Origin of the sequence: Psychrobacter sp. WY6 (assembly GCF_018448495.1) — a bacterium.
Taxonomy (GTDB): domain Bacteria; phylum Pseudomonadota; class Gammaproteobacteria; order Pseudomonadales; family Moraxellaceae; genus Psychrobacter.
Genome location: NZ_CP049902.1, coordinates 2,191,514 through 2,249,184 on the forward strand (window position 1 = coordinate 2,191,514; position 57,671 = coordinate 2,249,184).

Consider the following 57,671-nt stretch of genomic DNA (forward strand, 5'->3'; position numbering starts at 1 on the left):
CGATAACTTTATCGGTGGACCTGGTATGGGCTTTGAGATTGCGCAAGGTCGCCTAGGACCAGGTCGTATTCACCATTGCATGCGCTGTATTGGTGCTGCCGAAAAGTCTCTTGAGCTCGCGGTTAAGCGCGGTATGCAGCGTACCGCGTTTGGTAAGCCTCTGCTACAATTAGGCGGTAACTTTGAGCGTATTGCTGACGCCCGTATCAAAATTGACCAAGCGCGTTTATTGACACTATACGCGGCGCAAAAAATGGACGCGAAGGGGACCAAAGCGGCATTGACTGAAATCTCTGCCATTAAAGTCGTTGCACCGACTGTCTTGCAAGAAGTGGTTGATATGGCGATTCAAATTCACGGTGGCATGGGTGTTTGTCAAGATACGATGTTGCCTGCTTTTTTTGCCCAAGCTCGCGCGCTACGTTTAGCCGATGGCCCTGATGAAGTGCATAAAACCATGATTGCCAAATTAGAATTAAAACGTCAAGGATTTAGCCGCCCATCTAAACCTGCTAAATCTTAAAAAGTCGGCTACATTGTCATTTAAATTATATGACCAAAAATTCACTATCGATGATTTGATAGTGAATTTTTAACTCTTAAGCTTTTATAAACAACAAATAACTGGTAAAAAATAAACGACCACACGATAAGGAATGTCTTATGGCAACTGAACATCATGCCAACCATACTGATGCTGACAATCAAACCGTTAATAAAGTTTTAGATAAAGGCGGCGAAGTGCGCGAGGGCGAAGAGCTTGACGCGCAAGCGGTCAGCGACTGGCTACGCGAGCAAGGCGTTGACGTAGAGGGCGATCCAACCGTTACCCAATTCTCAGGTGGCGCTTCAAACTGGACTTACCGGCTACAATATGAAGGCGAAGGTGACGGCCAAGATTTGATTTTACGCCGTCCGCCAAAAGGCACCAAAGCCAAATCGGCACATGATATGGTGCGCGAATATACCGTGCAAAAAGCTTTAAAAGATGCTTATCCCTATGTACCAAAAATGGTCGCGCTGTGTACTGACGAAGACGTTATTGGCGCAGATTTTTATGTCATGGAGCGAATGGAAGGTATTATTCCGCGGGCTAACTTGCCAAAAGGCGTTGATTTAAACGAAGTGCAAACACGCGAGTTATGTACCAATGTCATCGATGCTTTGATTGAGCTGCATCAAGTCGATTATAAAAACCATCCTGATTTGGTCAATTTAGGTCGCGGCGAAGGGTACTGTGAGCGCCAAGTGGCAGGTTGGGACAAGCGTTATGTCAAAGCCAAAACGCCTAACGTCCCAAGTTTTGCCTTAGTACGTCAATGGCTCGGTAAGCATACGCCTGCTGACAGTAAGACTTGCCTCATTCATAACGATTGGCGCTTTGATAATGTGATTTTGGATGCAGCAGATCCGACCAAGGTGATCGGCGTACTCGACTGGGAAATGGCGACCTTGGGCGATCCTTTGATGGATTTGGGCAGCGCATTGGCGTATTGGATTGAAGAAGATGACAATATCATTATGCAGCAGTCACGCCGTCAGCCCACCCATTTAAAAGGCATGATGACTCGCAATGAGGTGGTTGCTTATTATCTTGAGCAGACAGGTCTAGAGATAGACAACTGGACGTTTTATGAAGTGTTTGGGTTATTCCGTCTAGCGGGTATTGTTCAGCAAATTTATTATCGCTACTATCATAAACAAACGACCAATCCAGCCTTTAAAAATTTCTGGATTATTGTGCACGTATTACATGCCAAATGTCTTAAACTGATTGCTCAATATGAAGGTGAGATTTTGTTTACTAACCGAGTACAGCCGCATTTGCAAGATATGGGTGTTGATGCTGCGATGATTGAGCAGTTGCCAAGTCCTATACAGGCTGTTATTAAAAGTATCTTACCAAAGAGCTATTTTGGACAAAGCGCACCTAAAGCTGAAGAGTAAGCAAATTAAAAATTAAAAATCTAGGGCTTTTAAAAATTATAAGAGTGCGATTAATAAGGCAATATTTTATGACAACCATACTTTTGGCCCGTCATGGTCAAGCGTCATTCGGACAAGAAAATTATGATCAGCTTTCAGAGCTAGGCAGTATTCAAGCGCAGATGCTAGGTCAGCATTACGCGACGACTCAGCGTCGAATCGATGCGATTTTTACTGGTAGTTTGGTTAGGCAGCAAGACTCTGCACATCATTTTTGGCAGCGTTATCAGTCATTTGTTGATACCGATAGCAATATCTCTAGTAAGCCTGCGATCGATATAAGTGCGCCGGATAGCTATGTACTGCCACAATTTGATGAATTTAATCATAAAGACGTGTTTATAAATTCTAATCCTGCTTTCATGAGTAAAGGTGCTATTGCGGCTGAAATTGCGCAAGCAGAAGTGCCATCTACGCGTTTAGCGGAGTTGTTTGATGCTGCGATGCAGCGCTGGCATGCAGGTGGGAATGACGGTGATTATATTGAGAGCTGGTCACAATTTAATGAGCGGGCAAAACAAGCGCTTGAGCAAGTGCGTTTGCAAGTGGCCAATCTGAATTTAGAGCGTGATAGTACGGTGCTGGTGTTTACTTCGGGCGGCATTATTTCGGCTATTACCGCGCAGTTATTACAACAAGGCAGTCAGACTGCGTATCAAATTAATAAAAGCTTAGTTAATACGGGCGTGACGTCTATTACTTTAAAAGCGCAGAGTACACGGCTATTGTCTTTAAATGAATACAGTCACTTATTTGCTGATGGCAAACGCTTCGTGACGTGGCGATAACATAGCATGTGATAGCCGGTGAGATATCAAGGTCATAATTAAGCCGTGATTAACATCAGGATAAAATGGCTGCTCTAAACACGTAGCCGATTTTTATGTTATTAGAATCAGTTATGATAACTGTTGAGTACTTTTTGTGTATTTTTATAACAGACAAGCCGCACTTATCAATTTGCGATATTATAGACTGTCAGCTTCATATAATATGGATGTAAACAGGACGTTCTATGCAAAATAAATTGATCAATTTAGTCACCAAAAGCGCTAAACAAAGTAAAAATCAGCTATTTAGCGCGATTCAGCCTGCGCGCTATCTAAAAGGTTTAAATAAGCAGCAGATTGGTCGTGGTAAAACAGTATTAATCACGGGTGCCAGCTCAGGACTGGGCGAAGGCATGGCAAGATTGTTTGCCAAGCTTGGCTATAATTTAGCGATTTGCGCGCGTCGTACCGACCGTCTAGGAAGTCTACAAGCAGAGTTGATGGCAGCGTATCCTGATATTCGTGTTGAATATCGAGCATTAGATGTCAGCGACTATGATGCCATATTCGATGTATTTGATGCGTTCGCAACTGACTTTGGTCATATCGATCGTGTGGTGGTCAATGCGGGCGTCGGGGATAGTCGCCGTATTGGTAAAGGGCGCTTCGATACCAACCGACGCACCGTTGAGATTAACTTTGTCTCTGCGCTCGCGCAATGTGAAGCGGCGATGAATATTTTCCGCGCACAAAACAGCGGTCATCTGGTGGTGATATCAAGCATGTCAGCAATGCGTGGACTGCCTAAGCATTTGACCGCTTATGGTGCAAGTAAGGCGGGTTTGGCTCATCTGGCAGAAGGCATTCGTGCTGATATGTTATTAACCAAATTGCCCATTAAAGTCTCGACCATTTATCCAGGTTATATCCGTACTGAAATTAATGAAAATGCCAAACCTTTACCGTTTGAAGTAGATGCAGAAACAGGCACCAAAGCGATCGTTGCTGCGATTGAGGCAGAAGTAGACGAAGCTTGCGTGCCAAGTCTGCCATGGTCGATTGTCGGTCAAGCGATGAAGCATTTGCCATTACAAGTGGTCAATAGAGTCAGCTGATAGCGGTTGTGTTGTTATTAATGTCAAAATTAGTCAAGAAAATTAACGCAACAAAAAGCCCGCTACATTGTATATAGTGGGCTTTTATTTTTTGAAACTTATAAGTCTTAACTACTGAGAGTCTTAACGACTACAAGGTTTGCGGATTATCTGACATATGTTTTTCACGCAATTTTTGACGTAGTATCTTGCCGACATTACTCTTAGGTAGCTCGGTGACAAACTCGATATGACGCGGGCATTTATAGCCGGTCAAGTTATCGATAGCGAACTCTTTAATATCACTTTTAGTGACGTTATTATCGGCCGGGACGATATATATTTTTACCGTCTCACCTTGATGTTCATCAGGAATACCGATGACTGCACACTCAATAATGCCTTTACAATCAAGCATAACCGACTCGATTTCATTTGGGAAGACGTTAAAGCCTGAGACCAAAATCATATCTTTTTTGCGATCTAATAATCTAAAGTAACCTTTTTCATCCATACTGACGATATCACCCGTACGGAAATAACCCTCTTTAGTAAAGTCGCTACTACTGTCTTTATTAAAGTAGCCCGACATGACATTTGGACCTTTGATGCACAGCTCGCCTGCCTGATTAACGCCTACTTCTTTGCCATCTTCATCGATAACAATAATATCAACGCTTGGACCAGGCGTGCCAATCGTACTATTAAATTTACGATCAATGACGATATTGTTGGTGCCGACTGCTACACATTCAGTCATACCCCAACCTTCAACCATCGGACAGCCTGTCACTTCTAACCAACGCGCCGCTGTTTGTTCGGTTGCTGCCATACCACCTGCCTGCGAGAGACGAAGTGAGCTGAAATCTAGGTCTTTAAAGTTTGGCTGATCAAGCAAGCCTTTAAACAAAGTATTAACCGCTGGGAAAATATGGAACGGCTGTTTGGATAAAGTTTTGATAAATCCAGGCATATCACGCGGATTTGGTACCAAAATAAAAGTGTAACCTGAGCGCATGCCAAGCAGGCTAAGCATGTAAGCAAAAATATGATACAGCGGCAGTGCCATGACCATATTGATATAAACCTCATTAATTTCTGAGGTAACAGGGCGAAACCATGCTTCTGACTGCATGGCCGCAGCAACGACATTACGCTGAGTTAATACCGCGCCTTTAGACAATCCTGTGGTACCACCGGTATACTGCAAAATCGCTTTATGTTGCAAAGCCGTTTTTGGTGCTTGAAACGGTAGGTTTTTACCTTTTTTCAGCACATCTGGAAACTTGGTAACGTTGTATTTAGGATCGTCAAGATTATATTTCGGCACTAAGCGTTTGACCTGACGGATTACCGTATTGACCAAAATACCTTTTAATCCCATCATATCGCCCATTTTCGATAGGACAATACGTTTGATATCCGTCTCTTCGATTACCTGCTCGAGTGCTTGAGCAAAGTTATCAACCACAAAAATAACTTGAGCACCCGAGTCGTTCAACTGATGGCGCAGCTCACGACCGGTATACAGTGGGTTAACTGGGGTACACACATAACCTGCCCGCAAAATACCAATCATCGTTGGCAGATATTGCGGCACGTTTGGCATCATGAGTGCGACCACACTGCCTTTAGGAATGCCTTGCGCTTGTAACCATGCGGCAACGGCCAGTGAGGCTTTATCCACATCACCATAAGTATGAGTGACACCCATACAAATAGTCATAGGATGCATACGAAAACGATTGAAACATTCCTCATACAGCTCTATGAGGCTCTCATATTGATCAGGATTAATGGTCTTGGGTACGTTTTCTGGATATTGCGCCAGCCAAGGCTTATCTACTGTCATACTTAGCGTCCTTAAATGTTGTGATACGTTAAGGTTCTATAAAAGAGTAGTCACATCCTTGTCAACAATATAAATCATCGCCTTAAGAGCAATGGATTGTCGCGTGCTATCCTATCGATTCACAGACTGCTAAAATACGGTGACCTCTATATAAATTATTTAACTACAAGCTCATTTCACTATAAAAAGCAGTGGTCTAAATACAGTAAACAGCTGGTTACTATTATCCTTACTAAGAAAAGCACCACTTGCTCATAAACTGATCTGAATTGAACGACTATCGACTCACACTAATAAAAAATAGCGTGACTTATTTTGGCAACACATTAACATAACTACAATTGATATTGTTATTTTTATACAAGAACTTGATAGTTTATAATTAAGTTTGATAAAGCAAAAATATATGTTGTAACCATATAGAGGATAAGCGGTTAGCAACAAGGTGCGAACGGCATTTTACTTGGAAATTTATGAATCATGATAAGAATCATCTAGTTTGTAGAAAAAGTTGTTATGTAAAAGCATTAACATTATAGTTACAAAGTAATGATTTTCTGTATAAGAGTGATAGATTCACATAAAAAAGCGCTCTACATATGATGTAAAACGCTTTTGATAATGATTTTTTTATTTACAATTGTGGGTTGTCCGACATATGCTTTTCACGCAGTTTTTGACGTAGTACTTTACCCACATTACTCTTTGGCAACTCACTGACAAATTCGATATGACGCGGGCATTTATAGCCAGTCATATTGTCCAATGCAAATTCTTTAATGACTTCCTTGGTGACATTGTTATCGGCAGGGACGATATAAATTTTGACTGCTTCACCTTGATGCTCATCGGGAATACCGATCACCGCACAATCAATAATACCATCACAATCTAGCATCACTGATTCAACCTCATTTGGGAAGACATTGAAGCCTGAAACCAAAATCATGTCTTTTTTACGGTCTAATAATCTAAAGTATCCTTTTTCATCCATGCTGACGATATCGCCAGTGCGAAAGTAGCCATCTGCCGTAAAGTCATCACTACTGTCTCTGTTAAGATAACCTGAGGTTACGTTAGGACCTTTTACACACATCTCACCAGCTTCGTTGACACCAACGCGATTGCCTTCATCATCGATGACAATGACATCGACACTAGGAACAGGGACGCCAATCGTACCGTTAAACTTGCGATCAGTGATGACGTTAGCGGTACCTACAGCGACACCTTCTGTCATACCCCAACCTTCAATCATGGCGCAACCAGTGACTTCCAACCAGCGAGCAGCTGTCTGCTCAGTTGCTGCCATACCACCTGCTTGTGAGATGCGTAATGAGCAAGTCTAAAGTTGGGATGATCAAGTAAAGCCTTTAAATAAGGTTAACCGCTGGCAATATATGGAACGGCTGTTTTGACAGCGTTTTAATAAATCCTGGTATATCACGTGGATTAGGTATCAAGATAAAGGTGTAGCCTGAGCGCATGCCGAGTAGACTGAGCATAAAGGCAAAAATATGATAGAGCGGTAACGCCATGACCATATTGATATAGACCTCATTAATCTCTGACGTAATCGGTTTGGTCCATGCTTCTGATTGCATCGCCGCGGCGACGATATTACGCTGCGTTAAGATAGCCCCTTTAGATAGTCCTGTTGTGCCACCTGTATACTGTAAAAATGCTTTTTGATCTAACTGCATTTTTGGTTTGTGGAACGGCAGGCTTTTGCCTTTCTTCAGCACATCAGGGAACTTGGTCACTTCGTGCTTAGGGTCATTCAGTTTGTACTTAGGTACTAAGCGTTTGACCTGACGGATGATGGTATTCACCAAGATACCTTTTAACCCCATCATGTCGCCCATTTTTGAGAGGACAATCCGCTTAATATGGGTTTCATCAATGACTTGTTCAAGCGCTTGGGCAAAGTTATCGACCACAAAAATAACCTGAGCACCCGAGTCGTTCAACTGATGGCGCAGCTCACGACCAGTATACAGTGGGTTAACAGGGGTACAAACGTAGCCTGCCCGCAAAATACCAATCATCGTTGGCAGGTATTGCGGAACGTTTGGCATCATGAGTGCAACCACACTGCCTTGAGGCAGACCTTGCGCCTGCAACCATGCGGCAACGGCAATCGAAGCTTTATCAACATCATCGTAGGTATGCGTCACGCCCATACAGATACTCATAGGGTGCAGACGAAAGCGCTCAAAGCATTCTTCGTACAGCTCCATGATGCTGCTATATCTATCGGGGTTGATGGTCTTTGGTACACCATTAGGATAATGGGCAAGCCAAGGTTTATTCGGGTCATAGTCAGCGTCCTTGAAGTTTGAAATAGGGTAAATTCTGTAGTAAGCAGCATATCCGTGTCAATAAACACATCAGCGCTGACGTAAACCGTTTGCCGCTGAGAGTGATAATATCCTTATCTATTGACTGGGCTGTAGGTTTGTTGCCATCGTCCAAAGGACTTAACTATTATTAGGCAGATAATTAAGTCAATTGAACGGACAGATAGCTTAATCATAAAAGCATTTTTACTCTTAAATAAGCTCTACCTGTTATCTATCTAACACTAAGGTATCAGAAAATAATTATACATTTAAGCAATACAGTAGCATGAATGCCATCAAATACTATACTAGTATGGAATACTGAGCAGTGCATAAATAAAGCTGAGAAATACGATTCATATATAATTTAACATGAATAGGTAGCGTCCCTGTTTGCCACTGGATGAGTATAAATTTTGATAAAAATCAAGGCGTCAATTAAAAAATCATCGCAGCCAAAATTAATATATCAACCAAAGATGTGTTAGGGCCTGTCCTCAATTCAATCGATTACTTTCTAAATGGCCTAAAAATGGCTAAATTTTGCCAAACATCGTCAAATAGCTTATTAATATCTCGATATTATTTGCGCTACTTTCCTTGTTTGACGACAATTTATCTCATTTTTATCTCCCTTTTTAAATGAGGACAAGCCCTAGAAGTTCATTTGAGATTTAGTCATGCTGAATGCTATAAAGGCAATATCAGCTGCTTGTTTTTATTAAAAAAGCGTCGATAAATGAGTAACGCGCTGATTGTACAACCGAGCGTACTGCTCACACATATCAAAAACATAGTGACTATCTGATAGCGAATCGCTTGAGTGGGGTCAGCGCCAGCCAATATTTGACCAGTCATCATCCCTGGTAAGCTAACAATACCGACAACTAGCATAGAGTTCAGCGTCGGAGTCATGCCATTGACAATGGCAGCGCGTATTGGTTCATGTACCGCTTCAAATGGGCGAGCAGATAGGCTGAGCATCATCTCTATACGTCCTTGCTGCTCATGAAAGGATTCAATCAACTGGTTGCTGGTCAATGAGATAGCGGTGAGCGAGTTGCCCAATATCAGCCCCAAGATAGGAATGACGAATTGCGGTGTGTACCAAGGCTGTACCTTTAAAATAATCATGATGGCTATCGCAGTGACTAATATAGCCGAAACGCTTACTGCTAGCAGAGTGTCAGTTAACAAACCTTTATAGCTACGTTTAACGCGATTTTTGGCAGCAGCACCTGCAATCAAGGTCATGATGGTCAAAATTAACAGGACTTCATACCACTGTTCACGGGCAAAAATCCATGCCAATATCAAACCGATAAAACTAAGCTGGAGCACCGTGCGGATAGCCGCGGTTAAAAGCGTTTTGGTCAGCTGTAAGCGCGCGCCAAGAGATAATAAGAACGATGATGATTAAGCTGCTGGCAAGGGCAATATCACCGTAAGTTAAAAATATTTGTATGTCATCTGTACCGCTCATCGTGGCTCACTATATAAAATGACGAATATAAGATAGACCCTAATACGACTTTGTTAAGAAAGATCATTTTAAAGAGTGACATGACAGGCTTAGCTCAGCGTTAGAATATCTCAGTTAATACCCCTGCTTGCATCTGCCAATGCCGATCGGCCAATGGCATGATGTCTTGCGTATCGTGAGTTACCCATAGTAATGTACGCCGCCTATCTGCCTGTAACCAGTTTGTGAGTAGATGTACGAGCTGGGCTGAAGTGTCACTGTCTAGGGCAGCGGTAGGCTCATCTAGTAACAACACCCGTGGGTTCAATTGTAAGAGGCGTAACGTGTTGACCAGTTGCCGCTCGCCGCCCGATAGATGATAGACTTCTTGCTGCAAAAAGTCAGCGCTGCGTTGCAATTGCTCAAGCTGTGCGATATGCCAGTCGATATCAAAGTCAAGGTGCTGATGCGCTTGTAGCTGATAAGGCATTTGCAAGTTCTCAAGTACACTGCCTTCTAATAATTGTGGGTGCTGGGCGAGTAGGGCAACGTGCGTGCGCCACTGTATCGGTGCAGTATCATGGATACTACAATAAGCACTACTGGTTGATTGGTCATCACGGCGCAAACGCACATTGCCGCCGCTCATTGGCAATAGTCCAGCCAATACCCGTAATAATACCGATTTACCACTACCAGAACCGCCTGTCAACACGGTTACTTGACCTGCTAACAGCCTGCCTGTGGCGCCATCGATTAATAATCGTTGATGAGCAGGTATGATTGGCTGAGAGACAGTGTTTGGTCTTAGTTTGCTGATCCATCTTTGATAAATGGTAGATAGCGCAGATGTTGTGGCTTCTATGGCTTCCATATTTTTGTTATTAATACTTTTATCGCCAACCTTGTTATCATTATAGGCAGGTATGCTGGCTGTACGTTTACTATGTACCTGAATATTCTCGAATATCAGTATCGGTTTATTATGAAGATGCATAAGTCATTATCGCCAATTATTCAGCCACTAAATATCCAATCATTAAGTATCTAACTACTAATTATCCAGCCACTAAGCATTCAGCTGCTCGTGGATCGCTTGCTCAATGGCATCGCGTAAATGCTTTGGAACACGAATAGGGCGCATGGGCGTGGCACTAGCAACCGCAGTATCTGCCTTACTATTGGATAGCGGTTTGGTTTTGACTTGGTTTTGCACACAAGCAATGACGATTTTGCCACTACTTAATAAGCTGCTAGCATTAGCATTGCTATTAGCATAATCAGAAGAAAGGCTGTCTGGGCTGTGACGATAAATGCTCTGGTAAAAGATAATGCTGGCAGGTTTTAACTCGACTTTATCGATGCGCACACTGATGACTTCATCTAACAAAATAGCTCTTTTGTATTGCAAGTCTGCTTGACTGACGACAAAATGCTGAATTTCTCCATCGTCAGTCTGCAAAAAATACCCATTCAAATTCAGTTCCCCAAACCAATCACGGCGGCAGTTTTCAAAAAACACCAAATGATTGGCATGGTAGACTATACCGCCGGCATCAGTATGGTTAATATAGACGTTATAATTTTTGGTAAACAATGGCGTATATTCGCCGTCTACACTTGCCACTGTGTTTGTATTTTTGCTGTTATTTTTTATCATAAAGATGCTCGGTCATTGTTTTAATAAATATTGTTCGATGTTCATGATTCGATGGCCAAAATTTGATAGCAGCCATATTAACCACAACTACTCTAGCTTAAGATATCAGGGCGCGCAACAGTTAGGTCGGTCGACGTCTGTTATGATAGCGGATTGTGCACTTTCATAGCCCATTTCTTTATATTAGCACCGTATTTTCATCAATTAGTATAGGATAATTTATGACCCGTTTTGTCAGTTTTAATATCAATGGTATTCGCGCACGTCAACATCAGCTTGAGGCTGTGCGAGAAGTGATCGATCCTGATGTGATGGGTCTACAGGAAACAAAAGTACATGATGAGCAATTCCCCCTAGAGAATATAGAGAGTCTGGGCTATCACGTAGAGTACTTTGGTCAAAAAGCCCATTATGGTGTGGCGCTACTATCCAAGGTTGCACCTATATTTGTGCAAAAAGGTTTCCCTGGCGAAGATGTCGAGGCACAGAAGCGTTTTATTCATGCACGATATGAATTTGATGGTCGTGAGATTGATGTGCTCAATGGCTATTTTCCACAAGGAGAGAGCCAAGACCATCCGACCAAATTCCCGATGAAGCGCGCTTATTATGCTGATTTGATGGCGTATATCGATACCCTAAGAGCAGAAGGTCGCTCGCTCATAATCATGGGTGATATGAATATTGCCCCAGAAGATACTGATATTGGCATTGGCGACGTCAATGCTAAGCGCTGGTTGAAGAATAGAAAGACCTCATTTTTACCAGAAGAACGTGAGTGGTATGCGGCGCTGATGTCACGCGAGCTGACAGATACCTATCGCTTACATTATCCAGAGAGCACAGAGCTATATAGCTGGTTTGATTATCGCAGTCGTGGGTTCAATGATGAGCCGAAACGTGGCTTGCGTATCGATCATATTTTGTGCAGCTCGGATCTTGTTGAAGCCTGTGTTGATGCTGGGATTAGTTATGAGCTACGGGCGATGGAAAAACCGTCTGATCATGCGCCAATTTGGTCGGCATTTGATTTAAAAAAACGGTAATATTTATATAGGTCGCGTTTGATACTTCACCAGCAGTAGCGTCATTGTTGAAGGCTCAACGCACCTCAGTGTTTATCGCATCATCCGTTATAAATAATGATAAAAATTTTACAATAAGGATTAAACCATGGCAGTCGGAAATGTTGCAGTACCTGATATTATTTATCCTATCGAAGGAATCAAGCTAAGCGCCACTGCCGCAGGCGTACGCTATAAAGACCGAGATGATTTAGTAGTGATTGAGATCGCTGATACCGCGACCACTGCGGTTGTGACCACCAAAAACACCTTTTGTGCAGCACCTGTACGGGTGTTGCGTGAGCATTTTGCCAAGGCCAGTCCGCGTTATTTGGTCACTAACACAGGTAATGCTAATGCTGGGACGGGTGCTGATGGCAAACGTCGCGCCGTTGATATTTGTGCAGCCCTAGCGAGTAAGGCTGGCGTGGATAGTAATGCAATATTGCCATTCTCGACGGGTGTCATTGGTGAGCCATTAAATAGCGATGCGATCATCGCAGGCTTAATAATGCACTTGCCAATTTGGGGGCTGATAATTGGCTTGCCGCGGCGAATGGTATTCGCACCACAGATACGATTCCGAAGCTCGCTAGCCAAAAAATCGACGTGGCGGGTGTTAGCTATCATGTGACAGGTATGTCGAAAGGCTCAGGTATGATACGCCCTAATATGGCAACTATGCTGGGTTATGTGGCGACCGATGCTAATATCGCTGCTGACCTATTACAGGAGATGCTAAGTGCCATCAACGAACAATCTTTTAACCGCATCACTGTTGATGGCGACACTTCAACCAATGATTGCTGTGTGTTGATCGCCACAGGTGCTGCCAGCTCAGATATCATTGACAGCCAAGAGCATCCGCATTATCAGGCTATATTTGCGGCTTTGACCGAGGTGTTTGTCCGTCTGGCGCAATTAATCGTACGTGATGGCGAGGGTGCTACCAAGTTTATGACCGTCAACGTCACTGGTGGCAAGACAACCCAAGAGTGCTGCGATGTGGCATATGCGGTCGCGCATTCACCGTTGGTCAAAACTGCGTTCTTCGCTAGCGATGCCAACTGGGGTCGTATCTTAGCAGCAGTGGGTTATGCGGGTATCGAAGACTTGGATACGGAACAAGTGGATGTCTATCTAGATGAAGTCATGATTTGCCAGAATGGTGGCGTCGCGCCTAGCTATACAGAAGAAGCGGGCAAAGCAGTCATGAGTCGCTCCGAGATTACCATTCATATTGACCTTGCTCGCGGCGATGCTAGCGATACGGTTTATACTTGTGATTTGTCCTATGACTACGTCAAAATTAATGCCGATTACCGTAGCTAAGGGTTATCACTGTCAGCTAAGTAAAATACTGTTTAACGAATAACTGAGCCAGAGTGACTATCACTCTGGCTTTTTGATGTGTAAATTTTTCTCAGTATCAATTTACTCTACTATTCAATACGCGCGATTAAAACAGTTGCAAAAGCTGACGTTACTTTACAAAGCAGTTATAGAGCAGAAGACGAGTTGCGCTCTATACTGACCTCAGTAAACAAACAATAGACGACATTATTGAGACTTAATAGGTTTATTCGGTAAAGCTAAATCAGGTGAATACTCTTGCTTGGCTCAATATCGACAGTAGTATTACACCCATCGCAAAAATTGACTGATATTTTTAAAATATATTTACCAGCATGATGTGTCCAAAACAATAATCTCAAACCATTAATAATGTATTTATAACAATTAACTGAGGATTTAATAATGAAAAAATTAGTACTTGCAGCAGTAATGACCGCCTTTGCCCTGTCAGGTTGCTCTACCATGGGTATGGATAACGAACGTACGATGGTTGTCGATGGGCAACCTATGAATGTTAAAGTGGTTAACATTCCAAGTTTTGAAATAGAAGTAGCACCACTGAAAGCCGTCTGTGAGCTGTCAACAGCTGAGGGTACTAAGGTTGAAGCAGAATGCTTACAGTATCGTCAGACTTATCAGAAAAAACACACCTTTAAACGGTAATATTCAGGGCTTCACTTATGAGCCAAACTATCGTTATATTCTAGATGTTCGCCAAGAAGTCATGATGGATGAAAATACTAACATGGCTAAGCCAGTTTGGATTCTAAACGAAGTGGTTTCAAAAACAGCTGAGTAATGAATCATTGAGCATGTCTAGTTGATGAGCATATTTGACCAAAATAAAAAAGACCCCTAATACAGAATTAGGGGTCTTTTTTATTTTAGCAAATACTTGGGAATGTGATGTCAGGATAAGCTATATTAAACGATCGTTATGTTAGAACGTATCCCCATTTGGATAACAGTCAATCGAATTTAGAGAACGCTCTAGCACTGACTATATTTTACACTGACGCCATGAGTGGCAGTAGGGATACGATTGTCTGCATAAACGGCAAGACCGCCTCGTGAGGTTTCTTTGTATTTATCTAGCATATCCGCACCAGTGACTTTCATGGTTTCAATCACTTTATCTAAAGAGACAAAGTGCTGTCCATTACCGCGGCAAGCAAGTCGTGCCGCATTGACAGCTTTGACGGCGCCCATGGCATTGCGCTCGATACAAGGCACTTGCACTAGACCGCCTACAGGGTCGCATGTTAGACCTAAGTTATGCTCAATACCAATCTCAGCCGCATTAAGGCATTTAGCTGGATCACCGCCCAAGATTTCTGCCAATGCAGAAGCTGCCATGGCACAAGCAGAACCAACTTCACCTTGGCAACCAACTTCAGCGCCAGAGATGGAGGCATTTTGTTTGATTAAACTGCCAATAGCAGTCGCATTTAACAAAAACTTGCGTGCACCATCTTGGCTATAGCTTGATAAAAAGTCACGATAGTAATGCATCACCGCAGGAATAATACCTGCTGCACCGTTGGTGGGGGCAGTGACGACATTTCCACCATTGGCATTTTCTTCATTGACCGCCAAGGCATATAAATCAATCCAGTCCATGGCAGCGAGTTTGTCATTTTTGGTAATGGGTTGGTTTTTCTCGGCGCACAATTGTAGATGTAATGCTTGGGCACGGCGTTTTACATCCAAGCCACCAGGTAATATGCCACTGTTTTGACAGCCTCGCGTCACGCAGTCCTGCATTGACTCCCAAATAGAGTCTAAATAAGCAAAAACTTCTGATTGATTGCGGTAATGACATTCATTTGCCAATACCAATTCACTAACGCTTAAGTGGTGTTGACGACATTGCTCCAGCAATTCTGCGGCGCTATTAAAGGGGTAAGGAATGGCGTCAATGGTCGGCGTGGCGTTATCTTCATCCGGATTGGTGGCATCTTCTTCATTGATAACAAAGCCGCCACCTACCGAATAATAGGTTTGTTGATAATGACTGCCGTCGGTCAATAATGCGCGGATAGTCAAAGCATTAGGATGGTAGGGCAAAACGGTTTCGTCATACCAGTGAATATCGCGCTCTGTCTCAAAGGCAATAACATGCGTGCCTGCTATATTGAGCTGTTTGTCTGAAAAAATCGGTGACAAATATTGACTGGTCAAACGGGTATCGATCGTACTAGGAGCATGCCCAAGCAGCCCTAACAATATAGCAGTATCGGTTGCATGTCCTTTGCCTGTGGCTGCCAAAGAGCCATAAAGCTCAATCTCAACACCTGTAATAGCCTTCAGCTCTGTTTGCTTGGTTAATGAGCCCAAAAAAAGATTGGCGGCGACCATGGGTCCTACCGTGTGTGAGCTTGATGGGCCAATACCGATTTTAAATAAATCAAAAACACTAATCATAATAACTTACCAAGTTTTTTAAGTGCACTAACATGTTGTATAGCTGCTTTAGGCACTTTCATTGAGATATAACAGGCAGCTCTCGCTTATAGCACCGACAAAGGTATAGAGGAAGCACCGCCCATGGAAGTATTAACGCAAAAGAGGAAAAATGGTGATTGAATAATAACTTTTATTTGTTTTGAAACTCCGCTATCATGCTCGGAGCTAATGGCTATGTAACATCCTGTAAGTTGATTGTCGCTGCAGAGTACACTGAGTCATAAGCGACCATAACCGTTTTTTAGTTAAACATATCCGACCACATACATCTACCAAAACATGGTCATCATACCAAATAATACTTTTGGTTTGCCATATTGCAACATAAATGAATGAGTCAGGGCGACATATTATAAATGAAAAGATGCGGATTTTACTCGTTATTATAATTTCTAGCCACATATTCTTGCCGATTGATGCCCTGATTTAAAGCAATTTTTATTTTTCATTTACTGTTGTCTATTATTTTAGCCCAGTTTACATAGGACAAGCGTGTATGCCCTCTCAAAAAGACCCTTCCTCGCCTTTAGAAAACAGCGCTCAAGCACCATCTGCTGAACCTGGATTAGAGGCTGCGGCGATCAGTCCTCCGTACAATCCAGACTTTGAAAATGGACGCTGGTTTCCGACATGGCGTCCGTATCAAGGCGATTTAGATCGTGATCCAGTCGGTATCAATGAATATTTGCCACCGTCAAAAAGCGTGCTATTAGGTGTACAGCATACTTTTGCGATGTTTGGTGCGACCGTGCTTGCGCCGCTGTTAATGGGCTTTGATCCCAACTTAGCCATTTTGATGTCAGGTATCTGTACGGTGATGTTTTTTCTGATCACTGGTGGGCGCATGCCGAGCTATTTGGGCTCAAGTTTTGCTTTCATTGGTCCCGTTATCGCTGTGACAGCTTATGCAGGCGCAGGGTTCAATGGTAATTTGAATGTCGCTTTGGGCGGCATCATGGCTTGCGGTATCATTTATGCGTTAATTGGGCTGCTGGTGATGAAAACGGGTACTGGCTGGATTGAGCGTTTGATGCCGCCTATCGTTACTGGTGCTATTGTGATGATTATTGGTCTCAACTTAGCGCCAGTGACCATTCAAGGGGTGTCTGCCAATCAGTTTGATGCTTGGATGGCTACCTTGACCGTATTACTCATCAGTGGTGTGGCTGTCTTTACACGTGGTATGCTGCGTCGTCTGCTATTACTGGTTGGTTTAATATTATCCTATTTTGCCTATTTTATCATGACCAACGTCATGGGTTTTGGTACGGCGATTGACTTTAGTGGTGTGGCAGCTGCTTCGTGGTTTGGCTTACCTAGTATCCATACGCCTCGCTTTGAGATGAGTGCTATTATTCTGATTGCGCCTGTGGCCTTTATTTTGGTGGCTGAAAACTTAGGGCATTTTAAGGCTGTCGAAGGTATGACCAAAGCTCGTGTCACGCCTTATATGGGTCGAGCATTTTTTGCTGATGGTTTGGCAACCACCTTTTCAGCAGGATTTGGCGGTACTGGTGTGACGACTTATGCTGAAAACATCGGTGTGATGGCGGTGACTAAGGTGTATAGCACAACAATATTTGTCGTGGCAGGCGTGGTAGCTATTTTGTTAGGGCTATCACCGAAATTTGGTGCCATCATTCAGACGATACCAGCCGCTTTATTGGGCGGTGCGTCCATTGTGGTGTTCGGTTTGATTGCTATTGCAGGCGTCAAAATTTGGATAGACAGTCGTATCGACTTTAGCAAAAACAGCAATCTAATTATCGCGGCCGTGACCGTTATTATGGGTACCGGTAACTTTAGTTTGCATTTAGGCGGCTTTGATTTGGGCGGTATCGGTACGGCGACTTTGGCAGCGATTGTCTTAAATGCGTTATTTAACCAAGGATCTGAAGCGAAGGCTGCTCATCAATCATTGGCTAAGTAATCAGCTTTTATGATGCTGAGGTTTTATACCTATCAGATAACGACGATAACAGCGTATATCACTCCATAAAAAGCGCCCATGCTATCGGTAGCATGGGCGCTTTTTATGGAGTGGCAGCAAGTGCACGATAAAAATGCAGAATAAAAGCTACTTGTAGTCTCGCTTGTAAAATTTTGAGAAAAACCGATAACGTCGTAGGGCGCGCGGCTTAGGTTTCAGTGAGCCCAAATAGATTGCAAACATGGTCAACAGAGCACCGCTCCACTGTAAGCTATTAATTGGTTTGTCCAGCCAGCTATAATCAATGACCAATGCGGCAATAGGTTCTGATAATAATAATAATCCAGTTAACGCCAAAGACAGCTTAGGAATGGAATAGGCAATTAGCCCCCACGCCAAGCATTGCATCACCGTACCGATGAGCACCCAGCCAATCTCAGACCAAGTGTTTGGTAAAATATGACCCATATCAAACACAAACATAGGAACAATCATCGCCAATACACCACCGATACTAATCAGCTGCATCAGCATAAATATAGGTGTGGGTTCAGTATCATGCGTCTTACGGATAAAGTCATCGATGCTGCTAGCATTGCCCTGAGACGATACCAGTGACGAACCCCCAAGTGGCAGCGCTGTTATGCGCAAACTCAGGACTGCCTATCATGGCCACACCAAACATGGCTAAAAACAAACTGATGAGCTGCAATATAGATTGGCGTTCGTTAAAATATAAAAACCCAATGGCGGCTAAAAAGAAAATCTGTAGGCTATTCAATAAAGTTGAGATACCAGGGCCGACCGCATAAATACTCTCGTGCCAGAGCGCCAGATCTAAGCCTAAAAAGACACCTGATAATAAACCATAAAAAATAGCGCGCCTTGAGCGGGGTAGACGCTGTCCCATGATTTTGGCCAATACAGCGAATACGACACCTGAAATAGCCAAGCGCCAAAATGCCATTGCCCAACCGCCAATATCAACGTGAGCGACAATCAAACTACCCAGACCAAAGATAATACAACCAATGACCAACCCAGTAGAGGCAGAGCGTGAAGAAGCAATCGCCATACAATATCCTTATATCCATATTATTATTTTATCTTACTGTATCAACGATAACGCCAATGAATACTGACGCTAATACAAGCCGTATTGTCTAGGTTTTGACGCTAAAATGAAATGGTCAAACTATCATTTATGCTTATTGTTTGATTTATTATCACGATATCAGGTTTTATCTCTGTATATGCTAGGTATAAAATCAATGATGACCTTAAGCTTCACTCATATAAGAAAGTATCTATAACAATACGAATATATGGTGGAGACATTCTTACAGGAACGATGTTGGCGTAGATATCACTATTTGCTAATCTAGTGGTTTATAATCTCTGTAGTGGCACAATAAAACAGGATAGTTTCTTATTAGTCTTTACCTCAAGTACTTCAATACCATTAGCCTAGGTTCATCTATGTTGCGACGTTCATTATCCCTACAACAACGACTATCGACATCTGGTTTTGCTATCGCCATCTTTGCTATTACGCTATTTATGGCGCCAAGCGTACAAGCGGCCAGTTGCAAAATTCCAAAAAGTTATTATAAAAACGTGGCTTGTACGGCAAATAGCGGCTATTTTTTGGCGACAAAAGATTTCGGCGCGCCAGTTGCTCTGATGAATAGTAAGGGCAAAAGCGTCGTTGATTTATCACGTTATCAAAAAGTTGATGCCAGTAAGATATCGGCAGGTCTACTGCCTGTACTGCGCAACGGTCATGTCGGTTATCTTAATATGCAAGGTCGTGAAGTAGTGCCTGCGATGTATGATGTGCTTAAAGAAGGACAGGGTTGGGCGCGTCCCGTCTCTAACGGGCGTATCGTGGTAAAGCAGGATGGTAAATATGGGGTCATTACTACTAGTAATAAAACCATCGTGCCGTTTTCGTCCGTGATTAGTGACATTGATGATTACCAAAATGGTGTCGCCCGTGTACGTAAAAATCAAGCGATCAGTTGGATTGATGAAAACGGCAAAACGACCAGTGACCCAAATGGTAGTAACAACGAGCAATCCACGACGCCACGAGCACCTGCCAGCGCTAATGGCAATGCATCCTCATCCAACCAGACACTTCCCAATCGCTTTACGATGCTACAACCGCGTCAGCAAGATGGCAAATGGGGGTTTATCGATGATAATAATGTGACCATGATTACCTATTCTTTTGACGAGGTGCGTCCCTTTGCCGAAGGCTTGGCTGGCGTGCGCATCGATGAAAACTGGGGCTTTGTTAATCTTGGTGGCGAGTTGGTGATTCCTTTTCGCTTTGCCAATAGCGGTGTGTCAGCTGGTGATCTTTATCAAGGCAAACCCGCCTTCACCTTTACTGGTGGTAAAGCGTGGATTGGCAATCTAAAAAACGGCAATAAAATGTGTATCGATAAAGAGGGCACAGGAGTGGGCTGTGATTAAGCGGCGCGTCCAAATATAAAGACCTACATGATCTAATGACCTAGGTAAAATATCCAGCATAAAAAGAGCGTAAATCCTACTATTGATTCATAGGGTTTACGCTCTTTTTTATGAATTGTGTGACAACTAAAATTATTCGTCTAATAAATGATTGCTGATTAAATCGACCATATAAGGTTGATAGTATTCAGGAATATCATGCGCCATGCCTTCGATTAAATGAAACTTGGCATTCGGAATGGTCTTGGCAACCACACGACCTTGTGAGGCGGGCAGTAGTCCATCTGCGCTACCATGCAGTACGATAGTCGGCGCTTTGACTTGCTTGCTAAACCTGCTAATAGAGCCTGATGCCAAGATAGCATTGAGCTGTTGTACCGTGCCGAGCGGATGAAAGTTGCGCTGATAACGCAATTTGGCAATTTCACGCACCATACGTACGTTGACATGCCCAGGCGTACCGACTGTCTTCATAAACCACACGCTATGGCGCACGATATCGCGCTCAGAATGACTTTCAGGGCGGTTGATCAGGGTATATAGCTGCCTAGGTTTTGGTGGTTTTAAAAATGCACGGTTGGTCGTGGTAAACATCAACGCCATGCGCTGTACTAAACTTGGATAACGTGCCGCTACGATTTGCGCAATCATGCCGCCCATCGAAGCCCCAATCAGATGGGTTTTCCCCAACTGCAACGCCTTAATCAAACGAGCGGTATCTTCTGCCATATCTGTTAAATTATAAGCCACTTGCGTACCTTTATTGGACAACCCCGTTTGCAGGCGCATCATCATTTTTAGCTGACTGATACGCGGTAGTCCATCAATCTGCACTTTAGAAGACAGACCAATATCACGATTATCAAAACGAATGACAAAAAAACCGGCATCAATAAGGCGCTTGATAAAATTATCTGGCCAAAATATCATCTGTGAGCCAAGTCCCATAATCATGAGCAGTGGTGGATCATTAGGATTGCCACCTGCCTCAACACACAGCTCAATGCCATCGCCGATATCAATCATTGATTGATACAGATGCTTGCTAAGGTCAGAGTCTCGCCATTGGTGCGCGCCAAACTTTTGCCACTCAGGAGTAGGGTAGCCACCTAAGTCTTCTTGTAGGGTTGCCGATGGTTTGATGTCATTCGATGTTGTCATGAAGTGTCCTAATTAGAGGGTCGTCTATTACAGCTCAAGCATCTCAAAATCAAGCTTGCCCACACCGCACTCTGGGCAGGTCCAATCATCAGGGATGTCATCCCATTTAGTGCCTGGCGCAATCCCTTCTTCGGGACAGCCGAGTGCTTCATCATATATCCAGCCGCAGACGATACATTCATAACGTTTCATAAATAGTCCTATCGAGCATTATCAGTGTTTATAATCCGTGTTACAGGGTGTTTTTGACGTGCATACTTGCAACCACAGCCGTTAAATGAGACTGTAAAAGCGCACATAGTTTAGCATATAACCGTGATTTTCGTCGTTAAGTTTACACTTGTATATTGAGATTGATTGGTTTTTATCAAGGGGTTTAGGTCTTCTGTCTGTCAGTAAGCACCTGTACGCTTACGTGCGCAACTGCGATATTTCTATCAATTATGTTATAATAAGCGCCGCTAAATTCACAATATTAGCCATCATTTATCGTTGATATATTATTATCTAAATTACATTATCTAAGTCATATACGCTAAGGGTTACCATGAGCATTAATGCTGCCGCTACATCTAAAAATGTCGAAAATGAGTCGTCTAATAAGCTCAATACGGATCATCCCTTCTGGCAAGTGATTCGCACAGTACCAGACTTCCCGAAAGTCGGCATTGATTTTTATGATATTACGCCGTTACTGCGCAGTCATATTAATGAGGTGATAGATGCATTGCTCGCCGCACTGCCTGAAGGTGTGATGGACGAGGTAGATTGTCTAGGGGCAGTTGAAGCGCGTGGTTTTGTCTTTGCAAGTTTGCTTGCAGGTCGATTGGGCAAAGGGATGATTTTGCTACGTAAACCCGGTAAGCTGCCACCGCCCGTTGCCAATAAAGCGTATGCTCTAGAATATGGTAAAGATACTCTTGAGATGCAAAACAATCTACCGCCTGAGCGCGTGCTATTGGTCGATGATATTTTAGCCACAGGTGGCACTTTAACCACCGCTTATGAGCTGTGTAAATCGGCAGACCATACCGTGGTGGGGGCGTTAGTATTGCTAGATTTGGTTGATTTGCATGGCGAATTTCCAGTGCCTGTCTATACGGTTTTAAAGGCTTAAAACTGGCAACGCTTAGTGAATAGCGTGAAATAAGGCAATTAAAAAAGCGCGCTGAATGAATTTAGCGCGCTTTTTTAATTGCCTGTATTTGCTTTGTCTTAACGTACGTTACTTGTCTTGCTGGTAAGGTAAGTTTTACACGCCTGTTCTATTAGCATACGACTAATCGTTTTTGGCTTGGTTATCTTAAAATCTTTGGTGGTTAATATGGGTTTTTCTGATTGCCAAGATTCTAATACCTTATTATTGGCATCATAGTTAACGTAAGCGCGTTTATAGTAACTGGCGTCTTTACAAGAGATGAGCAATTGCTGATCGCTATGATGAATCGCTTTTTCTTTACCTTCCTTATCTACTTTTGTTTCATCTTTTTGTGCAGGGTATGTTCTGCGGATAGATACGGTGATGTTTTCGACATTTTTTTCGTCTATGATATTGATGTCGGAGCTTTCAATAGAGTCCAAGTCTAAGCTAAAAATTGATCCAGTAGGACTTTCTGATATTTTTGACCAGTTCACTGCATGCGTGCTGACTGCTAGAACACCACCCACTAATAACACTGATAGCCGTTTCATAATCAAGCCTTGCTTCTTGTTGTGAGAAGTGAGCCATGATAGCCAACTTACTATTAGCAGGCAAATTTCTTTTATAACCTGCGACTGAGGTTTGTAAAATGTTGATCATACTCATCACTGTTTATAACGCTCGACGCTCATATCAATGACGCATCGCTGCTAACATCTGAGCAAGCTCATCACGAGCACCAATAAAGCCGTCGATACCTTTTGGTAATAAATCTTGTGTAACCGTGTCTTGTTGATAGGCGCTACTATATTCCTCTCGCGTTAGACTCACGCGTTTCATGTCGGCTACATCTAATGACATGCTAGGTGACAGTTGCTGTATCACCTCAGTATCCATCGCTGCCAGCGCGTCGATAAGGTCAGGCGCGATGGTCAATAGATCACACCCTGCTAGCGCTAATATCTGTTCAGTCGAGCGAAAGCTTGCGCCCATCACTTGCGTATTATAGTTATGCTGCTTGTAGTATTGATAAATGCGCTTTACAGACTGCACGCCCATATCATCAGAAGCGGGCACGTTTTGACGATTTTGTTGGCGTTTTTGCCAGTCTAAAATACGACCAACGAAAGGCGATATCAATGTCACACCTGCATCGGCACAGGCAATTGCTTGATGCTGTCCAAATAACAACGTTAAATTGCAGTGAATATTTTGGGTTTCAAGATAGCGTGCTGCCTCAATCCCTTGCCATGTCGCGGCCATTTTAATTAATACGCGCTCTGAGTTAACCCCTGCTTTTTGGTAAGCTTCCATAAATACTAAGGCTTTATCAATCGTCGCCTGAGTGTCATAAGACAAACGAGCATCCACTTCGGTAGAGACGCGGCCTTGAATAAGCTCTAAAATATCACAGCCAACCTGAATGGTCAGCGCGTCAATCACTGCATCTATATTGCCATTATGACGACTCATGGTTTCTGACAGCATGCCTTGGTTGTCAGGATGGAGGAGTGCTTTGGTAATGAGGCTTGGATTGGTGGTCGCATCGATAGGTTTTAAGCGCGCAATGGCGGCAAGGTCACCAGTATCAGCGACAATGGTGGTCATGGTACGAAGCTGTTGTAATGCGCTCATCAGATATCCTTTTTGATCAAAAACAGATTGTGTTCAGTTACGTGGTAATTTTCTACTTTATAGTGCTATTTGCTATCAGTTTTAGACTGTAACATAGTTTTGAGTGGATGTTCCTTCATAGTTTTGCCGTGCATCGCTGCCATATTGCCTCTGTTTGCCAATATTGACGAATTTACGCGCATTTACACATGGGCACTGTCGATAGTTTTTGTTATAGTAGAGCGGGTCAGCGATCTGGCTGCTACATTTGCATGCTGGTGTGTGTACTAACATACGGCAATAGTAGACGATAGCGCTCGCCGTGCAGGGTGCTTTTGAGAGGCTGCCTGCTATTTAGTGTGATTCCTATCGAATATCATTGCTAGTATGCTTGCACCTTTGACCGTCATTGAGTGCTGATTCAATAATGAAATGATTGGTTGTCGATAATTAGAAATACTTGAAGCCTTCAAAGTTAAAAAGCAGTACCTAACTAGTAAACTCAGTAATAATTTTAGAAAAATAGGCGGTAATGAGTGAGCAGTCATCAGAGCAAAAACATGGATAAGCTAAATCAAGCCATCGCAGGGGCTAACGATACTGCAACTGAAAAAGCATTTTTGGACGATATTCGCCAAAGTATTGATACAGTAGACTGCGAAATCCAGACATTGATTAATAACCGTGCCAAGTTGGCTCAGCAAGTGGCCGCAGTAAAGAAAAACAACACATTGTCAATAACCCGACTGCCGACAATAGCAATCCTATTTTTTATCGCCCTGAGCGTGAAGCGCAAGTGCTAAAAGCGGTGATGGAACGCAACACAGGTCCGATCGCTGATGACAAAAATGGCGCGGTTGTTCCGTGAAATTATGTCGGTCTGCCTTGACTTAGAAGCACCGCAGCGCATTGCTTTCTTGGGACCAGTAGGTACTTTTACTCATGCTGCTGCGCTCAAGCATTTCGGTAAAGCCGCTGATACCGTACCAATGACCACCATCACTGATGTATTCCGTGAAGTTGAAGCAGGCACAGCGATGTATGGTGTGGTGCCAGTGAAAACTCGTCTGAGGGTGTGGTCAACCATACGTTAGATGGTTTTCTTTCCTCCACCTTAAAGATAATTGGAGAAGTTGAGCTGCCGATTCATCAGAATTTCTTGGTCGCAGAACATACCAAACTTGATGGTTTAAGCCGTATTTACTCGCATCAGCAGTCACTAGCGCAGTGTCGTCATTGGCTCGATGTCAATTACCCGAATGTCGAGCGCGTGGCGGTATCGAGCAATGGCGAAGCTGCCCGCCGCTTGAAAAATGAATGGCATTCAGCAGCAATCGCCGGTGATGTGGCTGCTGCAGAATATGGCTTGCATAAGCTATATTCAAATATCGAAGACAACCCGAGCAATACCACGCGATTCCTTATCATCGGTCACGAAGCGATTGCGCCATCAGGTCAGGATAAAACGTCTATCGTCGTATCAGCACATGACAAAGCGGGCGCATTGATCGAGATTTTGAAGCCTTTGTCTTATCATGGCGTGTCGATGACCAGTATCGAAACCCGTCCTGAGCGTCCGAATAAGTGGGCATACGTGTTTTTCATCGACATGAATGGTCATATTGACGAGCCAAACGTCAGCGCTGCTATCGCTGATATCCGTCCATTGGTAAAAGATGTGCGCGTTCTAGGTTCTTATCCAAAAGCAGTGCTATAGTCCCTCTACTGTAAAAGAGTCATGGCGTTTACCTCGCGTGAAGCATCACATAATCATCTGCACTCGGTTGCCTTGGTTACCCTTGACTCGCTTTGAAATTGAACCAACGATATAACGCCGAATGGGTCACATCACTTGCCAAAATCATATCTAAGGATAAATCATGCCGTCATCTCATTCAGTAGAGTCAAATTTATCACCGCTTGTACCTGCCTACGATAGTATTTTAGAGCTGGTGCCTTATCAAACGGGCAAGCCGATTGAAGAGTTGACGCGTGAGTATGGCGTCTCAGATGTGGTAAAACTTGCCAGTAATGAAAACCCAAGAGGCTGCTCACCGCACGTCACGCTAGCGATTACTGAGCAATTGGGTCAGTTGGCACGTTATCCTGATGGCAACGGTTACTATCTAAAACAAGCACTGGCTGACTTCAATGATGTCAGTGTCGAGCAGATTACTTTGGGTAATGGCTCTGACGATTTGCTTGATATTTTAGCGCGTAGTTTTGCTGGTGCTGACGATGCTATCGTTTACAGTCAATATGCCTTTATCGTTTATCCGATGTTGGCTAAAATACAAGGGGCGACAGGTATAGAAGTGCCTGCACATCGCTTTGGTCATGATCTAAAAGCGATGAGTCAAGCGGTTCAAGACAACCCCAATACTAAAATAGTCTTTATCGCCAATCCTAATAATCCAACTGGCACACAGCTTGAACCTCAAGAGTTACGAGCATTTATGGCTAGCATACCAAGCTCGGTATTGGTGGTATTAGATGAGGCGTATATCGAATATAGCCCTGAGAGTAATAATCGGGCGTTGTTAGATGAATTTGATAATGTCGTCATCGTGCGCACTTTTTCCAAAGCTTATGGACTGGCGGGTTTACGTGTTGGGTATGCGCTTAGATCGTGGTGTAGCGGACTTACTCAATCGCATTCGTCAGCCATTTAACGTGAGTAGGGTGGCTTTAGCTGCTGCGCGCCTGCTGCACTTGCTGACTCAGACTTTATTGAAAAAACTCGTTTGATGAATGATGAGCAAATGCGCTGGTTAGAAAGCAGTTTGATGCGTTAGGGTTGGGTTTCATTAAGTCGCATGCCAACTTTATTATGGTAGAAATAGCCGTTGAGATGGAAGACATCACCGCTGCTTCTATTCATCAAGCATTGCTAGAGCAGGGTGTTATCGTCCGTCCATTAGAGAGCTATGGCTTACCGCATTGGCTGCGTATCACAGTAGGGGTGGCAGAAGAAAATATGCGCCTGATTGATACACTGCGCTCAATCTTGACTGATAATTGATAAGAAGTATGTTAGGTCGTTTTGGATAAGTAAATAATTTATTAATCATTTTTATGACACTAGCGTCGGCTTGTTTTAGTCATTCTGATGCTAGTTTGTTTAACGAGAAAAGCCGTGAGTCGCCAGCAAAACAATATAAGCAATCAAAACAATAATATGCAGTGTATGAATACTCAGCCGCCGTTATTTAAACAGATTTGTGTGATTGGTCTAGGGCTTATCGGTGCGAGCCTTGCCCAAGCCATTAAAGACAATGGTTTGAGTGAGCGCTTGGTGGCGGTTGATAGACATACACCAAGCATCGACGAAGCTATTCAGCACGGCTTATTAGACGCTGGTAGTGCTGTTTTAAGCGAAGTAGTGTTTGGTAGTGATTTGATTGTTATCGCCGTACCAGTACAAGCGGTGCAAACCGTATTTATCGATATCAAAGCAGCGATGGATAACGGACAACTTGCCACTGATTGCATCCTGACGGATGTTTGTAGCACCAAGGTCAATATCATTGACGCTGCCAAAGCCGTCTTTGGCTCATTGCCTATAGGTCTTGTTCCAGCGCATCCGATTGCGGGTGCTGAGAATTCAGGATATCATGCCAGACGCGCCACATTGTTTGTGAATCATAGTGTCATTATTTGTGAGCTACCTACTACAAGCAATGTAGCGATTACCAAGCTGCGGCAGTTATGGGAAGCGGTGGGTGCAAACGTTATGTCAATGGATGCGGAACACCATGATCGCATATTGGCGCACACCAGTCATTTGCCACATCTGCTTGCCTTCAATTTGGTTGAGCAATTGGCGAGCCATGATGACAATTTAGATATGTTCCGCTATGCAGCGGGCGGCTTTCGTGACTTTAGCCGTATCGCTGCCAGTGACCCTAAAATGTGGCATGATATATTTTTGCCAACGAAAGCGCGATTGTTAGCGCCCTTGATGAGTATGGCGTTTACCTACAGACCATGCGTCAGCTTATCATCGATAAAGATTCAACCGCCCTGATGGGACTTTTGGGCCGCGCGCAAGCCGCACGGCGACATTTTGGCCATATGTTAGCCAGCACCCCTTATACGGATACTTCTGCCATGTCAGCTTCTTATAATATTACTCCTAGCAATACGGTATTGGGCACTATTGCCATTCCTGGTGACAAGTCTATCTCCCACCGCAGCATTATGCTGGGCAGCCTTGCGACAGGCGTGACCAATGTCACTGGATTTTTGGAAGGGGAAGATGCGCTTGCCACCTTGCAAGCATTCCGTGATATGGGCGTGACCATTGAAGGGCCTGATAACGGCAAATTGACCATTCATGGCGTGGGTATGAACGGTCTGAAACCGAGTAAAACACCATTGTATATGGGCAACTCAGGTACTAGCATGCGCCTGCTGGCTGGTATCTTAGCGGCGCAATCATTTGACAGCGTGTTGACAGGCGATACCAGCCTGAACAAGCGTCCAATGGAGCGTGTAGCCGCACCTTTACGCGAGATGGGTGCAGTCATTCAAAGTACGGGTCATAGTGGTACGGCGCCACTTAGTATCACTGGTCGAGCGACTATCGGTAAGCCATTACAAGGTATCGATTATGAGATGCCTGTGGCTTCTGCGCAGATTAAATCTTGCTTATTGTTGGCTGGACTTTGGGCAGAAGGCACCACAACCGTTACCCAGCCGGAAGTCAGTCGTGACCATACCGAGCGTATGCTTTCAGCTTTTGGTTATCCAGTAACGGTCGATGGCAACCGCATTAGTGTTGAGGGCGGTGGTAAACTCACAGGTGGTGATATCGCTGTCCCTGCTGATATATCCTCTGCGGCATTTTTTATGGTCGCTGCTGCGATCAGCCAAAATAGCGAGCTGACCTTGACGCAAGTAGGTATTAATCCGACACGCACGGGCATTATCGATATCTTAAAATTAATGCAAGCAGATATCAGCTTAAGTAATGAGACACATGTCGGCGTGCCACGCTGATATCACTATTCGTAGCTCAAGCCTAAAAGGTATTGAAATCCCAGAGCATTTAGTGCCATTAGCGATTGACGAATTCCCAGTATTGTTCATTGCTGCCAGCTGTGCGCAAGGTCGTACGGTGTTGACTGGTGCCAAAGAGCTGCGCGTAAAAGAGTCTGATCGTATTGCAGTCATGGCAGAAGGATTACAAACACTGGGTATTGATTGTACTGTGACAGATGATGGTTTGATTATTGAAGGTAAGGGCATTGAAGGCGAAGGTATTGAGGGTCAAAATAGCAATATCAATAATAGCCAGCCTGTCTTTGGTGGCGGTCACATTACCTCGCACCATGATCATCGCATTGCCATGAGTTTTGCCATTGCCAGCTTACGTGCATCCAAGCAAATTACTATTGAAGGCGTTGAGACCGTCAATACTAGTTTCCCAGGATTTGCAGAGCTTGCCAATCACATTGGAATGTCTATTAAAGTTGATAATGCTGCGGTTTAATACCACAAACTCTATTAACTTGCTGAATAGTATTATTGGCTTTTGCAACACTGAGCTTTAAAGTACTGAATTGTAAAATGCTGGCTACAGCATTCCATAAAGTCTAAAAAGTTACTCGTTAGCCTTGATGTAAATGTTGTTTTTAAAGTTGTTATCGTTAGCAATGTGTTGATGCCTATATTGGCATGAGCGCATTGCTTTTTAACTTGTATCCTATCTGTAGTGACCCTGCGCTTTTGCCATTGAATTGATATAGAAATTAATATGGGGCAAGAGTGCGCTTTGCTCTAAAAAGTTGTACTGTACTATGACCACCCAAAACGTCATCAAAAAACCAGTTACGCCCATTAAAACAACCAGACGTGGCATCATCACCGCCCTCATTGCCTTTTTTATCTGGGGTGGGTTTCCATTATATTTTAAACAATTGGCCGCCTACGATGCGACCGAAATTATCGGTCACCGTATTATTTGGACGTTTGCTTGCTTGCTTATCGTGTTGGTATTCACCAAGCGCTGGCAGTGGATTGATACCTTAAAGAAAAATCCGAGATGGATCGCGTTCTCATTTATATCGGGTTTGATTATTGCCACCAACTGGCTCACTTATGTATGGGCCGTCAATCACGACCGTATTCTCGAAGCCAGTTTGGGGTATTTTATCGGACCATTGGTAGGCGTTGCGCTATCGATGATTTTATTCAAAGAGCGCTTACGTAGGCTGCAATGGGTTGCTATTGGTTTCGCCTTATTATCCGTGGTCATTCAAGTAGTTATGATTGGTAGCTTGCCATGGATATCACTGATTTTAGCCTTTAGTTTTAGTACTTATGGCACCATTCAACGGCAGACGCCTTTGACAGCTGTCGATGCTATGTTTCGAAACAACGATGTTGGTGCCGATTTGCTTATGGTGGTTCTGGCAAGCAGATGTGGTCAGTAGTCAATTGAGTTTTTGGTTTAGTCCCAATATTTGGCTACTAATGATCGCAGGGCCGATTACCTTGATACCGCTATTATTGTTTAATAAATCTACCAAGCTCGTTGCTTATAGCATTTTAAGTTTTATGAATTATCTGACGCCGACCTTTATCTTCTTCTTAGCGGTGTTCTATTATAACGAGCCATTGATTTACAACGTCTTGCAGTGTTTGGTCTGATTTGGTTTGGTCTGTTATTATTCAGCATTGACTTATGGCGTCATCGCCCTAGTAAAGCGCTAAAAGCCGCGCGTTTGCGTGAAGAGGCGTTGCAGAAAACCAATTAAAAAACCTGAGTTCAAAATCTAATTAAAATTTAGCAAACAAGGATGAGAGCATGTTTCATACCGAATCTGATGTAGTATTCGTTAAAGGCTTGACAGTAGAAGCAGTCATCGGTGTTTACGCGTGGGAGCGCGCAATCACGCAGCCGCTGCTGATTGATATAGCACTTGAAACAGATATCAGCCGTGCGGCTATCTCAGATGATGTCAATGATGCGCTGAATTATAAAGCGGTTTGCGATGATGTGAGCGCATGGTGCCAAGCGATTAAAGCGCAGTTGCTAGAGCATTTAGCGGGGCAAATCGCTGATAAGTTGCTTGCCAAATATAGCTGTCATAAAATCACTTTAAGCATTGCTAAGCCCACTGCTATAAAGCAAGCCGATGCGGTTGGGGTACAGATCACGCGTTATGCAACGGTCATTGAAAATAAGCCAGTTGTAAGCAAGGACGATGATGCATAATATGCATAAAAATTTGGCTGATTTGAGTCTTGAAACACTAAAAAAGCAGACGCCTGAACAGTTGCAAACGCAGTCTGTGACGGCAGTATTATTGGCTTTAGGCAGTAATTATCAATCTGAGCATTATCTGCCGCTTGTCCGAAAAGATCTAGCGGCGCTAGGGGAAATACAGTTATCTACTGCGTTTGAAAATCCTGACTTTACATCGACCGAAGCGCAACCAAAGCCCGATTATACCAATCAGTGCGTTTATCTGCGTTTGGTAGAGCCAATGACACTGCAACAGTTACAGCAGGTTTTTAAAGATCTTGAAGGAGACTGTCATAGACAGCGTCTAACAGAAGCTCAGACGCCAATAAAAAAAGTTACGATGGATATCGATATTCTATTGATAGAAACGCCATTGATAGAAGGTGTTTCTGATGAAAATAGCCTAAGCAAAAATAAGGACTTTGAAGAGTCTAATTGGATTGTAATGGCAGATCGTTACCCATTCAAAGCGCATGAAAGAGCAGGGGTAGGAGTTGATTAAAGATCATTTTTTAAAAGGTCACATGAAGCAGCCAAGATGCTATTCTAAATAAATAAAAGTTATTGAAGACACGCTCTAGTATTTTTCTTAAAACCTCTCAAAATAGAAGCTGAGCAAAATGCCCAGCCTATATCACATTTAAAAAGTTTAACTATTACGCCTACTGTGCGGTCAAACCACCATCAACGACAAACTCTGACCCCGTCGAGTAGCTTGAGTCATCAGAGGCTAAAAACAACACCATGCCGCTGACTTCTTCGGGCTGAGCAACACGTCTCATCGGAATAGTTTTGGCAAATGCTTCAACCGCATCTTTGGTATCGCCTTGCATAATCATCGGTGTGGCGATGACGCCTGGATGAATGGAGTTCACGCGAATGCCATGAGGGGCACACTCTAATGCTGCCGCTTTGGTCATACCGCGTACCGCAAACTTAGAATCGGTATAGCCGATAGCGCCGCCAACCAAACCATTAATCGATGAGATATTGATGATAGAACCTTGTTTGGCGGCTTTCATCGTTGGAATGACTGCTTTCATACCTAAAAAGACCGACACCTGATTAATCTCTAGAATCTTGCGATACGCTTCTACTGACGTATCTAAAAGATTTGTGCGTAGTGATACCTGCATTATTGACCAAGACGTCAATACGTCCAAAACGCGCTTCAGTCTGCTCAACGACTTGCGTCCAATCTTCTTCACTAGTAACGTCATGCTTAATAAATAGAGCGCTATCGCCAAGATCTTTTGCTAATGCGTCGCCTTTATCAGAATTAATATCGGTCAAGACGACTTTAGCACCTTCTTGCATACACAAACGTGCATGAGTCTCGCCCATGCCTTGGGCGGCACCAGTGATAATAATAACTTTATCTTGTAAACGAGCCATGAGTTTTCCTGTTTTTTTAGTTATGAATAATGAAAGAGTATAGGACAGAATTGTTGAATACTCCTTAGTGATTATGAAACCAAAAGTGAATGCTTTATGTTCTTGAATGATAGCTTCAAATAATGTTTTCGGCTGACTGTTTTAAATAATGTAGTGAGGAAATAATGTACAACGACATATTAAATTTCTGTTTTGATGAGGTGGGTAGTGAGAAATTTTTTGAGAAAGACATAGCGTTTGATCAATTATTAATAGAGCGATACAGCGATATACTTGAGCAAGCCGCCGCCGTAGAATTTTATACATGGCGAAGCAGCATAAAAGGGCGTTTAGCAGAAAATTATATTGGATCAATTTTCACGCAATATTTACCGTGATACGCCAGCGGCTTTTGCCCAAGATGCGATGAGTCTCGCGCTCGCGCAAGAGGCGGTGGCTGCCGGTGCATTAGAGGCGCTTGAAACTATAAATGAGCGTAAGTTTTTATTGATGCCTTATATGCACAGCGAATCAAAACTGATTCATCAGCAAGCAGAAAAGCTATTTAAGCAATATACCAATGCAGATACCGTGGATGCTGAGCTTAAACATAAAGTGATTATCGATCGTTTTGGTCGTTATCCGCATCGTAATGACATTTTAGGACGGGTTTCAAGTAGCGAAGAAATAGCGTTTTTGACGCAGCCTGACTCATCTTTTTTATAAATATTGTCTGTTAAATATTGTCTGTTAAATAGCTAGTCAGTAAAGCGTTGTTTATCAATTGGTTAAAATAGAAAAAGAGGCTGTTTAGCCTCTTTTCATTCAGTATCGACGACAGCTAGAATAGAAGGTTACTTCTGCTCAGCGCCTATTTCATCTATATCGGCACGACCAATCACATCGATATCCTCTAAGCATAATTTATCATATTCTTTTTTACAAAAGTCAGGATCGATTTTGCACATCGCTGCTTGTAATTGATCTAAGCGATTTTCTGATTGTTGAATATGCTCTAGCATTTTAGCAAAAGCTTCAGCCACAGGATCTTGTGAGGTTGGATCGATACCATAAGCTTGAAAAGCAGTTTCGCGTACTGAGCGGTTGGTGGCTTTTTCATCTACTGCCTTTTTATCTATGCCATTATCTGTAGAAGCAGCTTGCGCTACTTTTTCTTGTTGCTTGGCATCATCGACTTTTTAACAATCGGATTGCCTTTTTCGTCGTGATGGTCTGATATCATCCGAGCGGCGCTGCCGACCATGGTCGCACCTGCTGGTACTGCCTTTACTACGACGGCATTTGAGCCAATTTTAGCGCCTTTACCGACAGTAAATGGCCCCAATACTTTAGCACCAGCACCAACGATAACCCCATCTTCCAAAGTAGGGTGGCGCTTGCCATTATTCCAAGAGACGCCGCCAAGCGTGACCCCGTGATAAAGCGTCACATCATTGCCAATCTCTGCCGTTTCGCCGATGACAATGCCCATACCATGGTCAATAAAAAACCGTCGACCGATTTTAGCAGCAGGGTGTATCTCAATACCTGTGATGATGCGTGAGCCATAAGAAATTACTCGCGCCGCCAGTTTTTGCTCGTTTTGCCACAGATAATGGGCACCGCGATGTAGGACGAGCGCGTGGATGCCAGGATAAGTCAAGATGACTTCCAGACTATTACGTGCAGCAGGATCACGGTTAAATACCGCATCGATATCTTCTTTTAGGTCTTTTTTGATGCGTGAAAGTGATTTGAATAAGGCCGTTGGCAATGACATAAATTGTCCTATCGTATTTTTGATTACAATCAATTTAGTTATAGCAGCTTTGCCGCACAAAATATAGCGATGAGCGATAAATAAAAACAGACGACTGACAGATAAAATGCCAGTCATTGACAATTTATCTATAGGCAATTATTTATGATTTAGCTATCACTGACAACATATTTTAGCAGCTCGACAACTTGCTCTGGCGTTGCGCCCAAGCCATTGCCGCCGCATCGACTTCTTTTAACGGATGAATAATATCTTCAGCATGAAGGGTAATGTACGGCTTGCTTAAAGCCGCGCAGTAGCCAGCATCGAATGCAGCGTTCCACTGTTTATATTTATCACCAAAACGAATAATAGCAATGTCGCACTTTTGAATCATGTTTTTGGTGCGAATCGCATTAACTTTTGATGACTGATGGTCGCGCCAGAACCCATTGTCATTTTTACCGAGTACGTCACCGGCGGCATCGCTGGCTTCATGTTCAGTGACTGCTGAGGTAAAGGTAATATCTAAACCTTGGTCTTTCGCGCCTTGCATGATTTTTTGTCGCCAGTCGGTGTGTATTTCTCCAGACAAATAAACGTTCCAATTCATCATCAATTCCTTTTTATTATTGAATCATATCATTTTTAAAATCATAGCATTTGTAAATGCTACTGCTGTTATTGCAATAGCAACTCAACGCCAGAAACCTGGCATATTAAAAGCTTTAGTCTTTTGCAAGTTTGGCAATCAAAGCACTGAGTAGCTGATACTCTTTTTGATCAAGCTGTAGGCGTGAGCCCAGTCGTGACAGTCGCGATGGTAAAGACTTCAAGTTTTCGCTATCGGCTAAACCTCGTTGAACCATCAGTTCAGTGGTGCGATGAGTCAGCTGTTGCAATTGCTGCTGGGTAATGGCGGGTTCATCCCATTGCTGACGTAAATGTACATCGAGTATTGGCTGAGTAGTGGTGCTCAAAGCAGTATCTAAACTATCCGCTGTCTGAGTGTGTGATTGCGCGTAAGCAAAAATAAAGCTAGCGATTACTTGCACGGCTGACGCGACATTGAGTACAGGATAAGCAGGGTTGGCATCGATTTGGATATGATAATCGGCATAAGCCAATTCTTCATTGGTTAATCCACGATCTTCACGCCCAAATAGGATAGCGATATTTGGTTTACTAGCAGTAACAGCCGATAGGGTATCAGCATTGCTATCGTCTTTGCTCGACACCGACTGTTTATCGATAAAATCAAACATAATCTTAGCAGCTTGCGTGGGTGTCACGACAGGGCGGGGCAAATGACGACTGCGACTGCTGGCAGCAAATACCAGCTGGCAATCCGCAATAGCAGATTCTAAAGTAGGTGCTATGATGGCTGATGATAGCAGCTCGCTGCCACCTGCTGCATGAGACACACTGGTTTCATCAATTGGTAGCTTGGGATCGACAACCGTCAAACGAGACAAGCCCATTGTGTGCATAGCGCGCGCTGCTGAGCCAATATTGGCAGGCAAAGTGGTATTAACCATGACGATTTGCACACAAGACAAATAGTCGCTCACTGTATGATGGACAGTAGATGCTGCTAATATAGGGGTAGAATCATTACTCATTACAACCCCAGTCTTAGATTGATTTCTTGTTCTGCGCGTTGCAATGCGACGGCGATATTTTCAATCAGTGCCGCTTGCTCGCTGATAAGACGCTCGCGGCAGCGCTCTTGTAACTGGCTGCTCAAGTTCATTAATTGGGTCGTGCCCAAGTTGGCGCTGGCCCCTTTTAACGCATGAGCAACCTCAAAACCATTGGCATTGTCATTTTCTTGCTGAGCGACTCGCAGCGCACTTACTCGCTGCTGACTATCAGTGATATACACTTGTATCAAGTCAGCAAAGTCTTTTCTAATAAATCACGCATGTCTTCAAATTGCTCATGATTAATGATTTCTTCAGCTTGGTGAGCCATATTTTTATTTGGGGTTTCATCCATGGTTTTATGTCCAATTCTAAAAGTCAAAACGGTAAAGGGTTTGTAATAAATACGTCAATGTTCTTCAGGTGTTAGGGCGTGTCCTCATTTCAATCAATTACTCTCTAAATGGGCTAAACATGGCTAAATTTTGTTAAACATCGTCGAATAGCTTATCAATATCTCGATATTAACATCGCTATCTTCCTTGTTTGACGGCAATTTATCTCATTTTTATCACCATTTTTAAAATGAGGATACGCCCTAGCTATAATGGAAATGTAAATTGTCTTCACTAACCATATTCTTTAATTGCTGTAAGTTGTCATCGTTGGGATAGATGCGCCAGTGCTCAGATAGTCCTACGTTAGCGATGCCAAATTCCTCATAAATGCTCAGTCCCAGTGGCAGACAATTATCATTAATGGAGGCGTCAGTATTGCTCAAAGCATTGTTCACATAGCTTTGATTAGCATTATTTTGATTTATGTCATTTTCTAGTGCCAATAAATCATTGCCATTTTCATCATACAAACTTCCGCCCATCGCAGCATCGTAGCCATTAAAGCTGCCATTTTGCTCGTCTTGCTCGTTGTCATGAGACAGTTTTGGTGCTGGAATAATGCTGGCTTGTGCAGACTTGAGTAACGGTTGCAGTCGCGTCAGCAGATTGATATCGCTGCCATGAATTTTAATACTGATTTTTTTCATCCATCTTAGGCGCGCATCGACCATGCTCATGGCACTATCAAGACGGGCAAATAAACGCCCATCACGCTCACGAATGCTGCCTTTGATGATGACGACTTCATCAATTTTCAACTGTTCTTTGACACGATTGAAACGCTCGGCATAGCAGCTTACTTCCAGCCTTGAAGTGCCGTCATCTAAGATAATGACATTGCGATTACCAAAGTTGGCAATATCAATAATCAATCCGGCGAAATAACAGCTACCGTTATAGCCCGTGTCAGTCAGTTTATCGAGACGAGTGCCTGAGGTATAGCGTTTTAACTCATCCAAGTATTCATTGATTGGATGACCCGTCAAATACAATCCTAACGTGTTCTTTTCTGCTTTTAAACGGTGCTTATCACCCCAAATCAGCTCTGGCGTCATGACCAGTGGTGGCGCGGCAACGACACCATCCATTTCACCAAACAAATCCATCATGCCGATTTCGCGGTTTTGACGGTCTTGTTCAGCCGCTTGTACGGCACTTGGCAGCTGACTCATTAATGCGCCGCGAATCTCGTACGCTTCATCGGCTGGTAAATCTGGTCGCAGGGTAGCTGCAAAGTCATCAAAACATCCCGCGTTTATCAGTCCCTCTAAAGTGCGTTTATTGACCTTTTTAATATCTACACGGCGGCAAAAATCATAGAGATCTTTAAACGGACCTTCACGGCGGCGTGCATCAACGATAGACTCAACCGCACCTTCACCAACGCCTTTAATCGCACCCAAGCCATAAATGATATTGGTTGGGGTATCGGCAACAAAATGCCACTCACTGCGATTTACCGATGGATTAACAACGGTTAAATCAAAGTTTTCACGGCAATCATTGATAAAGAACACCACGTTGTCAGTGTTGTTCATATCTGATGTGAGTACGGCTGCCATAAACTCAGCAGGATAGTATTGCTTTAGATACGCGGTCTGATAAGCGAGTACACCATAAGCAGCCGAATGCGAGCGGTTAAAGCCGTAACCGGCAAACTTCTCCATCAAATCAAACACACCGCCTGACGTTGCTTCATCAATACCTTGCTCTGTTGCACCAGTAATAAAGATATCGCGCTGCTTAGCCATTTCTTCAGGTTTCTTTTTACCCATGGCACGGCGAAGCATATCTGCGCCGCCCAAGCTGTAGCCTGCCATGACCTGCGAGATTTGCATGACCTGTTCTTGATAGACAATAACGCCATTGTATTTTTAAAATCGGCTCAAGATGGGATGATCATAAATGACTTCCTCACGACCATGTTTGCGGTCGATATACATCTCTACCATGCCAGCGTCCAGCGGGCCTGGGCGATAAAGCGCACACATGGCGATCACATCTTCGATGTTGGTCGGTTGTAATTTCGCCAGATACTTTTTCATACCCATACTTTCTAACTGAAAGACGGCAGTGGTCTTGGCATCTTGCAAGAGCTTGTAGGCTTTTTTATCATCTAATGGTAGGTCTTCTAATACCAACGCATCTTTGCCTTCTTTGGCACGGCGCAGATTGATATTTCTGACCGCGGCATCAATCACGGTCAAGTTACGTAGACCCAAGAAGTCAAATTTTACTAGCCCAACGGCTTCAACGTCATCTTTATCAAACTGGCTGACACGGTGACCTTCATCATCACAATAAATCGCGCTAAAATCTGTGATTCTGTGCGGCGCAATCAATACGCCACCCGCATGTTTACCCACGTTCCGGCAAATACCTTCAAGCTTAATCGCCATTTCCCACACTTCAGTGGCATCTTCGTAATCCATATTGTCAGGATTGGAGATTAAGTCTTTGAGCTGCGGCTCTTGTTCAAGCGCTTGGCTTAAAGTAATCCCCGGTGTTTTGGGAATAAGTTTCGACATTTTGCTGGCAAGGAAGTAGGATTTCTTTGCGCACGTGCCACGTCACGCACCACCGCTTTTGCTGCCATCGTACCAAAGGTAATGATTTGCGAGACTGCTTCACGACCATAGGTTTGCGCCACATAATCAATAACGCGGTCGCGACCTTCAATACAAAAGTCAATATCGAAATCGGGCATGGACACACGCTCGGGATTCAAAAATCGCTCAAATAATAAGTCGTAATGAATAGGGTCGAGGTCGGTAATATTGAGCGAATAAGCAACGAGCGAGCCTGCACCAGAACCACGACCAGGACCGACTGGTACGCCATTGGCTTTTGCCCAGCGGATAAAGTCCATAACGATGAGGAAGTAACCAGGAAAGCCCATTGAAAGAATCACCTTTAGTTCATACTCTAAGCGGTCCATATCTTTGGCGAAACTCGCTCCAATTATCGCTACGTTTCTCGATCGGGAATAGTTTACCTAGTCGATTATTCAGACCCCGTATTGATTCTGCACGGAAAAACGATTCAATCGTCTCACCTTCAGGCACAGGAAAGTCAGGTAGGACGTTGATACCAAGCGTCAACGTCACATTACAGCGGCTTGCTAAGCGCAAAGTATTGTCAATAACCTGCGGAATATCAGCAAATAACTGCTGCATTTGCGCTTGGGTTTTAAGGTATTGTGCATCGGAATAAGTTTGCGGGCGATTTTGGTCGGCAAGTACGTAGGAGCCTGCGATACAAACCCGTTTCGTGAGCATCGAAATCATCCTGCTCTAAGAAGCGCACGTCATTATGCGCAATGATGGGAATATGATGCTTAGCGCCAGAGTGAATAGCCGCTTTAATAAAGGCGTCTTCACCTGAGCGATTGGTACGCTTAATCGCAAAATATAAGCGATCAGCAAATTGCGCCTGCCATTCTATTAGCAGCTCATCGGCTTTTTCTGGCATAGATCCAACCAATGCCTGACCGACGTCCGATTTTTCAGTGAATAAGACAATCACGCCTGCCGCATGCGCTAAAATATGACTGCGCTTGACGACTGGTACACCATGATTGGCATCGTCGGCGCGCCCTTCGGTAAAGCCAAGCGATACGATACGAGTGATGTTTTGATAGCCCTCGTTGTCCATCGCGAGTAGGGTGAGCCGTGTGTCTTCATTTTCCATGATGACTTCACTGCCGTAATGGGCTTGATACCAGCACCTAGGCAGGCACGATAAAACTTCACCGTGGCATACAGATTGGACAAATCGGTCAATGCCAGCGCGCGCTGATGGTCAGCCGCCGCCGCTTTGATAAGCGGCTTTATACGCACGATAGATCGGTGATTGAATATTCGCTGTGGATGCCAAGGTGAACAAATGCCATAGAACTCTTACTAGTACGATCAAAAGCAATAAGCTATCGATAAATAAAGGATGTGTATCCGTTATTTATATGGATGTTCAAAGGTAAATAAGACCTCGATAGCCATGTTGATACGTTTTAAATGGGGTCGTCAATAATAGCATTATTTGCCGTAGACAGCCACTGATTCAAAGGGTTTAATCTGAGTGAGAGGATTTGTTTTTCTCATTTATAAAGGTGAAATTTTGCTGTGTTTTGTCTCAATAGTTGGTAGCATAAACATTTGTCCTTAAGTTGTTGCGAAACAAAGCCTATTTGACGCCTTATTTCACACAATAATATTCATGTAATCAAACAAAGACGATAATATTATGAGTAACATTACGAAGCTGCCCGCATTTGGTTACATGTTAAATGCGGGTATACAAACCATAAAAAATTTGAGTACGCGGAATACCGTTGGTCGCACGGTATTTTATAGAGAGTTTGAAAAGTTAGCACAAATTGTCAATGATCATAAAGAAATCAATTACATGAGTAATTATGATATACGCCATGAGTGTCATAACGGCTCACCTTGTTATGATGACATCGTTGATCTAATTTTGTTGTGCTTGTCCGCGATGGGGCTGGTCAAAGAAGACAAGTTCAGCTTGGTACCCAATTTAAATCAGAATTTTGCTAATTTTATTACTTTTGATGAAAAAGTAACGCCTAAAAACATCATACGTTTAGACCCGTTTGGCAAAGTCTATTTTTGGTTAGCAGGAAGCAATTTTACTCAATACATTAACGAAGGCATTCCAAATAGTGATTATATTGCTAACTTGACCCGTTTTGATAATAAAGCCTTTGCTGATCTGCAAAAAGTCAATATTGCGGCTTATGGTAAAAATGGCGATGCACTTATTAATCATTTGATAGAAGAAACTCAGCGCCGAACGTCTATGTTTATGAACAATTATGCAGATGCTACTGTGGGCAATGATTTTGTCAAGGTAACGCCTGATATGATTATGGCGCAGCTTGAAAGCTTGTCACCTTTGCAGTTTGAGTGGTTTTGTCTAAAAATGATTGAACGATCTTTAGAGATTGAAAGTCCTGAGAGTAATTTGACCTCGCGTCATACTGGACGCTCGAATGACAATGGCATTGACGGGCTGATTATTCAGGATTTCCCAGATGGTGAGGTGCATAACTATTATATTCAAGCCAAACTATATAGTGCTGGGAATAATATATCTAATGGCGATTTGAGAAACTTCATAGGTGCTTATCCACCACAAAAAACCAATCATCATGGCTTGTTTATTACTACGACAAGCTTTACCAAGCCTGCGCAGGAATATGCCAATGCAACGGATTCGCACAGTTTGATACTCATCGATCAAATGAATCTCATAGAGCTTATGATGCAACATAAGGTGGGTCTAAAAGAGGTCAATGCCAGACCGAAATTATTATTAGACAATGACTTCTTTAACAAGATCAAGTTGTATTGATAGTATCTTTCAATACTTTTCATATCTATTAAAAAAACGCTCTTTATTATGATAGAGATTTTTTATTTATACATATCAAGTAAAAGTTAAATCAGTATCCAACCACCGCCGCATCGACGATACGTGGGTCTGACGAGCCGTAGTAGACACCATTTGGCGTGATCATAATCGACTGGGTTGAGCCCATGGCTGATTTTGGACTGACCGTATGACCCATTGATTCAAGCTTTTTAACCGTATCAATATTCAGTGCTTTTTCGACCCGAATCTCATCAGGCAGCCATTGGTCATGGATACGCGGTGCGTGAGTGGCCTCAGCGATATTCATATCATGATCGATGACGTTCGAGATTATTTGGGTGACAGTGGTAATGATGCGGCTACCACCAGGGCTACCCGTGACGATATATGGTTTACTGTCTTTAAAAACCAGTGTCGGACTCATAGAAGATAATGGGCGTTTATTGGCTTCAACGGCATTGGCATCACCGCCGATTAAGCCATAACCATTTGGCACACCCGGTTTGGCAGAAAAATCATCCATTTCATTATTGAGCAATATCCCCGTACCTTCAGCGACAAGACCTGTGCCATAAGAAAAGTTCAGCGTATAAGTATTGGCTATCGCATTGCCCTCTTTATCGACAACAGAGAAATGCGTGGTCTGATCACTCTCATAGGGTAGAGGGTTGTTGGCTTTGATGGTAGACGCTGGCGTGGCTTTGTCTGGATTGATTAAGGTGCGCAGTTTATCCGCATAAGCCTGAGAAGCTAAACCGCTGGCAGGCACATCGATAAAGTCAGAATCACCTAAATACTCTGAGCGATCCGCATAAGCCAACTGCATTGCTTCAGCCATTAAATGAATGGTTTGCGCACTGTTTTGCCCATAGTCTTTTAGCGGATAACCTTCCAAAATGTTTAAAATTTGCACAATATGAATACCACCAGAAGACGGCGGTGGCATCGAGACAATCTCATAACCACGATAATCGCCTTTGACTGGCTCGCGGGCTATGGCTTCATAGTTGGCTAAATCCTGTAAGCTCATGCTACCGCCAGCCTCATTGACCGCTTTGACCAACTTACTTGCGGTTTCTCCTTTATAGAATCCATCGGCGCCTTTTGCGGCAATCAGCTTAAGCGATTTTGCCAATTCAGGCTGTTTTAAGCGCTCACCGGGTTGATAGGCGCTGCCATCATGTTTAAAGAATACCTTTTTGGTGCTTGGCCATTTTTGCATGCGATCGCTTAATGCTGTGAGTGACTCAGACAGACCTGCTGTGACTTCTATACCGTCCTCAGCCAGTGCAATCGCTGGTGCCATCACTTGTCCTCGGCTCATGGTGCCATGATCTTCTAATGCTTTAAGTAATCCTGCGACCGTTCCCGGTACGCCAACTGCTAGACCGTGATAACGAGACAAGTCGCTGACCGCATTGCCATCCTCATCGAGATACATATCACGCGAGGCGCTACTCGGTGCTTTTTCACGGTAATCGAGTGCCACCGTTTTGCCTTGCTTGGCATCATAAATCATCATAAATCCACCACCGCCAATGTTGCCTGCGCGCGGCAAAGTTACTGCTAAGGCAAAGCCAACGGCGACTCCAGCATCAACCGCATTACCACCGTCTTTTAAAATCTTGAGTCCAATATCAGAGGCGAGGGCTTCTTGGGTGGCGACCATGCCGTTTTTTGCCCAAACAGGGTGGTGAATCGCATCTTCAGAATAGATGGCTTGATCGGCATTGGCATTGTTAATCGTGGAAGTGAGGGTAGTGGTTTTGGCTCTTGTCACACGCTGAGTTTCAGATATTACAGTAGGATTATCAGCCATAATCGCGAGATTGATGGCGCTAGTGTTAATCGATGTTTGGTTGATAGTAGTTGATTGATTGGTTGTCGGCTCAAGCGCGTGAGCAGATAGTGATACTAAAAATGTGCTACTGATTAACAAAATAGCCGCTTTAATATTTGCTCTACTTTGAGGATTATTGTCAGCAGTGCGTATGTTGTTTTTTGATATCGAGGTTGGCATTGTAAAGTCCTTTTTACTTGAGCGAGAAAGCCATAGTGAGAAAGTTGTTTTGTAAAAAAAATCTAAGTATTTTCTTAATAAATAGGTTCTAATTTTACTAAATTGTAACGCATTGTGATATAAATAACGGTACTAATGTACTAATTATAGACTGGCTATTTATACAAAGAGATTACTATGTCATCAAATCATATTAATAATCATAATCGACAGCGCTACTCTGAGATGACGAGTCATCATTCGTCTATCAATATAACGACCATGTATCTCAGGTAGGTAAATTGACGTCTATCGCCTTGCTGGTTGGCACTACGTCTCTGGCTCTTTTGGGCTGTCAATCAAGCCCAGCGGTATCGTCGACTGCGGCATCAAAAAGTATGATTGATTTTAGTACCGCCGATAGTGCACAGAGCCAAGCACAAGGACGCGCATTTAATGCCAGCCTCACAGCAAAATCTGAGCGTTATCAGCAATTATTGACCAAGAAAAATATCCCAATACTGACAATCAAGCAAAGTCACATTTACTGGCAGCTATTCGTCAGCATCTGGCAACAGAACACGTAGCAGTCTCGCAAGCCAATTATCAAGCCGTTCCTTTTATTGCTCCAGACAGCATTGATGCAGGCTCTAGTAGCTTGCTTAGAACAATTATAGAAGCCTATGCTTATAAGCCTGACGGTGACTATGATGAAAGTGATTATGAGGACAGGCAAACTGAGGCTATGGCAGAGTTAGCAGCGGTAAGTGCAGAGTCGAATAAATGCAATGACAATGAGGACGATGACGCTTATGAAGTCTGTGTGTAGAGGATGTTAACTATGACGAAAACGGTTATAGTCGCAGTGACTATCAATCAGAGAGTTACGGCGAAGGGAACTATGACACCGATGATTATGAATCAGACAGTGCTTTTTCAAAGTTATCAAAATTAAACCCAAAAAGCATGATAGAGCAGTATGAAGCCATACAAACGGCTAAACAACAACCAGAGGATGTAGAACAAGGTAGCCAATCAGCAACATCTACGGGCGTCATTGGTCAAATGCTGAGTATGTTCCATCGCACGCCTGAACAGATAGCCGCGTCAAATGCTTATCAATATCAAAATTTAACGTTCAATAGTGTCAGTCAGTACAAACCCAAACAGCGACAACTGCAAAGCGTCTATAGCTATGATTATGTGACACCAACGATTAGCTCATCTATACAGATACCGCTAGCGTTCGATTTTAACCATAGTACAGTTACGGTAGACCCATCAGCAATCATGCCTATTGTGGCATTGGTTAATCCTGAAAACACCCCTTTACCTAACCAAATGACCTCACATACTGTTAGTTTTGGGTTGCCTGAGAGTATTACCGCGCAGCTGCCGCCAGCAGTGCTTTACGATGCCGCCATTGCTGCCGTACAGAGCAGCATGGCAGAGCTAGCGTCTGAGCACTTTAGCGCGGTAGATATTCGCAGTGATGCTTTTGCTAAAGAAGTCGGTGCGAGCCGAGCGGTAAAAGTCTATTTCGGCAGCAAGCAAAGCGGTGAGATGATTGGCAAAACCCTAAAATACATGACAAATTCGCTACAGGATTATGTCGATGCCAATCCACAGAAATATCCTGATGGCGCTATGCTAAAAACCGCGCTTGCGAAAGTGCAGCTATACAATAAAGGCTACCAAAGTGCGGATGTAGGTTCGCTTTTGCAGCTAATTGAAGCCATAGGTCCAATCTCTTTTAATCAGATAAATTACTATTATTTAGATAGCGCCGATCGCCTGCTTGCTAAGCAGCAGCGGGTAAATATCGGTGGTGACTTGATGGGTTCGACAACCAGCGTGCTGAATCAAGTACGCTATGATAAAAGCAGTTTTAGTAAACATGCACTAACGCCTTTATTGGCTGAGTCTTTTGGCGCAAATGCTAAAACTGCTATCGATGGCAATGCATGGATGGCAGAGCAGCGTCAACAAAAAGACAGACTGCAAACGGCACGTGATGCCCGCTATGACTATAGTGGGAGCAGGGATGATGACTATGGTAGCGATTATGCAGATGGTGATAGCGGCTATGATGCAGCAGAATATGACAGTGCTGATAGTCAAGATGACACTGGTATTGAAGACGATGCTGACAACAGGGTAGATGATCAATAACGCTATCTTGTCATGTTCAAGCCCATATTTATTAAGGATAAAAATGAAAAAATCACATCAAATCATTGCAAGTCGTCTTTCGTCAGCGAGCCTTGCGTCAGTTCTTAATGGCAATCGCCTATTTGCTGGTGCATTGGTAACAGGGGCACTATTATTAACGGGCTGCCAATCTACCAGTCTTGACCAATCTAATGCTATGACTGCCAAGCAAACGCCAGTGGCAGCAAAGACAGCGTTGGCGACTGCGTTACAGAAACAGCGCCGACAGTCTTTTAGTTACCATAGCAATCTGGAGATCAGTAACGAGCAGCAGTTTAGCGATAAAATATGGAAATAGATGCCAAAGCGCCAGTCGCCTCAGTTTATATCGATGAATACTGCGAAGACACACACGATCAAGCGTATGCCACCTTAATTACCCAAGCAGAAGCGCAAAATAAAGATATTTTGGCGGCAGATTATGATGCTCAGCGAACGGTGCTCAAAGACACTTATCTTGAGTGTACGGATGCCTATGAGGCATGGGTAGAGAGTAAATATGATAGTGAAATCAATGTGCCAGCGTTTTACCAACAGTTATTTGACAATTACGACGACCGATCGACAGCGCAAGATATCAAAAAAGCAAAGTTGCTAGATGCTTATGTGCTAAAGCCGCTGTCTATCAATGCGCAAGGTGTTTATCAGCCAATGGTTGGCAAGGCGACGATGCTGGCGAGCGTGCAGTATCAAGCACGCAACCATCAAAGCAGTGTTAATCAGCCAATTTATCTGGATTTGAAAAACGGTAATATTTATCTATGGGCAGATAATTTTGCGATGTTTAATTCAGAACTGTTAGATGACAAGCTCGGCATAAAGTGGCGCAATAAGTGGTTAAAGTTGGCCATTGATGACGGCACCTTACCCAAAGGCTTTGGTAGTGAGTTGATAAAAAGCCACTTTGCAGCCTTAGACGCCACATTTGATGCCGCACCGATTAGCCAGTTTGATTATGTCGCCCCTAATACGCTAGCCTCGCTCTCTCCCAAGCTGCCCGCGCATCAGCTACCAGCAATGCTGGCAAGTAACCAAGTTATTCGCCGTGTACAAAGCGCTGAGAGTTATGAGCAGTTTTATCAAGATTATATGCGCATCGTCTACGAGCGGATGAGTCAGCGATATCCAGAACTGGTCAAAGAAAGCGCGGCTGACGAGGCAAGCGACACAAATGCTAGGAAATTTACCAGTAAAGCGTTGGCGCAGCAAATATTGGCAATGATAAAAAGTGACATAGATAGTGATGTGGATAGTGGCAGTGAGACAATAGAGGAAACAATGGCAGAGGCAAAAGAAAAGACGGCAGAAAGTGCAATGCTATCAAATGCAGAGACGCAAGAGTTGTATGGATTTGATAAGCGTGGTCAGCTCAAATGGCAGCATCTGCGCAGTGAGCTTCCGAGTGAAACTACTTCTAATAATATGGTCATAGATGTTTTGCAGCAGTATTCCGCTGTAAGCGCCAAAAACATGGCATTTCCCAATTTACCAAGTGATGTACAAGTGCCTAATGCCAGTAATAGTATTGATGTGCGCGAGTATGGCAGCGAGTTGATGCAGTATTATCGTGATGGCAATGGTACTGCGATGGGCAAAAGATGTTTAGTGTCATGCCAATGGCTAAAGAGAAGTTGGGTTCGGTTATTAGAGTAATGTTTTTATGTTTTAAATTGCTATGTTCTGAAACTTCAAAAATTGAATGATATTGATATTAAAAAAGGAAGGTTATGAAAAAGTTTTTAGTAGGATTTATTTTCACTATAGTTGCATGTGGATCTGCCCAAGCAGGATGTATTGGTAGCTCATCTTTTTCTACATGTTCTGATGCAAGTGGAAATTCATATACAAATAACAGAGTAGGAAATACAACATATACATCTGGCTATAATAGTAGTACGGGAAGCAGTTGGAACCAAAATACTAATAGAATTGGTGATACCTCTTATACTAATGGTGCTAGTGCTGATGGGAGTTCTTGGAACAAAACTTCTCGCCAGATTGGGTCTTATACTTACCATAATGGTAGCGATAGTGATGGAAATAGTTTTAATTACTCATGCAACCAGTTTGGTTGTAATTAATTATATAAAGAAAAATTTTGAAAACTAAAAAGCGCACCGTTTATACGATGCGCTTTTTTATGTGTTAATAATCAGTCTTATAGGACATTCAGCATGAATGCAAAATAGTCTATTAATGACGAATTACATGCCTTGATGTGGTTTGCCATGCATTTTACCGTGCTCTGAGCCTTTATGACCTTTCGCCATTTTTTCAGCTTTTAATGTAGCAAGTTTTGCTCGTTGCTCAGCAGTCAATATTTGAGAGATAGCATGTTGAGTCTGTACTCGCTCAATGAAGCGTTGCTTGGTTTTAGCCGCTTGCTGATCAGCTAAGCGATTGACTGCTGCTGTATTTAGAGTGCTGGCATTGGTCAATGCTTGCATTTGTTGCTGCATTTGCGCCCGTTCCAATTTGTTTTTGTACGGTCAGCTTTACGATCGCCGTGTTGTGCTTGCATGATGGCTTTGATTTGCGCTTGTTGCGTTGCTGTTAGATCTAGTTGCGACATTGGACCTCTCATGCCGCCTTTTTTCATACCACCTTTTTTCATGCCATCTTTATGCTGCATTTTACTGGTCGTTGGTGTGGTATCAGTGGTTGCATTAACACTGGTACAAGCTGTTACGGTGAAAATGCTAGACATTGCTAATACTGAGCCCATTAATAATTTTTTCATCATCGTTACCTTAATTTATGGTGCATACGTTATTGGTTGCGAAAAAGTCAGTTTTTATCTGATCAGCTTATGAACAGTAAGTGCCCCGGATAGCCACTATCCATCACAGCTTGTTATCAGTATTTGTCGCTGATAGACGCTATATTACGACAGTTAGAGGTTACGAACATTTATGAAGTATTAAGAAAGGTAACGTTTATAGCGAATCCATAAGCAATTGACTGATAATATGGCTCATAAAGCGATCTAACGCTTAAGGAGAAAGATGTGCCACACATACTACTAGGCGATGATGACGAAGAATTGACCCAATTGTTACAAGAATACTTGCACAATCATGGGGTGACATGCGACTGCGTTCACGATGGTGAGGCTGTCATACATAAACTCAAAACTGCGAGCAATAATGTGCTTAATGGTACTGCTGCTTACGACCTGTTAGTGCTAGATATTATGATGCCAAAAATCGATGGATTGAGTGTCTTGCGTCAATTACCCAATATCAGTGATATCCCTGTCATTATGCTGACGGCAAAAGGGGAGGAGATTGATCGTATCATTGGGCTTGAACTTGGTGCTGATGATTATATTACCAAACCCTGCAATCCTAGAGAGCTGCTGGCACGTATCAATGCCGTCATCAAACGCACCAGCGCAGCGACATCAGAGCATACGCCGCTACCAGAGAGTCGTTTGCATCTGGATCAAAACCAGCGGCTTTGTCAGATAGATGGCATAGAACTACAAGTGACGGGGACAGAGTTTGATTTGTTGGTTGCGCTACTGAAACAAAAAGGCGAGGTGGTGAGCAAAGCCTGGCTGTCAGAGCATGTTTTACAACGTGAATTACAGCCGTTCGACCGTAGCCTTGATGTGCATGTCTCGCGATTGCGCAAAAAATTCCAACCTTTTCATGATGAGCCGATCAAAGCGGTTCGTGGTAAAGGCTATCAGCTGGTATTGTAATGACGGACTCATCGATGAACGCTTCCAAGAAAGCTATTAACCATAAAACGCTTAAGCAAACCCCAAAGTTTAAAGTGCGAATCACACTATTTTGGCGTTTGTTTCTAAGTCTATTATTAACAATTATAATCACCTCTATTTTCGATCATGGTGGAGCGTTGGCTGGTCGAAAAAGCACTAACGGTTCGCATGAACGTACAAACTGATAGTTTATTGATTAAGCGTCAAGAAATGGTTGAGGCATTAAGAGCGGGTGATTTAAGTACAGTTAAGCAGATGTATCGTCAGGACCGTCAACTCATGAATCAGATAAGTGTTTACGATGAAGAAGGGGCGATTATATTTCCGCGTTATCGCAATAGAGATGAGCGTAGGCAAAAAGGTATGCAGGGTAGTCGGCGTGAAGTAGGGCAACCATCAATGCAATCAATGGCAGCTCAGCCCAATGTGGACAATAACAGGATTAATAGTCACGATGATAATAATAAAATGTCGAATGATAAGTCATCATTCTTAAACCATATTCTGCAACCGATGATGCCAAATAGCGCTACGCTAGCTGATTTCGACAGTCGCCCTGAGCTGGCTGATGTGACGGTCGTCTTACCAGATGAGCAGTCTGTCATTATACAATTACGTCCGCATTTGCGTTTTGCTGATGTTATGGCGCTGCAACGTGGCAATTTTCCCATACGTTTGCTATTTATTCTCGTTTTTAGCGTCTTGGTTTGTATTTGGCTGAGCCGTACAATGACTCAGCGTATCCGCCGTGTACAAAATACCGTACACCGTCTGATTGATGGCGATTATCAGACCCACCCAGACCTATCAAAAATGGGAGATGATGAGCTTGGTTTACTCGCAAAAGACGTGGCTAAACTATCAAAACGGTTGGCTGAGAGTGAGCTGGCACGCAAACAGATGCTCAGTGATATCTCGCACGAGCTACGATCGCCACTGGCGCGTCTAGACGTTGCGACTGAGCTGACTCGCGACTTTGCACCGAATGCCAGTCGTTATCTCGACCGTATAGATAAAGAGTCGGCGCGGATGAATGAGTTGATTGAGCAAATCATTCATATTCAATCTCTACAAATGCAGCAATATACCATCGACAATATAGAAAACGAAGCGGTTGATATTTCTGACATCATTAGTGAAATTGGACAAGACGTTTGCTTTGAGTTTCAGCATAAAAATGTGCGTTGGCAATGGCAGCCGAGTCATGCATTGGTGGCAGACGCTTCATCTACCACTGATTCAACAACGCCTTGGACTGTGCTTGGCAACCAAGAACAGCTGCATAGTGCGCTTGAAAATGTCATTCGTAATGCTTTTGCATACGGCCTCTGATTCAACAGTCATTGCTGACATTAAAAAAGTGGAGATGGAAGGCAATAAGCCTGCACTTCAAATCAGCATCACAGACGAGGGTGGTGGCATCGCGGATAAGGACTTGGCGCGTATTTTTCAGCCCTTTGTACGGCTTGACTCGGCTCGCCATCGTGAAACGGGGGGGTATGGTTTGGGGCTGGCAATCGTTCATGCCGTGGTAATGGCACACAAGGGTCAGATTCATGTCTATAATCGCCAAGATGATATCCAAGGGCTGGTGATGCAAATAACATTGCCTGTTAACTCTGAAGGGGACTAAGAGCAGCATAAAGTGGCGAACACGCGCTTAAAACATCTCTAAAGTGTGTGTATAAGCGTGTGTTTTATTAAGTTTCAAAGCGGATTATTTCAAAAATGGGAGCATTCAATATAAGCAAGGAGCAAAAACATCTGTATATTCATTTTTTGTTATATAATTGGATGAGCGGTAATAAATGCCCGATGAGCGGCATTGTCTCTCTCTATATATTCGGTAATACTAATATATAGAGAGAGCGATTAGGGCTTTTCAAGATAAAAAGTGTTAGTTGTTGGTTAACAAGATAAATGATGAACAAAAAATTTAATCGTTATCCGCCGATAACGTGTTTTATTTTGTGATATCGACTCTCTGCAAGATGGATATTATCTTTGATTTTTAAATCTGACCAGTCTGTAAGGGAGTGCACACTATGAACCGCATCTATAAAGTAATATGGAATGAAGCCTTGAGCTGTTTTACCGCAGTTGGTGAATATGCAAAGGGGCGCGGCAAATCTTCCAAATCTAGCGTGAGCGCAAACGCGACCATCAATACGACTTCTAATCTTTCTTCTACCCAATTTTTCCGACTATCCACGATCGCCATAGGGATGCTGGCGGCTGGATTTACAATGTCACCGCAAGCTTTTGCGCAAGTGAATGTCGGCGGTGGTACGGGATCTGGTACGGCAATTCTTCTTGTAATACAAACAGTACTGAAGCGAATGCTGAAGGCAGCTATTCGGTTGCCATTGGCTGTGAAGCGGACGCTGGGCAAAACTTCAATCTGGTCGATAGAGGCAATCCGTCATTTACTTGGACGGGTGGTTCACAAAACAACTCTGGTAGTACCGCCATTGGCACTGGGACAGAAGCCGGTGACGTCGCTACTGCTCTAGGCACTCAAGCAAAAGCCATTGGTCGGTCATCTGTGGCAATTGGGGCGGCAGCGTATTCTAATGGGAATACCTCGTTAGCGCTTGGACGTCAATCGGCAGCGACTGCTGACTTTGCTCAGGCTATTGGTAACGTCTCCTCAGCAACGGGTCAAGGCTCTCTTGCTGTTGGTCATTCAGCACTTGCCTCAGGCAAACGTGGTATTGCGATTGGTTCAACTGATTTTGAAAATGCAGGTACAGTGGCTGATCAAGCAAATGTAGGTTATAGAGCGGATGGACAGACTCAAGCAGTTGGCAGTGATACGATTGCCTTTGGTAGTAATGCAAAAGCGACTGCTGATAACAGCCTTGCTTTTGGTGTCGGCTCTCGATCTAACGCAGTAAATGGCATCGCATTAGGTTCAAACTCTATTGCAAATCGTGCTGGTGGTGCCAGTGGTTTTGTGCCAGTAGGAGCATAGCTCAGTCATCCAAGCAACGGATAGCGTTACGCTTGGCGCGGTCTCTGTAGGAACAGGAGCAGCGGGTGGCAACCGTCAGATTGTAAACGTCGCAGCAGGTAGTAGTGACAGTGATGCTGTCAATGTGGCTCAGCTAACGGGGCTGTCGAATACTGTCGCTAATAATAAAACCAAGTATTATAGCGTGGACTCAGCTGCTGTCGGTAATGCTAATAACGACGGAGCGACAGGTTATAACGCCATGGCGCTGGGCGGAAATGCAAAAGCCACTGGTAGCCAAACCATTGCGATTGGCAGCTCAGAATTTGGGCAACAGACGATGGCAAGTGGTGAGCAATCGATTGCTATCGGTGCTAACGTCGTGTCTAGAGGGGCATCCTCGATCGCGATAGGCGGTGATGATCTAGATTTTGCATCGAGAACCAATATCGATGGTAGTCCATTGTCACCACTAAATAGTGGCACAGTTAACGATGTTTTCAAATCCTACGTAGGTAAAGATCTGGTAGAAACCAATCAATATGATGTCAATACCGAAGCTGGAGGTGCTGCCTCGATAGCCATTGGTGCAAAATCGCTGTCTAAAGGTGATCTGTCTACAGCCGTTGGTGTTCATTCCAATACCTCGGGAACGGCTTCTTCAGCGTTCGGTGTTGGCGCATCAGCGAGCAAAGATGGTTCAGTCTCTTTAGGTGCAGGCTCAACAACAGCAACAAGTGCAAGCTCTGAAAAGACGATGACAGTTGGTGGCGTGGTATATGATATCGCCGGTAATGTCATTGATGATAAGGGTATGTTACGAGAGGGTGCGCAAGTATCCGTGGGCGTAGTAGGATCTGAGCGTCAGATCAAAAACGTCGCTGGTGGAGCTGTCACTGCGGCTAGTACAGATGCCGTGAATGGTAGTCAATTATATGCGACCAATGAAGCGGTCGGAAATAATACCACGACTATTAACAAAGGCTTTGCATTAAAAGCCGCTGATGGTAATACAGTACAGAAACCATTGGGACAAGCCGTTGAGGTGGTTGGCTCTAACAGCAACATCGACACCCGAGTAAAAAATGGCAAAATCGAAGTTGAGCTCAATGACAACTTAAACCTAGGTACAACAGGCAGCGTTAGCACTGGCAACTTATTAAACGGCACAACGGTCAATGGTCTAGGTATTGTCACTGGAGGAGTACTTACTGGCGTCACTACCGTTAGTGGTACAGGTGTCACGGTAACGGGTGGAAGCATATTTAACCCTACCAATGCCACGTTAACCAGTAATGGTCTGACCATTTTAAATGGTCCAAGCATCACCAAAAGCGGGGTCAATGCGGGTAATAAGAAGGTCGTCAATGTTTCTAATGGTACGGTCAGTCTAAATAGCAAAGACGCCATCAATGGTGGTCAGTTATTTAATACCAACCAACAAGTCACGACCAATACTAACAACATCTCAACCAATACCACCAATATTGGCATCAACACTGACAATATTGCTAAAGGCATCAAGTTTAATGTGAATGATGCAAGTAGCGGTGGCACTCTCAAAAAAACTTTCGCCTTGGGTGAAGAAATTAAGTTTGATACAGACAGCAATTTAACCACCACTGGCTTATCAACGGGTGATGGAATCAAACTTGGTTTAGCCAACAACTTAACAGGTCTGGATAGTGCAAGCTTTAATAGCGGCGTTAGTATCTCATCTACTGGTATCAATGCTGGTGATAAAGTCATCTCAGGAGTGGCTAGCGGTGGCACAACAGAAACCAATGCGGCGAATATTGGTGATTTGAATAGTGCCATTACTGGTGTATCCACCTCAGGCTTTGCATTAAAAGCTGCTGATGGTAACACAGTACAGAAACCATTGGGACAAGCCGTTGAGGTGGTTGGCTCTAACAGCAACATCGACACCCGAGTAAAAAATGGCAAAATCGAAGTTGAGCTCAATGACAACTTAAACCTAGGTACAACAGGCAGCGTTAGCACTGGCAACTTATTAAACGGCACAACGGTCAATGGTCTAGGTATTGTCACTGGCGGCGTGCTTACTGGCGTCACTACCGTTAGTGGTGCAGGTGTTACAGTAACGGGTGGAAGCATATTTAACCCTACCAATGCCACGTTAACCAGCAATGGTCTGACCATTTTAAATGGTCCAAGCATCACCAAAAGCGGGGTCAATGCGGGTAATAAGAGAGTTATTAACGTTGATGATGGGGTTAACGCAAAAGATGCGGTGAATTTTAGTCAGCTAGAAACGACTAATACTAATGTCACGACCAATACTAACAACATCTCAACCAATACCACCAATATTGGTACCAACACTGACAATATTGCTAAAGGCATCAAGTTTAATGTGAATGATGCAAGCAGCGGCGGTACTCTCAAAAAAACCTTTGCCTTGGGTGAAGAAATTAAGTTTGATACAGACAGCAATTTAACCACCACTGGCTTATCAACGGGCGATGGAATTGCTCTCGGTCTGTCTCCAACTTTAACGGGCCTCACTAGTGCAGATTTTGGTGGTGTTAGTATCTCTACTACTGGTATCAATGCCAACGACACCCAGATCAAGGGAGTAAAAAGCGGTGGTAATACGGAAACCAATGCAGCAAACATCGGTGATGTACAGATGGCAGCCGCAGGAGCGAGAACCAAAGTAGTTAAAGGTACGAATGTTGCCAGTGTTGACTTTTCAAACGATAGCGATACTGGACAGGATGTCTATACTGTCAATGCCAATGGCACCAGTGTTTCTACTGCAGATGCTAATGCACTAACAGTTAGCACTAGTGTCAAAGATCCTGATACCAATATCACCGACTATCAAGTTGATCTAAGCGAAGGTAGTAAGGCAAGCTTGGTAAAAGCCGATAGTGCGATGCAAACGGTAGTGACACAAATCAATGGTGCTGATGTCAAGACTTTGGATAAAGACAATAATACAGCCAACTTTATTACTGGTGACAATATTGTCTTGACCGCTGACAATGGTGGTATCAAAGTTGCTACTGCTGCCGATTTAGTCTCAACCAGCTTGACCACAGGAACTACAGTCGTCAACGCTGATGGTGTCACATTCACGGGTGGGACTAATCAAACGGTCAGACTTAGTAATAGTGGGCTGGACAATGGTGGCAATCAAATTACTAATGTCGCTAACGGTACAATAGCCAGCGATGCCGTAAACTTTGGTCAACTACAAGCCACGACCACGACCATCGATAAAGGTTTTGATTTCGATGGTGACACGGGTACTACCGTTAATCGTCAGCTTGGTGACAAGCTGACAATCAAAGGTGGCGCGACCGTGGCAAGTGACTTGTCAAATGGCAACAACATTGGCGTCGTTGCTGACGGTACCAGCACATTGACCGTGAAACTTGCGAAAGATTTAACTGGTCTTAACAGCGCAAACTTTGGTAGCGGTGTCAGCATCTCAGCCAATGGTCTGAACAATGGTGGCAATAAAATTACTAACGTTGCAGAAGCGACCACAGGTAAGGATGCGGTAAACTTCGACCAATTGTCAGCAACCAATAGTCTCGTGGCCAAAGGCATCAAAATCGGTGATGGCAATAGTGCCAACGACCAGCAGTTTGCTTTAGGTGATACCATCAACGTCACTGGTGATAGCAACATTACGACGATGGCCTCAGCAACGGGTGTTCAGGTGAAACTGAATAACCAGTTGAATTTAGGCAATGAGGGTAGCATGCAGATTGGTAATAGCATTATGAATAGTAATGGCTTTACCTTTACTGGTAATGGTCCCGGTAGAACGGTTAGACTGAGCAGTAGTGGTCTTGACAATGGTTTTAACAGAATCACCAATGTAGCTGCTGGTATTGCAGATACAGATGCAGCGACTGTCGGACAGTTGAACGCCACGACGTTTGCCCTTGATCAAGGTTGGGGACTAACGGCTCAGGGTGATGTTGCCACTATGATCAAACAAGGCAGCGCCATCGATTTGAACAGTACAGATGGTAATATTAAAGTATCTAGATCAGCGGACAATAATGTTAGCCCTGACCTACGTGCTGCTGCACCATTGGCAGGCGTCAATGACATTAGCTTCGATTTAAATCCAGACCTGAATTTAGATAGCGTAACGACGGGTAATACCATTATGAATAACAATGGGCTGACTATTACAGGTGGACCTAGTATCACCAAAGCGGGTATCAATGCTGCTGACACTAAGATTACAAACGTTGTGAATGGCGATGTCTCTGAAGGTAGCAAAGATGCCATCAATGGTGGTCAGCTCTATGCACAAGGCAGTGGCATCAGTAGTATCATTGGCGGTGAGACAGTCTACAATCCTGTAGATGGTACCTTTACCAATAGTAAATTGGTGGTACTGGTCAAAATAGTATCGACGGTGCGATTGCTTCTATTAAGCAAGGAGAAGTCGTTATCAATGAAAACATCCAAGCCAACACTACCAATATCCAAACCAATACCACGAATATTGCCACGAATAAAACAAACATCGATACTAATACGACCAATATCAAAGTGAACAAGGATAAAATAGATGCGGGTCTCAATTTTG

46 protein-coding genes and 11 pseudogenes (2 of these 57 running past the window's edge) are annotated in these 57,671 nt (G+C 43.6%); 32 read left to right on the forward strand and 25 right to left on the reverse strand.

The genetic code is table 11. The annotated features are described in order from the left end of the window. The 4 genes from G7Y90_RS10925 to G7Y90_RS10940 all read left to right on the forward strand — a co-directional run. A protein-coding gene (locus G7Y90_RS10925; RefSeq protein ID WP_045455026.1) for an acyl-CoA dehydrogenase family protein crosses the window boundary here: on the forward strand, positions 1 to 523 show its 3' portion. Its footprint begins 728 nt before the window's first position; 523 of the gene's 1,251 nt are visible here — the last part of the coding sequence; its start codon lies beyond the left edge, outside the window; it ends in the stop codon at positions 521 to 523. A 140-nt stretch (positions 524 to 663) separates the two neighbouring features. Then, positions 664 to 1,947, forward strand: coding sequence for a phosphotransferase family protein (locus G7Y90_RS10930; protein ID WP_201560189.1), 1,284 nt, complete (start codon positions 664 to 666; stop codon positions 1,945 to 1,947). 68 nt (positions 1,948 to 2,015) lie between these two features. Further along, on the forward strand, positions 2,016 to 2,774 hold the full coding sequence (locus tag G7Y90_RS10935) for a histidine phosphatase family protein (RefSeq protein WP_045454940.1): 759 nt from the start codon (positions 2,016 to 2,018) through the stop codon (positions 2,772 to 2,774). Between the two features lie 395 nt (positions 2,775 to 3,169). Next, entirely contained in the window at positions 3,170 to 3,871 is a 702-nt protein-coding gene (locus G7Y90_RS10940; protein WP_250163970.1) for an SDR family oxidoreductase, read from the forward strand. A 130-nt stretch (positions 3,872 to 4,001) separates the two neighbouring features. On the opposite strand, the gene G7Y90_RS10945 is transcribed toward G7Y90_RS10940, so the two are convergent. The 6 genes and pseudogenes from G7Y90_RS10945 to G7Y90_RS10975 form a co-directional block, all read right to left on the reverse strand. After that, positions 4,002 to 5,702 carry an AMP-binding protein gene (locus G7Y90_RS10945; protein WP_201560190.1) on the reverse strand — a complete coding sequence of 567 codons (1,701 nt, stop codon included), beginning with the start codon at positions 5,700 to 5,702 and terminating at the stop codon, positions 4,002 to 4,004. A gap of 634 nt (positions 5,703 to 6,336) precedes the next feature. Continuing rightward, positions 6,337 to 8,047: pseudogene (locus G7Y90_RS19095) on the reverse strand (AMP-binding protein). Positions 8,048 to 8,734: 687 nt separating this feature from the next. Next, positions 8,735 to 9,421, reverse strand: a complete 687-nt coding sequence (locus G7Y90_RS10960; protein ID WP_349773420.1) for an ABC transporter permease — start codon at positions 9,419 to 9,421, stop codon at positions 8,735 to 8,737. Further along, a complete protein-coding gene (locus tag G7Y90_RS10965) occupies positions 9,372 to 9,527 on the reverse strand; it encodes a hypothetical protein (RefSeq protein ID WP_250162379.1) in 156 nt (51 codons plus the stop codon). The genes G7Y90_RS10960 and G7Y90_RS10965 overlap by 50 nt, the downstream gene beginning before the upstream one ends. A gap of 100 nt (positions 9,528 to 9,627) precedes the next feature. Further along, entirely contained in the window at positions 9,628 to 10,503 is an 876-nt protein-coding gene (locus G7Y90_RS10970; RefSeq protein ID WP_250162380.1) for an ABC transporter ATP-binding protein, read from the reverse strand. 72 nt (positions 10,504 to 10,575) lie between these two features. Further along, positions 10,576 to 11,166, reverse strand: a complete 591-nt coding sequence (locus tag G7Y90_RS10975) for a hotdog family protein (protein ID WP_201501346.1) — start codon at positions 11,164 to 11,166, stop codon at positions 10,576 to 10,578. Between the two features lie 221 nt (positions 11,167 to 11,387). Between G7Y90_RS10975 and xthA the strand changes: the two genes are divergently transcribed. From xthA to G7Y90_RS18500, 4 genes and pseudogenes are all read left to right on the forward strand, one after another. Further along, the gene (gene xthA, locus G7Y90_RS10980) at positions 11,388 to 12,212 is read left to right on the forward strand and encodes an exodeoxyribonuclease III (protein ID WP_201560192.1); all 825 of its coding nucleotides are present in this window, start codon (positions 11,388 to 11,390) and stop codon (positions 12,210 to 12,212) included. Between the two features lie 127 nt (positions 12,213 to 12,339). Continuing rightward, positions 12,340 to 13,562: pseudogene (argJ, locus tag G7Y90_RS10985) on the forward strand (bifunctional glutamate N-acetyltransferase/amino-acid acetyltransferase ArgJ). Positions 13,563 to 13,988: 426 nt separating this feature from the next. Continuing rightward, positions 13,989 to 14,249 carry a YgdI/YgdR family lipoprotein gene (locus G7Y90_RS10990; RefSeq protein ID WP_250162381.1) on the forward strand — a complete coding sequence of 87 codons (261 nt, stop codon included), beginning with the start codon at positions 13,989 to 13,991 and terminating at the stop codon, positions 14,247 to 14,249. Beyond that, a complete protein-coding gene (locus G7Y90_RS18500; RefSeq protein WP_349773337.1) occupies positions 14,158 to 14,385 on the forward strand; it encodes a DUF4377 domain-containing protein in 228 nt (75 codons plus the stop codon). Before G7Y90_RS10990 ends, G7Y90_RS18500 begins: the two co-directional genes overlap by 92 nt. A gap of 191 nt (positions 14,386 to 14,576) precedes the next feature. Here G7Y90_RS18500 and G7Y90_RS10995 read toward each other — a convergent pair whose 3' ends face one another. Further along, a complete protein-coding gene (locus G7Y90_RS10995) occupies positions 14,577 to 16,010 on the reverse strand; it encodes an L-serine ammonia-lyase (protein WP_201560194.1) in 1,434 nt (477 codons plus the stop codon). A gap of 538 nt (positions 16,011 to 16,548) precedes the next feature. Here G7Y90_RS10995 and G7Y90_RS11000 point away from each other — a divergent pair. Then, on the forward strand, positions 16,549 to 17,982 hold the full coding sequence (locus G7Y90_RS11000) for a solute carrier family 23 protein (protein WP_201560195.1): 1,434 nt from the start codon (positions 16,549 to 16,551) through the stop codon (positions 17,980 to 17,982). A 147-nt stretch (positions 17,983 to 18,129) separates the two neighbouring features. Here G7Y90_RS11000 and G7Y90_RS19100 read toward each other — a convergent pair whose 3' ends face one another. Further along, a complete protein-coding gene (locus tag G7Y90_RS19100; RefSeq protein WP_502937352.1) occupies positions 18,130 to 18,633 on the reverse strand; it encodes an EamA family transporter in 504 nt (167 codons plus the stop codon). Beyond that, positions 18,572 to 19,057 carry an EamA family transporter gene (locus G7Y90_RS19105; protein ID WP_502937353.1) on the reverse strand — a complete coding sequence of 162 codons (486 nt, stop codon included), beginning with the start codon at positions 19,055 to 19,057 and terminating at the stop codon, positions 18,572 to 18,574. Before G7Y90_RS19105 ends, G7Y90_RS19100 begins: the two co-directional genes overlap by 62 nt. Positions 19,058 to 19,542: 485 nt before the next feature. Here G7Y90_RS19105 and G7Y90_RS11010 point away from each other — a divergent pair, with 485 nt between their 5' ends. After that, the gene (locus G7Y90_RS11010; protein ID WP_372815323.1) at positions 19,543 to 20,463 is read left to right on the forward strand and encodes a WG repeat-containing protein; all 921 of its coding nucleotides are present in this window, start codon (positions 19,543 to 19,545) and stop codon (positions 20,461 to 20,463) included. Positions 20,464 to 20,595: 132 nt separating this feature from the next. Here G7Y90_RS11010 and G7Y90_RS11015 read toward each other — a convergent pair whose 3' ends face one another. Beyond that, positions 20,596 to 21,624, reverse strand: a complete 1,029-nt coding sequence (locus G7Y90_RS11015) for an alpha/beta fold hydrolase (protein ID WP_201501339.1) — start codon at positions 21,622 to 21,624, stop codon at positions 20,596 to 20,598. A 27-nt stretch (positions 21,625 to 21,651) separates the two neighbouring features. Continuing rightward, positions 21,652 to 21,816 carry a rubredoxin gene (locus G7Y90_RS11020; RefSeq protein WP_011280463.1) on the reverse strand — a complete coding sequence of 55 codons (165 nt, stop codon included), beginning with the start codon at positions 21,814 to 21,816 and terminating at the stop codon, positions 21,652 to 21,654. A gap of 355 nt (positions 21,817 to 22,171) precedes the next feature. Between G7Y90_RS11020 and G7Y90_RS11025 the strand changes: the two genes are divergently transcribed. After that, on the forward strand, positions 22,172 to 22,741 hold the full coding sequence (locus G7Y90_RS11025; protein ID WP_055124107.1) for an adenine phosphoribosyltransferase: 570 nt from the start codon (positions 22,172 to 22,174) through the stop codon (positions 22,739 to 22,741). 98 nt (positions 22,742 to 22,839) lie between these two features. Here the strand turns inward: G7Y90_RS11025 and G7Y90_RS11030 are convergent, their stop codons facing one another. Together G7Y90_RS11030 and G7Y90_RS11035 are read right to left on the reverse strand one after the other, a co-directional pair. After that, entirely contained in the window at positions 22,840 to 23,316 is a 477-nt protein-coding gene (locus tag G7Y90_RS11030) for a hypothetical protein (protein WP_045454922.1), read from the reverse strand. 142 nt (positions 23,317 to 23,458) lie between these two features. Next, on the reverse strand, positions 23,459 to 24,400 hold the full coding sequence (locus G7Y90_RS11035; protein ID WP_045454919.1) for a transaldolase: 942 nt from the start codon (positions 24,398 to 24,400) through the stop codon (positions 23,459 to 23,461). A gap of 539 nt (positions 24,401 to 24,939) precedes the next feature. Here G7Y90_RS11035 and pheA point away from each other — a divergent pair. From pheA to G7Y90_RS11065, 6 genes and pseudogenes are all read left to right on the forward strand, one after another. After that, positions 24,940 to 26,096, forward strand: a pseudogene (pheA, locus tag G7Y90_RS11040) (prephenate dehydratase). A 163-nt stretch (positions 26,097 to 26,259) separates the two neighbouring features. Beyond that, positions 26,260 to 27,401: pseudogene (hisC, locus tag G7Y90_RS11045) on the forward strand (histidinol-phosphate transaminase). 165 nt (positions 27,402 to 27,566) lie between these two features. After that, positions 27,567 to 29,873 (forward strand): annotated as a pseudogene (locus tag G7Y90_RS19110) (bifunctional prephenate dehydrogenase/3-phosphoshikimate 1-carboxyvinyltransferase). A 307-nt stretch (positions 29,874 to 30,180) separates the two neighbouring features. After that, positions 30,181 to 31,140 (forward strand): annotated as a pseudogene (gene rarD / locus G7Y90_RS11055) (EamA family transporter RarD). Between the two features lie 50 nt (positions 31,141 to 31,190). Then, positions 31,191 to 31,601 carry a dihydroneopterin aldolase gene (folB, locus tag G7Y90_RS11060; protein ID WP_060490980.1) on the forward strand — a complete coding sequence of 137 codons (411 nt, stop codon included), beginning with the start codon at positions 31,191 to 31,193 and terminating at the stop codon, positions 31,599 to 31,601. After that, positions 31,591 to 32,133 carry a 2-amino-4-hydroxy-6-hydroxymethyldihydropteridine diphosphokinase gene (locus G7Y90_RS11065; RefSeq protein WP_250162382.1) on the forward strand — a complete coding sequence of 181 codons (543 nt, stop codon included), beginning with the start codon at positions 31,591 to 31,593 and terminating at the stop codon, positions 32,131 to 32,133. The genes folB and G7Y90_RS11065 overlap by 11 nt, the downstream gene beginning before the upstream one ends. 160 nt (positions 32,134 to 32,293) lie before the next feature. On the opposite strand, the pseudogene G7Y90_RS19115 reads toward G7Y90_RS11065, so the two are convergent. After that, a pseudogene (locus tag G7Y90_RS19115) lies at positions 32,294 to 33,026 on the reverse strand (glucose 1-dehydrogenase). 161 nt (positions 33,027 to 33,187) lie between these two features. Between G7Y90_RS19115 and G7Y90_RS11080 the strand changes: the two are divergent. After that, positions 33,188 to 33,731, forward strand: a pseudogene (locus tag G7Y90_RS11080) (DUF924 family protein). 128 nt (positions 33,732 to 33,859) lie between these two features. On the opposite strand, the pseudogene cysE reads toward G7Y90_RS11080, so the two are convergent. The 8 genes and pseudogenes from cysE to G7Y90_RS19135 form a co-directional block, all read right to left on the reverse strand. Continuing rightward, positions 33,860 to 34,785 (reverse strand): annotated as a pseudogene (gene cysE / locus G7Y90_RS11085) (serine O-acetyltransferase). A gap of 172 nt (positions 34,786 to 34,957) precedes the next feature. Further along, a complete protein-coding gene (locus tag G7Y90_RS11090; protein WP_250162385.1) occupies positions 34,958 to 35,377 on the reverse strand; it encodes a YtoQ family protein in 420 nt (139 codons plus the stop codon). Positions 35,378 to 35,492: 115 nt separating this feature from the next. Continuing rightward, complete coding sequence (locus tag G7Y90_RS11095; protein ID WP_201560204.1) at positions 35,493 to 36,386, reverse strand: RNA methyltransferase; 894 nt, start codon at positions 36,384 to 36,386, stop codon at positions 35,493 to 35,495. Then, on the reverse strand, positions 36,386 to 36,649 hold the full coding sequence (locus tag G7Y90_RS11100) for an Hpt domain-containing protein (protein ID WP_250163973.1): 264 nt from the start codon (positions 36,647 to 36,649) through the stop codon (positions 36,386 to 36,388). Before G7Y90_RS11100 ends, G7Y90_RS11095 begins: the two co-directional genes overlap by 1 nt. Before the next feature lie 356 nt (positions 36,650 to 37,005). Continuing rightward, a complete protein-coding gene (locus G7Y90_RS19120; RefSeq protein ID WP_502937431.1) occupies positions 37,006 to 38,595 on the reverse strand; it encodes a helix-hairpin-helix domain-containing protein in 1,590 nt (529 codons plus the stop codon). After that, a pseudogene (gene dnaE, locus G7Y90_RS19125) lies at positions 38,569 to 39,743 on the reverse strand (DNA polymerase III subunit alpha); the annotation flags it as partial. The gene G7Y90_RS19120 and the pseudogene dnaE, both read right to left, overlap by 27 nt. Further along, positions 39,724 to 40,083 (reverse strand): hypothetical protein, encoded by a 360-nt coding sequence (locus G7Y90_RS19130; protein WP_502937450.1) that lies wholly within the window; start codon positions 40,081 to 40,083, stop codon positions 39,724 to 39,726. The gene G7Y90_RS19130 and the pseudogene dnaE, both read right to left, overlap by 20 nt. Beyond that, a pseudogene (locus G7Y90_RS19135) lies at positions 39,995 to 40,644 on the reverse strand (PHP domain-containing protein). The gene G7Y90_RS19130 and the pseudogene G7Y90_RS19135 overlap by 89 nt, the downstream one beginning before the upstream one ends. A 403-nt stretch (positions 40,645 to 41,047) precedes the next feature. Here G7Y90_RS19135 and G7Y90_RS11110 point away from each other — a divergent pair. Then, positions 41,048 to 42,178, forward strand: coding sequence for a restriction endonuclease (locus G7Y90_RS11110; RefSeq protein WP_201560207.1), 1,131 nt, complete (start codon positions 41,048 to 41,050; stop codon positions 42,176 to 42,178). Between the two features lie 91 nt (positions 42,179 to 42,269). Here the strand turns inward: G7Y90_RS11110 and ggt are convergent, their stop codons facing one another. Beyond that, positions 42,270 to 44,219, reverse strand: a complete 1,950-nt coding sequence (gene ggt, locus G7Y90_RS11115; protein ID WP_250162386.1) for a gamma-glutamyltransferase — start codon at positions 44,217 to 44,219, stop codon at positions 42,270 to 42,272. Between the two features lie 281 nt (positions 44,220 to 44,500). Between ggt and G7Y90_RS11120 the strand changes: the two genes are divergently transcribed. From G7Y90_RS11120 to G7Y90_RS11145, 6 genes are all read left to right on the forward strand, one after another. Further along, positions 44,501 to 44,785 (forward strand): hypothetical protein, encoded by a 285-nt coding sequence (locus G7Y90_RS11120; RefSeq protein ID WP_250162387.1) that lies wholly within the window; start codon positions 44,501 to 44,503, stop codon positions 44,783 to 44,785. Positions 44,786 to 44,856: 71 nt separating this feature from the next. Beyond that, on the forward strand, positions 44,857 to 45,027 hold the full coding sequence (locus G7Y90_RS11125) for a hypothetical protein (protein ID WP_250162388.1): 171 nt from the start codon (positions 44,857 to 44,859) through the stop codon (positions 45,025 to 45,027). 137 nt (positions 45,028 to 45,164) lie between these two features. Beyond that, complete coding sequence (locus tag G7Y90_RS11130) at positions 45,165 to 46,370, forward strand: hypothetical protein (protein ID WP_250162389.1); 1,206 nt, start codon at positions 45,165 to 45,167, stop codon at positions 46,368 to 46,370. 43 nt (positions 46,371 to 46,413) lie between these two features. Further along, a complete protein-coding gene (locus G7Y90_RS11135; RefSeq protein WP_250162390.1) occupies positions 46,414 to 46,707 on the forward strand; it encodes a hypothetical protein in 294 nt (97 codons plus the stop codon). Then, complete coding sequence (locus G7Y90_RS11140) at positions 46,698 to 48,062, forward strand: hypothetical protein (protein WP_250162391.1); 1,365 nt, start codon at positions 46,698 to 46,700, stop codon at positions 48,060 to 48,062. Before G7Y90_RS11135 ends, G7Y90_RS11140 begins: the two co-directional genes overlap by 10 nt. Before the next feature lie 74 nt (positions 48,063 to 48,136). Beyond that, positions 48,137 to 48,490 carry a hypothetical protein gene (locus G7Y90_RS11145; RefSeq protein WP_087945579.1) on the forward strand — a complete coding sequence of 118 codons (354 nt, stop codon included), beginning with the start codon at positions 48,137 to 48,139 and terminating at the stop codon, positions 48,488 to 48,490. A gap of 123 nt (positions 48,491 to 48,613) precedes the next feature. Here G7Y90_RS11145 and G7Y90_RS11150 read toward each other — a convergent pair whose 3' ends face one another. Together G7Y90_RS11150 and G7Y90_RS11155 are read right to left on the reverse strand one after the other, a co-directional pair. Continuing rightward, positions 48,614 to 48,868, reverse strand: coding sequence for a Spy/CpxP family protein refolding chaperone (locus G7Y90_RS11150; protein WP_250162392.1), 255 nt, complete (start codon positions 48,866 to 48,868; stop codon positions 48,614 to 48,616). After that, positions 48,844 to 49,149, reverse strand: a complete 306-nt coding sequence (locus G7Y90_RS11155; protein WP_250162393.1) for a hypothetical protein — start codon at positions 49,147 to 49,149, stop codon at positions 48,844 to 48,846. The genes G7Y90_RS11150 and G7Y90_RS11155 overlap by 25 nt, the downstream gene beginning before the upstream one ends. A 267-nt stretch (positions 49,150 to 49,416) precedes the next feature. On the opposite strand from G7Y90_RS11155, the gene G7Y90_RS11160 reads away from it, so the two are divergent. The 7 genes from G7Y90_RS11160 to G7Y90_RS11190 all read left to right on the forward strand — a co-directional run. Next, the gene (locus G7Y90_RS11160) at positions 49,417 to 50,115 is read left to right on the forward strand and encodes a response regulator transcription factor (RefSeq protein WP_198330802.1); all 699 of its coding nucleotides are present in this window, start codon (positions 49,417 to 49,419) and stop codon (positions 50,113 to 50,115) included. Positions 50,116 to 50,262: 147 nt separating this feature from the next. Then, the gene (locus G7Y90_RS11165) at positions 50,263 to 51,468 is read left to right on the forward strand and encodes a histidine kinase dimerization/phospho-acceptor domain-containing protein (protein WP_250162394.1); all 1,206 of its coding nucleotides are present in this window, start codon (positions 50,263 to 50,265) and stop codon (positions 51,466 to 51,468) included. After that, on the forward strand, positions 51,446 to 51,769 hold the full coding sequence (locus G7Y90_RS11170) for an ATP-binding protein (RefSeq protein WP_284143730.1): 324 nt from the start codon (positions 51,446 to 51,448) through the stop codon (positions 51,767 to 51,769). Before G7Y90_RS11165 ends, G7Y90_RS11170 begins: the two co-directional genes overlap by 23 nt. Positions 51,770 to 52,181: 412 nt before the next feature. Beyond that, entirely contained in the window at positions 52,182 to 52,649 is a 468-nt protein-coding gene (locus G7Y90_RS11175) for an ESPR domain-containing protein (protein WP_250162395.1), read from the forward strand. A 32-nt stretch (positions 52,650 to 52,681) separates the two neighbouring features. Then, entirely contained in the window at positions 52,682 to 53,110 is a 429-nt protein-coding gene (locus G7Y90_RS11180; protein WP_250162396.1) for a hypothetical protein, read from the forward strand. A gap of 79 nt (positions 53,111 to 53,189) precedes the next feature. Further along, the gene (locus tag G7Y90_RS11185; protein ID WP_284143871.1) at positions 53,190 to 57,638 is read left to right on the forward strand and encodes a beta strand repeat-containing protein; all 4,449 of its coding nucleotides are present in this window, start codon (positions 53,190 to 53,192) and stop codon (positions 57,636 to 57,638) included. Continuing rightward, positions 57,635 to 57,671, forward strand: partial view of a YadA family autotransporter adhesin gene (locus G7Y90_RS11190; protein WP_250162398.1) — the 5' portion only. The gene runs 596 nt beyond the window's last position; 37 of the gene's 633 nt are visible here — the first part of the coding sequence; it begins with the start codon at positions 57,635 to 57,637; its stop codon lies off the right edge, out of view. The genes G7Y90_RS11185 and G7Y90_RS11190 overlap by 4 nt, the downstream gene beginning before the upstream one ends.

Bases quoted from the DNA above. Each gene is read 5' to 3' on its own strand.
- G7Y90_RS10930 (WP_201560189.1), top strand. From the start codon at position 664: ATGGCAACTGAACATCATGCCAACCATACTGATGCTGACAATCAAACC.
- G7Y90_RS10935 (WP_045454940.1), top strand. From the start codon at position 2,016: ATGACAACCATACTTTTGGCCCGTCATGGTCAAGCGTCATTCGGACAA.
- G7Y90_RS10940 (WP_250163970.1), top strand. From the start codon at position 3,170: ATGGCAAGATTGTTTGCCAAGCTTGGCTATAATTTAGCGATTTGCGCG.
- G7Y90_RS10945 (WP_201560190.1), bottom strand. From the start codon at position 5,702: ATGACAGTAGATAAGCCTTGGCTGGCGCAATATCCAGAAAACGTACCC.
- G7Y90_RS10965 (WP_250162379.1), bottom strand. From the start codon at position 9,527: ATGAGCGGTACAGATGACATACAAATATTTTTAACTTACGGTGATATT.
- G7Y90_RS10970 (WP_250162380.1), bottom strand. From the start codon at position 10,503: ATGCATCTTCATAATAAACCGATACTGATATTCGAGAATATTCAGGTA.
- G7Y90_RS10975 (WP_201501346.1), bottom strand. From the start codon at position 11,166: ATGATAAAAAATAACAGCAAAAATACAAACACAGTGGCAAGTGTAGAC.
- xthA (WP_201560192.1), top strand. From the start codon at position 11,388: ATGACCCGTTTTGTCAGTTTTAATATCAATGGTATTCGCGCACGTCAA.
- G7Y90_RS10990 (WP_250162381.1), top strand. From the start codon at position 13,989: ATGAAAAAATTAGTACTTGCAGCAGTAATGACCGCCTTTGCCCTGTCA.
- G7Y90_RS10995 (WP_201560194.1), bottom strand. From the start codon at position 16,010: ATGATTAGTGTTTTTGATTTATTTAAAATCGGTATTGGCCCATCAAGC.
- G7Y90_RS11000 (WP_201560195.1), top strand. From the start codon at position 16,549: ATGCCCTCTCAAAAAGACCCTTCCTCGCCTTTAGAAAACAGCGCTCAA.
- G7Y90_RS19105 (WP_502937353.1), bottom strand. From the start codon at position 19,057: ATGGCGATTGCTTCTTCACGCTCTGCCTCTACTGGGTTGGTCATTGGT.
- G7Y90_RS11010 (WP_372815323.1), top strand. From the start codon at position 19,543: ATGGCGCCAAGCGTACAAGCGGCCAGTTGCAAAATTCCAAAAAGTTAT.
- G7Y90_RS11015 (WP_201501339.1), bottom strand. From the start codon at position 21,624: ATGACAACATCGAATGACATCAAACCATCGGCAACCCTACAAGAAGAC.
- G7Y90_RS11020 (WP_011280463.1), bottom strand. From the start codon at position 21,816: ATGAAACGTTATGAATGTATCGTCTGCGGCTGGATATATGATGAAGCA.
- G7Y90_RS11025 (WP_055124107.1), top strand. From the start codon at position 22,172: ATGAGCATTAATGCTGCCGCTACATCTAAAAATGTCGAAAATGAGTCG.
- G7Y90_RS11030 (WP_045454922.1), bottom strand. From the start codon at position 23,316: ATGAAACGGCTATCAGTGTTATTAGTGGGTGGTGTTCTAGCAGTCAGC.
- G7Y90_RS11035 (WP_045454919.1), bottom strand. From the start codon at position 24,400: ATGAGCGCATTACAACAGCTTCGTACCATGACCACCATTGTCGCTGAT.
- folB (WP_060490980.1), top strand. From the start codon at position 31,191: ATGTTTCATACCGAATCTGATGTAGTATTCGTTAAAGGCTTGACAGTA.
- G7Y90_RS11065 (WP_250162382.1), top strand. From the start codon at position 31,591: ATGATGCATAATATGCATAAAAATTTGGCTGATTTGAGTCTTGAAACA.
- G7Y90_RS11090 (WP_250162385.1), bottom strand. From the start codon at position 35,377: ATGAATTGGAACGTTTATTTGTCTGGAGAAATACACACCGACTGGCGA.
- G7Y90_RS11095 (WP_201560204.1), bottom strand. From the start codon at position 36,386: ATGAGTAATGATTCTACCCCTATATTAGCAGCATCTACTGTCCATCAT.
- G7Y90_RS19120 (WP_502937431.1), bottom strand. From the start codon at position 38,595: ATGCTTCGCCGTGCCATGGGTAAAAAGAAACCTGAAGAAATGGCTAAG.
- G7Y90_RS19130 (WP_502937450.1), bottom strand. From the start codon at position 40,083: ATGCTCACGAAACGGGTTTGTATCGCAGGCTCCTACGTACTTGCCGAC.
- G7Y90_RS11110 (WP_201560207.1), top strand. From the start codon at position 41,048: ATGAGTAACATTACGAAGCTGCCCGCATTTGGTTACATGTTAAATGCG.
- ggt (WP_250162386.1), bottom strand. From the start codon at position 44,219: ATGCCAACCTCGATATCAAAAAACAACATACGCACTGCTGACAATAAT.
- G7Y90_RS11130 (WP_250162389.1), top strand. From the start codon at position 45,165: ATGATAGAGCAGTATGAAGCCATACAAACGGCTAAACAACAACCAGAG.
- G7Y90_RS11135 (WP_250162390.1), top strand. From the start codon at position 46,414: ATGAAAAAATCACATCAAATCATTGCAAGTCGTCTTTCGTCAGCGAGC.
- G7Y90_RS11140 (WP_250162391.1), top strand. From the start codon at position 46,698: ATGGAAATAGATGCCAAAGCGCCAGTCGCCTCAGTTTATATCGATGAA.
- G7Y90_RS11145 (WP_087945579.1), top strand. From the start codon at position 48,137: ATGAAAAAGTTTTTAGTAGGATTTATTTTCACTATAGTTGCATGTGGA.
- G7Y90_RS11150 (WP_250162392.1), bottom strand. From the start codon at position 48,868: ATGCAGCAACAAATGCAAGCATTGACCAATGCCAGCACTCTAAATACA.
- G7Y90_RS11155 (WP_250162393.1), bottom strand. From the start codon at position 49,149: ATGAAAAAATTATTAATGGGCTCAGTATTAGCAATGTCTAGCATTTTC.
- G7Y90_RS11165 (WP_250162394.1), top strand. From the start codon at position 50,263: ATGGTGGAGCGTTGGCTGGTCGAAAAAGCACTAACGGTTCGCATGAAC.
- G7Y90_RS11170 (WP_284143730.1), top strand. From the start codon at position 51,446: ATGCTTTTGCATACGGCCTCTGATTCAACAGTCATTGCTGACATTAAA.
- G7Y90_RS11175 (WP_250162395.1), top strand. From the start codon at position 52,182: ATGAACCGCATCTATAAAGTAATATGGAATGAAGCCTTGAGCTGTTTT.